We start from the raw sequence: 55949 nt of genomic DNA on the forward strand, positions 1-55949 counted from the left end.
CCTCCAGCTGGGCCACGACGCTCGCGCATTCGTATCGCCGAGGCCCGTATTTCTCGAGGCCGGAGAAGTATTCGAGGGCCGGGCTGAAGATGAGATCGGCCACATAGGTGATGAGCAGGCGGCCCGACAGGTCCTCTGGCTCGGCAGGCTTCCCGTGGCGGTCGATATAGCTTCGCGAGGCGTAGAGTCTCAGGCGGTAATCGGTGAGCTTGCGCGACACGAGCCGCCCTTCCGTCGGCTGCTCCACGGTGATCGCGATGTCCGCCTCGCGCTTGGAGAGAGAGAAGGTCCGCGGCAGGGCCACCAGCTGGATCGTGAGGTCCGGGTGACGCTCGGCCAGAGCGCCGAGTTCCGCCGCCAGGAAATAGGTGCCGAGTCCGTCCGGTGCGCCCACCCGCACGATTCCCGAGAGGGCGAGGTCCGCCCCGCCGACCTCGTTGGCCACGGCCAGCGCCTGGCTTTCCATGCGCTCCGCCTTGGCCAGCAGGCGTTCGCCCTGCTCGGTCAGGGCATAGCCTTGGGGCTTTCGTTCGAAGAGCTTGGCCTGGAGGGCCTTTTCAAGGGAAGAGATGCGGCGGGAAACCGTGGTATGATCGGCCTCCAGCCGGCGGGCGGCCACCGTCAGCCGGCCTGCGCGGGCGACGGCCAGGAAAAAACGGAGATCGTCCCAATCGAAAGCGCTCATCCCTGCTCTGTAGCATATTGGGATTTTTGCACAATTCGACCTCACCTTCACCCATAGTCGTGCAGTTTCAACAATGCTAGAACGGGACACGCAACATCAGGAGAGAAACGCCATGCGCGAAGTCGGACATTTCATCGGCGGCAAGCAGGTCCCCGGAAAATCGGGCCGCACCACTGAATTCTTCCAGCCCATGACGGGCGAGGTGCTCGGCCGCGTCGCGCTGGCCTCCAAGGACGAACTGCGCCAGGCCGTCGAGAACGCGAAGGCCGCTCAGCCCGCCTGGGCCGCCACCAACCCGCAGCGCCGCGCCCGCGTGATGATGAAATTCCTGGAGCTCATCGCCAAGGAAATGGATTCCCTGGCCGAGCTGCTCGCCCGCGAGCACGGCAAGACCATTCCCGACGCGAAGGGCGATATCCAGCGCGGCGTCGAGGTGGTGGAATTCGCCTGCGGCATCCCGCAGCTGATGAAGGGCGAGTTCACGGAAGGCGCCGGCCCCGGCATCGACATGTACTCGATCCGTCAGCCGCTCGGCGTCGTGGCCGGCATCACGCCGTTCAACTTCCCGGCCATGATCCCGATGTGGAAGTTCGCGCCTGCCATCGCGTGCGGCAACGCCTTCATCCTGAAGCCCTCCGAGCGCGATCCGGGCGTGCCGATGCGCCTCGCCGAGCTGATGATCGAGGCGGGCCTTCCCGCGGGCATCCTCAACGTGGTCAACGGCGACAAGGAAGTGGTGGACGCGATCCTCGACGATCCGGACGTCAAGGCCGTTGGCTTCGTCGGCTCCTCGCCGATCGCGCAGTACGTCTATGCCCGCGCCACCGCGCATGGAAAGCGCGCGCATTGCTTCGGCGGCGCGAAGAACCACATGATCATCATGCCCGACGCCGATCTCGATCAGGCGGCGGACGCGCTCATCGGGGCAGGCTACGGCTCCGCGGGAGAGCGCTGCATGGCCGTGTCGGTCGCCGTTCCGGTCGGCAAGGCGACCGCCGACGCGCTGATGGACAAGCTGATCCCGCGCGTGGAGAACCTGAAGGTGGGTCCGTCCACCGATCCCTCCGCCGACTTCGGTCCGCTCGTGACCAAGGCGCATATGGAGAAGGTGCGCGCTTACGTCGATCTCGGCGTCCAGGAAGGCGCGAAGCTCGTGGTCGACGGCCGCGACTTCAAGATGCAGGGCTACGAGAACGGCTTCTACATGGGCGGCTGCCTCTTCGACGACGTGAAGCCCGACATGCGCATCTACAAGGAAGAGATCTTCGGCCCGGTCCTGTCGGTCGTGCGCGCCAAGAACTACGACGAGGCCCTGCGCCTGCCCTCCGAGCACGAATACGGCAACGGTGTCGCGATCTACACCCGCGACGGCGACGCCGCCCGCGACTTCGCCTCGAAGGTGAACGTGGGCATGGTCGGCATCAACGTGCCGATCCCGGTGCCGCTGGCCTATTACACCTTCGGCGGCTGGAAGGCCTCGGGCTTCGGCGATCTCAACCAGCACGGCCCCGACGCGATCCGCTTCTACACCAAGACGAAGACGGTCACCTCGCGCTGGCCGTCCGGCATCAAGGAAGGCGCGGAATTCTCCATACCGACGATGCGGTAAGACCACTCTTGACGGCCGGGACATCCTCCCGGCCGTTTTCGTTTGTCGGGACGCCCATGCACGCGGGCGCGTCCCGTGTTCGGAAGCCGCATCTTTCGGCGAACCGGGGCCCCTTCGCCGAAAGATGCCCTAGATCCAAAGTCGGGGTGCACGAAGCGCCTCTCTCATGCCGATTTAGAACGATGACCCAGTTCTCTCTGACCGAAGACCAGATTGCCGTCCGCGACATGGCCCTCGCCTTCGCGGCGGAGAACCTCGCCCCCCACGCTCTCGCGTGGGACGAGAAGAAGCATTTCCCGGTCGACGTGCTGCGGGAAGCGGCCGCCCTCGGCATGGCGGCGATCTATACCCGCGACGATGTGGGCGGATCGGGCATGACGCGGCTCGACGCCGCGCTCATCTTCGAGGCGCTCGCCACCGGGTGCCCCGCCATCTCGGCGTTTCTGTCGATCCACAACATGGTCGCGTGGATGATCGACCGTTACGGCTCCGAGGAGCAGCGTCAGCGCTTCCTGCCCTCCCTGTGCACCATGGAGCTCATCGGCAGCTATTGCCTCACCGAACCCGGCTCGGGCTCGGACGCGGCGGCGCTCAGGACGAAGGCGGTGCGCGACGGAGATCACTACGTCGTCAACGGCGTGAAGCAGTTCATCTCGGGCGCCGGCACCTCCGACATCTACGTGACGATGGTGCGCACCGGCGAGGAGGGCCCCTCCGGCATCTCGACGCTCGTCATCGAAAAGTCGATGCCCGGCGTGTCCTTCGGGGCGCAGGAGAAGAAGATGGGCTGGAATGCGCAGCCCACCGCCGCCGTCATCTTCGAGAATGTGCGCGTCCCCGTCGCCAACCGCCTGTCGGACGAGGGCATGGGCTTCAAGATCGCCATGTCGGGCCTCGACGGGGGCCGGTTGAATATCGGCGCATGCTCTCTCGGCGGCGCGCAGGCCGCCCTCGACAAGGCTCTTGCCTACACGAACGACCGCAAGGCCTTCGGCAGGCGCATCGCCGATTTCCAGGCCCTGCAGTTCAAGCTCGCCGACATGGCCACCGAACTCGAATGCGCGCGGACTTTTCTATGGCGCGCCGCCTCCGCGCTCGATGCCAAGGCGCTCGACGCCACCAGGCTTTGCGCCATGGCCAAGCGCGTGGCGACCGACACGGGCTTCGAGGTCGCGAACGCGGCGCTCCAGCTCCACGGCGGCTACGGCTATCTCGCCGATTACGGCATCGAGAAGATCGTGCGCGATCTGCGCGTGCATCAGATTCTCGAAGGCACCAACGAGATCATGCGCCTCATCGTGGCGCGCGATCTGGTGGGGCGCGGAAACAGGTAGACAGGCCTTGGGTGCGCCCATCGCCCCATCCTGGAAAGGGAGGACAATCATGACCAGCATCGCCGTCATCGGCCTCGGCAACATGGGGGGGCCGATGGCCGCCAACCTCGTCAAGGCGGGACATGCCGTGACGGGCTTCGACCTCTCTCCGGCCTCCTGCGATCAGGCGCGCTCCCACGGGGTGAGGATTGCGGGCTCCACGGCCGATGCCGTGCGCGATATGGAGATCGTGATCACCATGCTGCCCGCGGGCAAGCACGTGCTCTCGGTCTGGACCGATATCCTGCCGGCCGTCCAGGACGGCGCGCTTCTGATCGATTGCTCCACCATCGATGTGGACAGCGCCCGCCAAGCCCATGCGATGGCCCGTGAGCAGGCGCGCAACCTCCTGACGCTGGACGCCCCGGTCTCCGGAGGTGTCGGCGGCGCGAAGGGGGCGACGCTCACCTTCATGGCGGGCGGCCCGAAGGAGGCCTTCGATCGCGCGGAGCCCGTTCTGTCCAGAATGGGCAAGAAGGTCGTCCATTGCGGAGAGGCGGGCGCCGGCCAGGCCGCGAAGATCTGCAACAACATGATCCTCGGCATCTCGATGATCGGCGTCGCTGAGGCGTTCGTGCTGGCCGAGAGGCTCGGGCTCTCGCATCAGGCCTTGTTCGATGTCGCCTCCACATCGTCGGGTCAGTGCTGGTCGCTCACGACCTATTGTCCCGTTCCCGGCCCCGTGCCGACCTCGCCCGCGAACAACGGCTACAAGCCCGGCTTCGCCGCGGCCTTGATGCTGAAGGATCTCAGGCTGGCGCAGGAAGCGGCTCTCACGTCCGGCGCATCGACCCCGCTCGGAGCGGAAGCAGCCCAGCTCTACGCGCTCTTCAGCAACGCCGGTCACGAGGGGGACGACTTCTCCGGCATCGTCAACTTCCTCCGCGGGCAGAGAGGTCAGCCATAGGGCCCGAAACCATGGTTGTGTCTCTTCCGGCCGACCGTGCAGGTCGACAAACGTTATAGCATTGATGATACAAAGGTTTGTGATGTGTTGCACGGCACCTACAGCTTTTCTGCGTCTTGTCCGGTAGCGTGATCCTTCCCGATCGCTCAACCGACGATTGCTGTCCGATGGTCCGCTCCGCCCTTCCTACGGCCAATCCTTCCACCGACGCGGCCGCCCTGCTGCGGCGCCTCGGTTTCGCGATTCTGCTGTTCGCCATTCCTCTGGCCGCGCTCTTCACCCGCAGGGCGCTTGTGGTGATGGCTCCCCTGGCCGTGGCGCTCATCGCCATGGCGGCCCTTCTGGAGGGCGGCACGAAGAACCCTTGGCAGAGGATCGTCGGTTTCGTGACCTCGCGGGCCGGTCTTTCAGGGCTCGTTCTGGTGGTCTGGGCCGCCATGTCGTTGATCTGGACCCCGTTCCCGGCCCAGGCCTCGGAACGGCTTCTCAACATCGTCGCCATGGGGTTGATGGGGGTCGCGGGCTACCTGGCTCTGCCGGAACGGATGCGCTCGGCCAATCTATACCTGCTCCCGGTCGGTGTGGGCCTGGCGGCCCTGATCGGAATCCCCATGCTCCTGCGGGGCGGCGGCCATCTCGATCCCGACGGACTGGGGGTGGAGCGCGGCATGGTGACCCTCGTCCTGGTGCTCTGGCCCGCGCTGACATGGCTTCACTCCCGCGGCCGCAACCTGGAAGCCGTGGCGCTTGCACTGGCCGTGGCCGTGGGCGCCTTCCTCACGGAGGATCCGCTCCCCCTCATCGGCCTGACCGTCGGCGCGCTCGCCTTCGCCCTGACGGCGGCAAGCCCCTGGACGGGATCGCGGCTGATCGGCCTTCTCATGGCGGGTCTCCTGATCGCCGCACCCCTTGTTCCGTTCGTCCTGAAACCTGCGGCCGGATTCCTGGGGGCGGGCCCCTCCACCCTCGCGAGCCTGGAGATCTGGCAGGGGCTCGTGCTCAAGGAGCCTCTGCGCCTTCTGACCGGCCACGGCCTCGAGACGGCCGGGCGCGGGCGCCTGTTCGGCCTCCTGCCTCAGGCGGCCCCGTTCAGCCTGCTGTTCGAAATCTGGTACGAGCTCGGTCTCGTCGGGGCCGTCTCCGGGGCCGTTCTGCTCTGCCAGGCGGCCTTCGGCGCAAGGGGGGATCGCCCCATCCTCGGCCCCGGCGTCATGGCGTCCTTCGCCACGGCCTTCTCCCTCGGCGTCTGCGGCATCGGCACCGCTCAGATCTGGTGGTTCACGGCGCTGGTCGTGCTGGTCCTGGTCTTCATCGCGGTCGAGCGCGGCCAGTTCCGCACGAAGCGCCCGAAGGCCATCCTGCACCGCCTGCGCTGACGCCGGACCCTATGAGGCCGGACCAATCATCTTGACCGGCTGCCCCGGCCTCTGGTTCGCTGGAGCCGTTCGATTCACGCAAAGGACATCCTATGCCCATCATCAACCGCGTCGCCGATCTTGCCGATGAGATCACCGCCTGGCGCCGGGATTTCCACGAAAACCCCGAGCTTGGATACGACGTTCACCGCACCGCCGGAATCGTAGCCGAGAAGCTGAAGAGTTTCGGATGCGACGAGGTGGTGACCGGCATCGGCCGCACCGGCGTGGTCGGCGTCATCAAAGGCAAGACGAATGCCTCCGGCAAGGTGATCGGCCTGCGTGCCGACATGGACGCGCTGCCGATCCTGGAAGCCACCGACCTGCCTCACGCGTCCAAGGTGCCCGGCAAGATGCATGCCTGCGGCCATGACGGACACACGGCCATGCTGCTGGGCGCGGCGAAATACCTGGCCGAGACCCGCAACTTCGACGGCACGGCGATCATGATCTTCCAGCCCGCGGAGGAAGGCGGCGGCGGCGGCGACGCAATGGTGAAGGACGGCCTCATGGAGCGCTTCGGCATCCAGGAGGTCTACGGCATGCACAATTGGCCGGGCGTCGGGGTCGGGCAGTTCGCGATGCGCTCGGGCTCCGTCATGGCGGCGGCGGATCGCTTTACGATCACCATCGAAGGCAAGGGCGGCCACGCGGCCTATCCGCATAACTGCATCGATCCCATCGTCACGGCCGCTCACGTGATCACCGCTCTCCAGTCCGTGGCATCACGCAGCGTCAATCCCCTTGAATCGGTCGTGGTGTCCGTCTGCACCGTCAAGGCGGGCGACACCTTCAACGTCATCCCCCAGACGGCGACCCTGCTCGGCACCGTGCGCACCCTCTCGCCCGCCGTCCGCGATCTGGCGGAAACGAGGATCCGCACCATCATCGAGAACACCTGCGCGGTCTTCGGCGCCAAGGCCGAGATCGAGTACAACCGCGGCTACCCGGTGACCGTGAACGACGCCGAGAAGACCGGGTTCGTCGCGTCGGTCGCAAAGGCCATCGTCGGCGAGAGCGCCGTGCAGACGAATTTCCCGCCCGAGATGGGCGCGGAGGATTTCTCGTACATGCTGGAGAAGCGGCCGGGCGCCTATATCTTCATCGGCAACGGCGATACGGCGGGCGTGCATCATCCCGCCTACGATTTCAACGATGCGGCGACGCCCTACGGCGTATCGCTCTGGGCGAAGATCATCGAGACCGGGATGCCCGTCGGCCCGCAGGAGCAGCGGCGCTGACGCCGGCCCGCACCCTGCCCTGAACGGCAAAACCTATGGGGTCGTGCTGCCGCCGGCGTGAAACCGGCGGCAGCCGCGTCATGTACGTTCAGTGCAGGACCATCGACGTGAACGGATCGACATAGGCCTGCAGCATGACCAGAATGCCCACAAGGGACGCCAGCACGATGGAGTGCCAGAACACGAACCGCAGAATGCTGCCCTCGTGACCGAACCAGTTCGTGGCCGTGGAGGCCACGACGATGGACTGCGCATCGATCATCTTGCCCATGACGCCGCCGGATGAGTTCGCGGCCGCCATGAGAATGGGCGACAGACCGAGCTGCTCGGAGGTGATCTTCTGCAGGCCGCCGAACAGCACGTTCGATGCCGTGTCCGAACCTGTGAGCGCCACGCCGAGCCAGCCGAGCAAGGTGCCGAAGAACGGATACAGAATTCCCGTCCCGGCAAAGGCGAGCCCGAGCGTCGCGTCGACCCCGGCAAATCGCGTGAGCGTGCCGATCGCGAGCATCGATGCGATGGTGATGAGGGAATAGCGCAGGACCCAGATCGTCTCGAACCAGGCGGTGATGAGCCGCAGGGGCGAGAAGCCCATGAAGAATCCTGCGATGATCGCCGCGATCAGCACGCCCGTGCCCGTATAGGACATGTAGGTAAAGGCGAAGACGGCGGCCTCGGGCGTCGGATTGGCCACGATGGGCGCGACCTTCTGCACGAGATTGTGCAGGCCCGGCACCGGATAGTTCCAGATGAAGATGGGGTTCACCAGGGCCTTGAACCAGCCGGTTCCCCAGATGGCGACGATGATGGAGAGAATGATCCACGGCACCCAGGCGCGGATCACCTCGCTGCGTGGCGCATGAGGCGCGATATTGGTCGCGCCTGCGCCCAAGGGTGCCGGATGGGCCAGAGTGCCGGCCGATTCATCCCGTGTGCGCAGGGCGGGAGACGTCCAGATCGCCTTCGGCTGCCAGATCCGCATGAATCCGACGAGGCAGGCCATCGAGATGAGCGATGCGCCGATGTCGACGATCCAGGGATTGATGTAGTTCGAGATCAGGAACTGCGGAATCGCGAAGGAGACCGCGCAGACCAGGATCGCCGGCCAGATCTGAAGCATGCCGCGGAAGCCCGCGAAGACCCAGATCAGCCAGAACGGCACGATCACCGAAAAGAAGGGCAGTTGGCGTCCCACCATCGCGCCGAGCACGTAAGGATCGAAGCCCGTCACCGAGGCCAGGCCCTGGATCGGAGCGCCGAGCGCGCCATAAGCCACGGGAGCGGTGTTGGCGATGAGCGAGAGACCGGAGGCTGCGAGCGGCGAGAAGCCGAGGCCGATGAGGATGGCGCCGGTCACCGCCACGGGAGTGCCGAAGCCGCCCGCACCTTCGAAGAACGCTCCGAACGAGAAGGCGACGAGCAGCAATTGGAGGCGGCGATCCGTGGTGATGCCGCCCACGGATTGCTGGAGGATCGCAAAGTACCCTTTCTCCACCGTCAGCCGGTAGAGGAAGATCACGTTGAGAATGATCCAGCCGATGGGGAACATGCCGGTCGCGACCCCGAAGAGCGCGGCCCGGACGGCAAGCCCGGCCGGCATGGTGAACAGGACGGTGGCGACCACAATCGCCACCAAGAGCGCGATCACGGCGGCGATGTGTGCTTTGACCTTGCCGGAGGCGATCATCACCAGAAGCAGGACCACCGGGATAGCGGCCGCAAGCGTCGACAACGTCGCGTTGCCGAATGGATCGTAGACTTGGCTCCACATGAGCTTTTCCCCTGAACCCGCCAGCGCAAGCCGGCGCACGTGGCATGGCGGTCAGGCCGAAGCGGTCACCCCGCCTCTGGCAAAGCTAGAAGGTTATTCTACTGCGACAATATAAACTTAAGGGGAATTCTGGGCGCTCGAGCATCGGACGCGGGAAGTGGAATCCACTTTTGGGATTGAATCCGATGCTCCCTTCCTGGAAAGAGCGCATCGTTTGAGCGAAAAACCGGGTCCACTTTTTCGCACGATGCGCTCGCCGCCCGGTCAGTCCTTGTTGGAACAGGCGAGCAGCCCTTCGAGATCGATGAAATGGCCCGCGCGATCCCGCTTGGCCGCGAGGTAACTCACATTCTCCGCCGTCGGACGGCCGAGCACGCGGTGGTCCGAGATCACCCGAAGGCCCGCGTCGGAGAGCGCCCGGATCTTGTCCGGGTTGTTGGTCATCAGCCGCACCGCGTTCACACCGAGCTTCTTCAGCATGACGGCGGCAAAATCGAACCGACGCTGGTCGGCCTCGAAGCCGAGGACCTCGTCGGCCTCGTAGGTATCGTAGCCCTGGGACTGAAGCTTGTAGGCCCGGATCTTGTTGGCGATGCCGTTTCCGCGCCCCTCCTGATCGAGATAAAGCAGGACCCCGCCTTCGTTCTCGGCCATGAACCGCACGGTTTCGCGCAATTGATCGCCACAATCGCATTTGAGGCTGCCGAACAGGTCCCCGGTCAGGCAGGCGGAATGGAGCCGCACGGTCACGGGCTTCGAGAGATCAGGCTTTCCGACGATGATCGCCACCTGATCCCGCAGGCCCTCGCCGCCCCGGAAGACGACGAATTCACTGGCGGGAGCCCCTTCGAGCGGCACCGGAGCCCGGCTGACGATCGCCAGATCGGCCGCCTTGGCCCGGCGATAATCGCGGACGGCGGCGCCCGAGACCCGGACCAGGGACCGGTCGATCTCGATCCCGGCCGAGAGGGGCACCACGATCACCGGGGGCAGGACCAGGGACAGGCGGGCGAGTTCCAGCGCCTCCTCGTCCAGGGCGTCGGTCGGACGAACCGGCGCATCAATGCGCCCCTCGAGGCTGAGGGCAAGGGTCTCGATCCGCTTCCGCTCGACGACGGGAAGGGCGACGCGTCCGGGCATGTCCCGCTCGAGTCCCAGCCGGCGCAGGCGGGCTGCCGGAAGGACCAGGTGGGCATGGCCGCCGGCCAGGGCCTCGATCTCCGCGCCGCGGCCCTCGTCCAGATCCTCGACCCCGACCACGAGCGCGCTGCCCTCGAGGCCGTCGATCACGACCGGCCGGGCGCTGCGGAACTCCATGATCGCCCGCTCGACGGAGGCCGTCGCGGGATTGTCTGACAGGCTTAAAACGAGACGCATCATCGCTGAACTCTGGGAAGGCCCTTTTCGTGACGGGGGTCAGGATCAACCGGCCGTCCAAAGCCAAGCTGATATTTCCGGGCACCTTATCACAGGCGTCCCATGAACCCTAACCCTGCAGATAGGATGGCTGATATGCTCTATCAACAGCCCGCTCGACGGGGGCTGTCAGCCGGGCTATCTGTGCGGCGTATTCGGCTTGGACCCTTTTCGAGACGGTTTGATGGCGCGCACATTTTTCCTCCGGCTTTTCGCTCTTAGCCTCTCTCTCGGCCTCTCTCTCGGCCTCTCTCTTGGCCTCTCTCTTGGCCTGCAGGGCTTCGTCCCAACGGCCCAGGCCGCCAGCCTCGACGGCTTGTCCGTCAAGGTGACGAACACGAGCGAGCCGGTGCTCTGCGCGGAAAAGGACAACGTCGCCGTCAACTTCGCCTCGCCCGAGGTGAAGAGCTTCCGGATCGAGGCGGTGCACCCGGCCTATATGGGCAGTCTCCGCCAGGACCGTTGGGAGCCGGACTGGACGGCCTGCGAGGATATTTCCGAAGAGACCTCCGCGAAGCCGCATCCTGTGATGCACACCCTCTACGAGGATGGGAATCTGCGCATCATGGGGCTCACCTTCAGCGAGTTCTGGCGCCCCACCGACGTCACGGTCACCATCGGCGACAAGGTGTCCCGCAACGTCCACCTGCTTCAGCTCCTGAAGAAGCACAGGGGCAAGGCGGAGGAGGTCATCGCCATGTATCCGGGCGACGGCTATTGGCGGATCAAGCCGCTGCCGCCGCAGCATCTCGATTGGACGGCCTACGGTTCGTCCTTCATCGTCGGCCCGGTGGAATTCGATCAGCGCCCCGTGGCGAACCTGAAGGACGTGGCCTTCGACCCCGAGGCCATGCGCTTCACCCTCACCCTCGCCAAGGGCGGCAAGGCTCGGGTCGCGATCGCCGATCTCAACGAAGAGCGCATGACCCTCGACGTGAGCTTCGATCAGGCGGTTTCGGGCATGCCTTTCGCGACGTTGCGCTCCATGTACGTGACCGAGTTCAACGCGGATGTGGCGCGCATCGCCGTGCGTGAGGAAAAGGCCCGCTCCTGGCGGGAGGACATGATCATGACGTTCCAGGATGCCACGGCGACCGACGCATGGATGGGACGCCTCGTTCCCTCACGTCACAATACGAGCGCGCCGGACATGATGTTCAACCATTTCCGCGCGGAGCCGGCTCCCTCGCGCTGAGCATGCGGCCGATCGCGGCCCATGGCCGCCCGTCGATCAGCATGAGGCCCGCCGCGATCAGCGCCATGCCCGCCGCGTGGCGCCATTCCAGGGTCTCGCCCAGGATCAGCACGCCGAAGAGAATGGCGCTGACCGGGATGAGGAACGTCACGAGGCCCACATTCGTGGCGCCCGCCCGCGCGAGCAGGCGGAAGAAGATGAGATAGGCGAAGGCCGTCGAGACCAGCGCAAGCGACAGTAGCGACAGAACGGTCGCCGTGCTCGGCATGGGCAATGTCCAGGGCCGGTCGACGATGAGGCTTGCGGGCAGGAGAATGCAGCTCGAGGCCGTCACCTGCCCTGCGGCCGCGACCAGCGGCGCGATCCCCAGAGTCTTGAAACGGCGCCCGAACACGCCCGAGAAACCGTACGAGAGGGCTGCCGCGAGGACCGCGAGCTGCGCCAGCACATTGGCGTTCAGGGACGTGAACGCGGCGGATCCGATCATGACGGCGACGCCGAGAAAGCCGACCAGGACCCCGCCCAGGCGTGCCCCCGTCAGCCGTTCGTCATTCGTGAGGTAATGCGCCACGATGACCGTGAAGAGCGGCGTCGTGGCATTGAGAATCGACGCCAGACCGCTCGCGATGTGGCTCTGTCCCCAGACGATCAGGCTGAACGGGATGACGTTGTTGAGAATTCCCATTCCGAAGAAGGCGGCCCATGCCCGGCGCTCCCGCGGCAGACGCATGCCCATGACCCGCAGCACGACCTGCAGTGCGAGAGCCGCGAGCAGCACCCGCAGGGCCACGATGGTCAGCGGCGGCAGTTCCTTGACGGCGACGCCGACGAAAAGGAACGAGCCTCCCCAGATGATGGAGAGGAGCCCGAGCAGCGCCCAATCCGAGGCTGCGATGGTTTTCTGAACAGGTGCCTGAGGCATGAGCCGTTTTCCGGATGAGAATGCTCTCTCATGCCATGAGACGGGATGGACCGCGACCCGATTCCTGTGATGATATCCATCCGCCCTCCCTCTGTTCCGTTCCTGCGCAGGAGGAGGGCGGCAAGATTTGATTTACGAAAGATGTGGGTTGTTCCCGGTCTTTACCCCTCGTTCATGCCTTGGGTGGAGTTTAGGGGCATCACGCGTCCCCGGAAGCCTCAGGCATGAACCCGCAGACCTCGCACCACTCGCCCTACAGCGCCGGCGATCATCGCTATGGCCAGACGCGCGCCCATGTGCGATCGAGCTTCTGCATCATGCCGCATACGCCGCACCCCGAGCGCAATGCCAGCTTCATCTTCGGCCGTTCCGATTCGCGCATCCGCCCGCTGCTCAATCAGGCGGAAAGGAACCGGCTGCACTGCTGGTCCATGATCATCGCCCTCGCGTCCGCCGCCGGCGGCACCACCCTGCTCCTGACCGCCGTCCTCCGCTGAGAGCCCTTGAGCGTGTCGCCCTTGAGTGCGTCATGGGGCTGACCGAAACCGGTTCTCCACACCGAACCATGCGTTAGCGGAGCGGCCAGAAGACCATGATGAGCGGCGTTCCCACGACGACGACGATGACGGAGAGCGGCAGCCCGAGCCGCCAGTAATCGCCGAAGCGATAGCCGCCCGGCCCCATCACGAGAGTGTTGCACTGGTGCCCGATGGGGGTGAGGAAGTCGCAGGCCGCCCCGATGGCGACCGCCATCAGGAATGCATCGGGCCTGAAACCGAGCTGCGTCGCGAAGCTCGCCGCGATGGGCGCCATCACGAGCACGGTCGCGGCATTGTTGAGGAACGGCGTCACCGCCATGGCGGCGATCATGATGAGCACGAGCGCCCCGGTCGGGGGCAGCATGTGCGCCACCGACGACAGCCAGCCCGCGATCAGATCCGTGCCGCCGGTGGTGCGAATGGATTCGCTCACCGGGATGAGGGCCCCGAGCATGACGATGATCGGCCACTCGATGGTCTCGTAGACCTCGCGCAGCGTCAGCGAGCCGAAGAGGACGAGAAGAACGCCCGCGCCGAAGAAGGCAATCGAAACAGGCAGCACGTTGAAGGCCACGAGAGCCATCGTGGCGCCGAGGATCGCGACGGGCAGGAGGCTGCGGCGGGCGTTGCCGAGGCGGATTTCACGCTCGGCGAGCGGGAGACACCCGAGGTCGCGCAGCGTATCCGGAAGCTTCTTGAGGTTGCCTTGGAGCACAAGCACGTCGCCGGCCCGCAAGGTGATGGTCCGCAGCCGCTCCTTGAACCGCTCGCCGCTGCGGCTCACCGCGATCAGATTCACGCCGAAGCGCTCATAGAGACCGATGCGCTCGGCGGACAGGCCGCCGAGCGCCGAGTTCGGCCCGACGATCGCCTCGATCACGCCGATCTCATCCGTCGCCTCTTCGATGACTGGAAGGCGATGCTCCCGGCTGAGCTTGAGACCGGCCCGGGCCACGGTGCTTTCCAGCGCCTCGGACTCCCCCTCCAGCATGAGAAGATCGTTCTCGCGGAGCGTCACGTCCGGCAGCGGGCTGGAGCTGCGGGTTTCGCGGCGGATGATGGCGGCCACCTTCACCTCGCCGTTGGCGAGCTTGTGAAGATCGGCGACCGTCTGCCCCACCACATCGGATTCCGCCGTGACCCGTGCCTCGGTCACGTAATCCTTGATGTTGAGCGCCTCGTCCAGGGACGCAGCGCCTTTCCGGCCTTTCGGCAGAAGGCGGTAGCCGAAGGCGAGAAAGGCCACGCCCGCCACCGCGATCCCGATGCCGACCGGCGTGAAGTCGAACATGCCGAAGGGCTCGCCCAGCAATTCGCCGCGTACGCGGGACACGATGATGTTGGGCGATGTTCCCACGAGCGTGACGATGCCGCCCAGGAGAGACCCGAAGGCCATAGGCATCAGAAAGCTGGAAGGCAGCGTGTTGGTCCGCCGCGCGATCTGGAACGCGACGGGGATCATCATCGCCAATGCGCCGATATTCTTCACGAATGCGGACAGGATCGTCACCGAGGCGACCAGAACGACGACCTGGCTCTGCTCGCTGCGCAAATAAGGCGCCGCCCGGTTGAGCGCGACCTCGAGCACACCCGACTTCGCCACCGCCGCGCTGACCAGAAGGGCGCTCGCGACGATGATGACGATATCGTCGCTGAACCCCGAGAAGGCCTGATCGGCCGGCACGATTCCGACGAGCACCGCGACCAGCAGCGACATCACGGCGACAAGGTCGTATCGGAAGCGCCCCCAGACGAAGAGCGCCATCATCCCGGCGACGATGGCGAAGGACAGCATTTGCGGATGGGTCATGGGGAATACGTGAATGAGGAAGCCGTTCCTCTAACGCACGAGCCGCCTTCTTTGTGCCCTTTCCTCACTGCCCGAGCACGAGGGCCCAATAGCGGCCATAGCGGTTGTTGGCGTCCGCACGGGCAAGGCCGATCTTGCGGGCCTCGGGCATCAGCAGGTTGACGTTGTGGCCGGGCGAGGCCTTCCAGCGGCCGATGGCGCCGTCGACCGTATCGGAGCCTGCCGAAAGGTTCTCGGCCGCGTAGCCCATGACCCCGAACTTATCCATGCGGCTGGCGAAATTGCCGTGACTGAGACTGCCGGCGGCAGCCACCACCCGGGCCTGGTATTCCGCCGCCTCGTTGAGCTTCGAATCCACGGTCACCGGGCTCAGGCCCCTGGAGACGCGATAGGCGGAAATGAGTCTCGCGGCTGCGGCCGCATCGTGGGTGGAGCTGGCGAGAACCTTATCGCCGCCCAGGAGCGACGTGTCGCCGGCGCAACCCGCAAGCGCCAGGGCCAGCAGAGCGCAAAACGAAAGAACACGCATCGATATTCCCCTTGAGGCGGCTTGGAGGCGGCTTGAGGCGCCGCTCCTCTTGAAAAAAGATCCACTGGCGGTCATGTGCAAGGCGACGGCCCGATGCGTTGAATGCCATGCTGCAGCGTGAGGGTCCAGACGGTTTCCCATCCCCCTTTCCGCGTCAGCTGACCGCATGTCCCCTTCCCCCTCCTCATCCCGGGCCGCCATCGTGGGCGGAGGCCCCGCCGGCCTGATCGCGGCGGAAGCCCTTGCCGGCGCCGGCGTTGCCGTGACCGTCTACGACCGGATGCCCTCCGTCGGCCGCAAGCTCCTCATGGCGGGCCGGGGCGGGCTGAACCTCACCCATTCCGAGGATCTGGAGCGGTTCGTCACCCGCTATGCCGAAGCCGAACCGGTTCTGAAGCCCCTGATCGAGGCGTTCGGCCCCCGGGACCTGCGGGCCTGGTGCGAGGGCCTCGGCCAGGACACCTTCGTGGGCTCGAGCGGGCGGGTCTTCCCGAAGGCCTTCAAGGCCTCGCCCCTGCTGCGCGGCTGGCTGGCGCGGCTGGAAGGCCTCGGCGTGCGCTTCGCCCTGCGCCACACCTGGCGCGGCTGGGACCCGGACGGCGCCCTCGCCTTCACGAATCCCGATGGCGAAACGGTGAGGGCCCGGCCCGACGTCACGATTCTCGCCCTGGGAGGGGCCAGCTGGCCGAGGCTCGGCTCCGACGGCACCTGGACGGAGATCCTCCGGGAGAGGGCGATCGCCATAGCCCCCCTCCGTCCGGCCAATATGGGCTTCACCCTCCCCTGGTCCGACATCATGCGCCGTTTCGAGGGCGAGCCCTTGAAGCGCATCGCCCTGACCTTCGAGGGCGTGACCGTGAAGGGCGAAGCGCTCGTCACGGCCGACGGGATCGAGGGCGGCGCCGTCTATGCCCTCTCGGGCCGCCTGCGCAACGCCGTCGAGCGGCAGGGCAGCGCCCAATTGCTGCTCGATCTTCGGCCCGATCTTTCCCTCGACGCCCTGACGAAGCGCCTGAGCGCCCCCCGAAAAGGGCAATCGGCCTCCACTTTCCTGAGGAAGGCAGCCGGCTTGAGCCCGCTCGCCGTCGCCCTGCTGCGCGAATCGGCGCCCGAACTTCCCGTGGCGCCCGAGGCGCTCGCCCGCCTCATCAAGGCCCTGCCGCTCACCCTGACGGGCACAAAATCCCTGGAACGGGCCATTTCCACGGCGGGCGGGATTCCTTTCGGCGAGCTGGACGACCATCTCATGCTCAAGCGCCTGCCCGGCGTCTTCGCGGCCGGCGAGATGCTGGACTGGGAGGCTCCGACCGGCGGCTACCTGCTCCAGGCCACCTTCGCGACGGGGCTCGCCGCCGCCCGGGGCGCCCTGAAGTTCCTTCGGATTCCCGATGCCGCATTGACCTTGGGACCATCCTCGGCCACACGGCAATCGTGATCGATCCGCGCAAGATTCTCCACGACGTTTTCGGCTTCCCCTCCTTCCGCGAAGGACAGGAGGAGATCGTGCGCGCCGTGCTGGCGGGCGAGGACGTGCTCGCCATCATGCCCACCGGAGCGGGCAAGTCCCTGTGCTACCAGCTCCCGACGCTGGCCCGCGAGGGCCTGACCGTCGTGGTCTCGCCGCTGATCGCCCTCATGCGCGATCAGGTGGCGGCGTTGCGCCATTTCGGCGTCGAGGCCGGAAGCCTCAACTCCGCCAACGATCCGGAGGAGAACCGCCGCGTGGTCGATGCGGTGCGCGACGGGCGCATGCGGGTTCTCTACGCCTCGCCCGAACGCCTGGCGAATACGGGCACCACCGAGTGGCTGGGGCGCTCCGGCGTGAACCTGCTCGCCATCGACGAGGCCCATTGCGTCTCGCAATGGGGGCATGATTTCCGCCCCGAATACGCGATGCTCGGCGAGGTCCGCCGGCGTCTCGGCAATGTGCAGACCATCGCGCTCACCGCCACCGCGGACGTCGCGACGCGCGGCGACATCATGTATCGCCTGTTCGAAGAGGAGCCGCGCCTCTTCATCCATGGCTTCGACCGCCCGAACTTGCGGCTCGCCATGCAGGCGAAGGAGCATGCGCGGCGCCAGCTCTTCTCGTTTCTCGACAAGCACCGGCACGAAAGCGGCATCGTCTATTGCTCGTCCCGCGATGCGACGGAGCGGCTCGCCGATTCCTTGAGCCAGGCGGGCTACCGGGCACTGCCCTATCATGCCGGCATGCATCAGGCCGAGCGGGCCAAGAACCAGGACATCTTCCTGCAGGAGGACGGCGTCGTCATGGTCGCCACCGTCGCCTTCGGCATGGGCATCGACAAGCCGGATGTGCGCTTCGTCGCCCATGCGGCCCTGCCGAAATCCATCGAGGCCTATTACCAGGAGATCGGTCGCGCCGGCCGCGACGGAGCGCCCGCCGACACGCTCACCCTCTACGGCCTCGACGACATGCGCCTGCGCCGGCTGCAGATCGAGCAGAGCGATGCGGCGGACGAGCAGAAGCGGGTCGAACTGCAGCGGCTCAATGCGCTCGTGGCCCTGTGCGAAGCGCCGCGCTGCCGGCGCCAGACCCTGCTCGCCTATTTCGGCGAGACCACCGAGCCCTGCGGCAATTGCGATCTGTGCATCGACGGCGTCATGTCCTTCGACGGCACCATCGAGGCCCAGAAGATCCTCTCGGCCATCGTGCGCACCGGCGAGCGCTTCGGCACGGAGCACCTCATCAACATCCTCGTGGGCGAGGGCACCGAGGCCGTCCTGCGCTTCGGTCACGACAAGCTGAAAACCTTCGGCGTCGGCAAGGACCGCTCGAAGAACGAGTGGCGCTCTCTCCTGCGCCAGATCTACGCCGCCGGGCTCGTGAGCCTGGAGCTTGCCGAATACGGCCGCTGGACGCTGACGGACAGGGGAGTTGCCGTCCTCAAGGGCCAGGAAGGAATCGAGCTGCGCTCGGACGTGCTCATGAAGCCCGCCGACCGGCGCCGCCGCCGCTCGCGCATCGAGGCGGAGTCCGTCGTGCCCTCCGACGACCCGCTCCTCCTCGATCTCAAGGCCCTGCGGACCCGCCTCGCCAAGGAGGAGGGCGTCCCGGCCTACGTGATCTTCTCCGACCGCAGCCTCATCGACATGGTGGCCAAGCGCCCGACCACCGTCTTCGGTTTCGGCGAGGTCCATGGGGTCGGCCAGGCCAAGCTCGACCGCTATGCGGATGCGTTTCTCGAGGTTCTGAAAGCGCACGCGGCTTGAGGAATCCTTCCGTCACGGCCGGACGTGTTCCGGCCCTCCGCGTCCTGATGGCGCCCCGGTTCCAAGACGTCGTTCCAAGACGCGACCCCAAGACGTGGATCACCGGGACGAGCCCGGTGATGACGATGATGCGTCCGTCTCCACCCAGCGCCCCTCATGGGCGCTCTTCGCCATGGCATCGACCGTGCGTTCGATGCGGATGCCGTCCTCGAACGCGATCAGATGGGCGCTCTCTCCGGCGATGCGCCGCATCAGCTCGCGGCATTCGATGATCTTCAGGTCGTTGAAGCCGAGGCCGTGTCCGGGTGCGGGAATGAACCTGTCGTAGGGCGGGTGCTGCGGCCCGGCCAGGATCGTGCGAAACCCCCGGGTCTCCTTCGGGCCGTCGGCCGTATAGAGCTGCACCTCGTTCATGCGCTCCTGGTCGTACGCGACGGTGCCCCTGGAGCCGAAAAGCTGGAGCGCGATGCGGCCCTTGCGGCCCCAGGCGGAACGGTTGACGGCGAGCAATCCCGACGCGCCGTTCTCCATCTCCATCAGCACCGTCGCGATGTCGAAGGTCTCGACGGCGCGGCGTCCGCCGCCTTGCGCGGGACGATCCGCATAGGGCTTCGCCATGTGGCCGCACACGCGCCGCACGCCTCCGAGAAGCGTCCAAAGGAGGCTCAAAGGATGGACGGCGAAATCGTCGAGAGCGCCATGGCCCGATGAAGCCTCGCTCTTCCAATAGAAGAGGTCCTCGGGATCGGCCATGAAGTCCTCGTCCATTTCGACGCGCACATGGTTCACGTCGCCGATCCGTCCCTCGTCGAGGATGCGGCGGATCAGGCGCATGGCGGGGTTTTGGATGTAGTTGTAGCCCAGCGCCGCGACCTTGCCGGAAGCCCGCGCGGCGGCGAGCATGCGCTCCGCATCGCTGAGCCTCACGGCCATCGGCTTCTCGCACCACACGTGCTTTCCGGCCTCCAGCGCCGCGATCGCCATGTCCGGATGGAAGGCGTTGGGCGTGGTGATCGACACCACGTCGATTCCGGGATCGTTCACGAGCATGCGCCAGTCGCCGGTCGCGCGCTCGAAACCGAGCTCGCGCGCCTTTCTCTCGGCCAGTTCCTGCGAAGCCTCCGCCAGCATCGCGAGATGCGGGCGAGGAACGTCGCCGAAGACCGGCGCGACGGAGTTCCAGGCCAGGGCATGGCACTTGCCCATGTAGCCCGTGCCGATGAGGCCGACCTTCAGTGAACTCATATTGATCTCCCTTGAGAACCGTGTTGAGAGCCGCAGGCCGTATGGCTCGCCCCCCAGAAACTATGTTACATAATCCTCCGTTAACCGGAGGATCGATGATCCATGCAGGATGAAACCAAGCGGGATTTGGATTTCTCGCCGGAGGAATGGTCGATCATCGTCGGCTTCTCCTCCTGGCGCGGAACTGCGGGAAACCGGCTCGGCTGGAATGCGTCCGTCCTGGGCCCGGTTGTTACCTTTGGCGCCTACGGTGCCTGGAAGGGCGACATCATCGCGGTCGGATTGGCCTTCATTTGCCTGCTGGCCTATGTGCTTTGGCTCTCTATCGGCCAACTCCATGGTATCCAGATTTATCAATCGATCTTCAGCAAGATCGTCGCTTTCAAAGAGCCTTCGGAATCGTCACTTGTTCCCGAAGGCTCTCCTGACGCAGGTCTTCGGTCACCCGCTCACCAGAATGGTCCCTAAACCATCCCGCCGAGCTCCTCCGACACGGCCTGCAATTCCTTGCCGCCGGCCATGAGGTTCTGCAATTCGTCGATGGCGATTGCGGATTTGGCGTAGGTGCCGAGCGTCTTGCCGCGATTGAGCACCGTGAAGCGGTCGCCCACCGCATAGGCGTGGCGCACGTTGTGCGTGATGAAGATGACGCCGAGGCCCTTCTGGCGCACCTGATGGATGTATTTGAGCACCATCGAAGTCTGCGCCACGCCGAGCGCGGAGGTCGGCTCGTCGAGGATCAGCACCTTGGCGCCGAAATAGACCGCGCGGGCGATCGCCACGCATTGCCGCTCGCCGCCGGAGAGCGTGCCCACGGCCTGATGCGGGTCGCGCACGTCGATGCCGATCTTGTGCATTTCCTCGCGGGTGACCGCGTCGCACCGGTCGAAATCCACGAAGCGGAAGGGAAAGACGCCTTTGACGGGTTCGCGCCCCATGAAGAAGTTGCGCGTGACCGACATGAGCGGGATCATGGCCAGGTCCTGGTAGACCGTGGCGATGCCTGCATCGAGCGCATCGCGCGGGCTGCCGAAGGCGACATGCTGCCCTTCCACCAGGAACTCGCCCGAGGTCGGCTTGTGGACTCCGGACAAGGTCTTGATGAGAGTGGACTTGCCGGCGCCGTTGTCGCCGAGCAGGCACATCACCTCGCCGCGATTGACCGTGAGCGATACGCCCGAGAGCGCGATCACGGAGCCGAAATGCTTGACGAGATTGCGGATGTCGATCAGCGGGATGTTCGTGGCGGCCGTATCCATCAGCGCTCTCCCGTCACCTTGCGGCGGATGAAGTTGTTGAAGAGAACCGCCAGCAGCAGCATGGCGCCCAGGAAGACCTGGAACCAGTCCGAGTCGAAGCGGGTATAGGTGAGGCCGATCGACACCATGCCGAAGATGATGGCGCCGAAGAAGGCCCCGATGGCCGAGCCGTAGCCGCCGGTGAGCAGGCAGCCGCCGATCACCGCCGCGATGATCGCCTCGAATTCCTTCTGGAAGCCGCGCCGGGCATCGGTCGAGCCCGCATCGAGAACCGTCAGGATGGCGACCAGGGCCGCCGCGCAGGCGGTGAGCATGAAGAGGCCGGTCTTCACCCGGTCGACCGGAACGCCCGAATTGCGCGCCGCATTGGCGTCACCGCCCGCCGCGAAGATCCAGTTGCCGGCCCGCGTGCGCAGCAGGATCCAGGTGGCGACGAGCGCGAAGCCGATGAACCAGAGAATGGAGACCGGAACGCCCGTCACGGTCGGAGTCCCGTTCGGGAATTTCGCGATGAGGTCGTGTGCGGCAAGCCACGCGAACAGACCTTCGAGCGCGCTGCCCGAAAAGATCTCCCGGACCCAGTCCTCGTTTTCCGACGCGCCGATGCCGCGCATCTGCGTGGATCCGCCCGTCGCCCATTTGAGCCCGACGAGGGACAGCCCGCGCAGGATGAACAGGAAGGCCAGCGTGACGATGAAGGACGGGAGCCGCGTGCGAATGACGATCTGCCCGTTCAGGCCGCCGAGAACGGCCGCCACCGCGAAGGTGGCCGCGATCGCCAGGAGAAGCGGCCATCCGGTCAGCGTGATGAAGGATCCGAAGACGAGGCCCGTGAAGGCCACCATGGAGCCGATGGACAGATCGAACTCGCCCCCGATCATGAGCAGCGCCGCCGCGATGGCGAGAATGCCGAGCTGCGAGGCCGGCGAGAGAATGTTCATCACGCCCGCGAGCGAGAACATCGAGGCATCGGCGGTGGAGAGAAAGAAGATCGCGACCAGGATCAGGCCCGCCACGGCACCGAGCTCCGGACGGCGCATGATCTTCGTGAGAAGGGACACCTCCTTCAGGCGCTCGTCCTGGATTGGCTTGACGGCAGGAGCCGGCGAGATGTCGGCGGTCGGCTGGGTGGTGTTTACCATTGAAGCCTCCCTTTTTAAGAAAACCGTCTGAAAGGAAGAAGCCCGCGATCGGCTGCGATCGCGGGCTTCGACGAGACTCAGCGAATTCCCTTCGCCGACAGGTCGATCACCTGATTGGCCTTTTCCTTCGTGATCAGGTTCGGGCCGGACGGCACGTTGCCGCCGGGCATCAGGCCGTATTTCGCGTTGAGCGCGAGGAACGTCACCGGCAGATAGCCTTGCAGAAACTGCTGCTGATCGATGGCGAACACAGCCTCGCCCGCAGCCACCGCCTTGAGGAAGCCGGCGGAGAGATCGAAGGTCGCGACGCGCACGGCGCCCGCCTTGCCCGCATCCTTCACGGCCGCGACGCTCGGCTCGCCCGCCGTTCCGGCGCCGAGCGCCAGAACGGTGTCGATGGAGCCGTCGGCCGCGAGCGCCGCCTTCACCTTGGCGCGCACGTCGGTCGGGTCGTTCGAGACCGGGAGCACCGTGACCTTGCCGCCGAAGCCTTCCGTGAAGCCCTTGCAGCGCAGGTCGAGCGAGACGTTGCCGACCTCCTGGTTGACGCAGATCCCGACCTTGCCGCCCATCTCCTTGAGCTTGGCGCCGGCGATGCGTCCGGCTTCGACCTCGTCCTGCCCCACATGGAGCATCGCCCCGAGCTTCTTCGACACGTCGGAGCCGGAATTCATGGAGATCACCGGAATGCCGGCCGCGACGGCCTTCTGAATCGACGGGCCGAGCGCGGAAGCGTCGGGTATCGAGACGACCAGGCCCGCGGGCTTCTGGTTCACGGCCGCGTCGATGAGCTGGCTCATGGCGACCATGTCGAAGGTTTCCGGCGCGCGGTAGTCGACCTGGACGTTCATGTCCTTGCCGGCTTCGGCGACGCCGTTCTTGACCACCGACCAGAACGGGTCATTGGCCTGCCCGTGGCTGACGACGATGATGCGATTGTTCTGTTGAGCGGACACGGGGACCGCGGCGGCAACGGTCAAGGCTGCGGCTGCAACGAGACCGGTAACGAACGACTTCATGTGTTTCCTCCCCAAAAGGGTTCCCATTCGCGCGCCGCAACCGGAGATGCCGGTTACGGCGAAGGCAGCGGCCATCACGCCGTGCACAAGTTCGCAGAGGATCACCCCATGACTCGGAAACCGAATCACCCTCTTCTATGTCGCTTCCTCTGCCACTCCAGTCGTCCATTTCAATGGAACGCCGGAGCCTTTTTGGTTATACCGTGGAATATTCATTCCATTTCTCAGTGAACAGTGTCAAGGTCCGACTTGAACCAGAGTAGCACGTATGGAGACCGAGAAAAGCATGATGGAGGCTGATGCCGCTACGGAAGCACCTGGCGATTACGAGGGCTTGCGGGCGCTGCTGGTCAGCCGCCGCGAAACGATGCCGAAGCGGCTCAAGCAGCTGGCCGCCTTCGCCATGGACCATCCCGAGGAGGTCGCTTTCGGAACGGTCGCGGGCATTGCCGAGCGCGCGGGCGTGCAGCCTTCGACCCTCGTGCGCTTCGCCAAGAGCCTCGGCTATGACGGCTTCTCCCACCTGCAGCAGATCTTTCGCGGCCGCCTGAGGGAGCGCTTCCCCGATTATCGCGAGCGGCTGAAGGTGCTGCGCGACCTGGAAGGCGACCACGTCCACGCCGTTTCCCTGCTGGAAGGGTTCACCAGCGCGGCAGCCATTTCCCTCGAGAAGATGCGCGACTCGGTGCGTCCGGAGGAGCTCTCCCGCGCCATCGAAACCCTCGCCAAGGCCGACACGATCTATCTGCTGGGCGCCCGCCGGGTATTTCCCATCGCGGCCTATTGCGCCTATGCCTTCAGCAAGCTCGGCATCCGAACCATTCTGATCGACCATGTGGGGCAGCTCGGTCCCGAGCAATTGGGCACGGCGACGGAGCGCGACGCGGTTCTGGCCATAAGCTTCACGCCCTACGCGCCGGCGACCGCCGATCTCACGGCCGCGGCCGCCCGCGGCAACATCCCCGTGGTGGCGATCACGGATTCCGCCTTCAGTCCGCTGGTGGCGAGCGCCGATGTCTGGCTGGAGGTGGCGGAGGCCGATTTCGGCGCCTTCCGCTCCCTCTCCGCCTCCTTCGCCCTCGCCATGGCGCTCGCCGTCGGCACGGCGGAAAAGCGGGCGGAACGATAACCGGCACATCGTCCCGGCCGTTGCGAGCCGGGAGCGCGCAACGGGGATGGCGCGCGAGTGCTGGCGGTGTCGTCCCGGGCTCCGCTTCCGCGGCCCCGGGATGACTGTGTCGTGTCCGGCGTCAGAGCCTCACGGGCTTTCCGCTCTGCGCGGATTCCGTCGCCGCGTCCGCCAGGCGCTGGGCCATGAGGCCGTCGCGTCCGGTCGGGTTGCAGGGCCTGCCGTCGCGGATCGCGTTCAGGAACGTGGCGAGCTCGTCGCGATAGGCCTCCGCGTAGCGCTCCAGGAAGAAGTCCTGAACCGGATCGGCCGTGACGCCGGCGGCATTCGCCACTTCCACCGTCGTGCGATGGATGTTGCCCGCACGGATCATGCCTTTCGACCCATGCACCTCGATGCGCTGGTCGTAGCCGTACGTGGCGCGGCGGGAGTTGGAGATCTGCACGATGCGGCCCTTGGCGGTTTTGAGCATGACGGCCGCCGTGTCGACGTCGCCGGCCTCGCCGATGGCCGGGTCCACGAGGGACGAACCGACGGCGTGCACCTCCACGGGCTCGTCGCCGAGCAGGAGGAAGCGCGCCATGTCGAGGTCGTGAATCATCATGTCCCGGAACAGGCCGCCGGACGTCTTGATGTAGCTCACCGGCGGCGGGCCGGGATCGCGGGAGAGGATCGTCACGAGCTCGACCTCGCCGACCTCACCGTCGGCCAGGCGGCGGCGCAGGGCTGCGAAGTTGGGGTCGAAGCGACGGTTGAAACCGATCATCAGCGGAATGCCCGCCTTCTCGACGGCGGTAAGACAGGTCTCGATGCGGTCGCTCGAAAGGTCGACGGGCTTCTCGCAGAACACCGCCTTCCCGGCCCTGGCGCCGCGCTCGATGAGATCGGCATGCGTCGTGGTCGGCGTGCAGATGAGAATGGCGTCCACGTCGGAGCGCTCGACGATCTCGTCGAGGGCCGAGACGTCCGCGCCCGTTGCGGCCGCGAGCTCCTGCGCGGATGGGGCATGCGGATCGGCGACCGCCACGAGGCGGGCGTCGGGATGGCTGGCGGCATTGCGCCCGTGAATGCGGCCGATGCGGCCGGCGCCGAGAACGGCGATCCTGATCATGGTTCCCCCGATGTCCTTTGCCGGCTATCGGCAAATTTGGAATTGATATTCCGACATGAGATGCTAATAGAATAAACGTTCTACAATCGCAAGGGCCGGCAAGGGCCGGAACGCAGCCCTGACCGGGTCTTCGCCAAGAGACCGCCCCCGCAAGAGACCGTCCCCGGAGGAATACCATGAAGCCGACCCTGGATGTGATCACCATCGGCCGCGCCTCGGTCGATCTTTATGGTCAGCAGGTCGGCGGCCGGCTGGAGGACATGGCCTCCTTCTCGAAGGCTGTCGGCGGATGCCCGGCGAACATCGCCATCGGCACGGCGCGTCTCGGGCTGAAATCGGGCCTGATCACCCGCGTGGGCGACGAGGCCATGGGCCGTTTCATCCGCGAGCAGATGGAGCGCGAGGGGGTCTCGACCCGAGGCATCGTCACCGATGAGGAGCGTCTGACGGCCCTCGTGATTCTCGGCGTCCGGGACGAGGATTCCTTCCCGCTCATCTTCTATCGCGACAACTGCGCCGACATGGCCCTGACCGAGGACGACATCGACGAAGGCTTCGTGGCCTCCGCCGCCGCGATCGTCGTCACCGGCACGCATTTCTCGCGGGAAGGCACCGCCGCCGCGCAAAGGAAGGCGATCCGCATCGCCAGGGCGAACGGCCGCAAGGTGGTGTTTGACGTGGACTACCGGCCCAATCTCTGGGGCCTGCTCGGCCACGGCGCGGGCGAGTCGCGCTACGTGCGCTCCGATGCGGTCACCGAGGACCTCAAGCCCATCCTGGCCGATTGCGACCTCATCGTCGGCACGGAGGAGGAGCTGCACATCGCGGGCGGATCGGAAGACACCCTCGAGGCGATCCGGGCGATCCGGGCGATCTCCAAGGCGACGATCGTCTGCAAGCGCGGACCGATGGGCTGCGTGGTCTTTCCAGGCGACATCCCGGCCTCGCTCGACGACGGCGTGAAGGGGCCCGGCTTCCCGGTCGAGGTCTACAACGTGCTGGGAGCCGGCGACGCCTTCCTGTCCGGGTTCCTGCGGGGATGGCTGAAGGGCGAGGCGCTCGAGACCTGCTGCGCCTATGCCAATGCGAGCGGCGCCTTCGCGGTCTCGCGGCTCCTTTGCTCGCCCGAGATCCCGACCTTCCCCGAACTGCAGCATTTCCTCGAGGAGGGCAGCCGCCACAAGGCGCTTCGCTTCGACGAGACCATCAACCACATTCACTGGTCGACGACGCGCCGGCCCGGATCCGATACGCTGATGGCCTTCGCCATCGACCACCGCATGCAGCTGGAGGCGCTGGCGCAGGACATGGGCGCTCCCATCGAGCGCATTCCGGATTTCAAGGTGCTTGCAGTGCAGGCCGCCGCGAAGGTGGCGGACGGCCGCCCCGGCTTCGGCATGCTGATCGACGGCACTTACGGACGCGAAGCCCTGTTCCGCGCCGCCGACCACCCGTTCTGGATCGGACGCCCCGTCGAGCAGCCGGGCTCGCGCCCGCTCGATTTCGAAGGCGGCGGCAGCATCGGCGCGAAGCTCGTGGAATGGCCGGTCGGCCACACCATCAAGTGCCTGTGCTTCTACCATCCGGACGACCCGCCGGAACTGAAAGCGCGCCAGGAGCGCGAGCTGCTGCGCATCCACGACGCCGCGCGCCGCATCGGCCGCGAGCTCCTGGTCGAGATCATCGCGGGCAAGCACGGGCCGCTGAAGACCGATACGGTCGCCGGCATCGTCCAGCGTCTCTACCATCTCGGCATCAAGCCGGATTGGTGGAAGCTCGAGCCGCAGCAGGACGAGGCGGCCTGGCGCGCCGTCGGCGAGGTGATCACGACGAACGACCCTTACTGCCGCGGCATCGTGCTGCTCGGCCTCGAAGCGCCGGAGGACGAATTGGAAGCCGCCTTCGCGGCCGCCGCCGGCGAGCCCTGGGTCAAGGGCTTCGCGGTCGGCCGGACCCTCTTCAACGATGCCGCGCGCCGCTGGCTGAAGGGCGAGATCTCGGACGAGGCCGCGATCACCGATATGGCGGGCCGCTTCCAGCGCCTCGTCGACGCCTGGCAGCGCGTATCCAGCCGGGCCAAAGCCGCCTAGGATGAACGGCGAAGCCGATCACCGGCTTCGCCCTCTTTTCATGAACCGCGAAACCTGAGAACGCTGCCGGCATCGATCCCGGCGCCCACCGAGAGAAACGCCCATGAGCACGATCCGCCTCACCATGGCGCAAGCCATCGCCCGGTTCCTCATCGCGCAGAAGACGGAGATCGACGGACAGGTCGTGCCGCTGTTCGGCGGCGTCTGGGCCATCTTCGGCCACGGCAACGTCGCCGGCATGGGCGAGGCGCTGCACGGCGTGCGCGACAGGCTTCCCACCTTTCGCGCCCATAACGAGCAGGGCATGGCGCATGCGGCGATTGCCTTCGCGAAGGCCTCCCGCCGCCGCCGCATGATGGCCTGCACCACCTCCATCGGCCCGGGCGCGACCAACATGGTGACGGCCGCCGCGGTGGCGCATGTGAACCGCCTTCCCGTCCTGCTCCTGCCGGGCGACGTGTTCGCCAACCGCAAGCCCGACCCGGTGCTGCAGCAGATCGAGGACTTCTCGGACGGCACGGTATCGGCCAACGACTGCTTCAGGCCGGTCTCACGCTATTTCGACCGCATCTCGCGGCCCGAGCAGGTCATCCCGGCGCTCCAGCGCGCCATGAGCGTGCTCACGGATCCGGCCGAGTGCGGTCCGGTGACGCTCGCGCTCTGCCAGGACACGCAGGCCGAGGCGTACGATTATCCCGAGAGCTTCTTTGCCGACAAGATCTGGACGCCGCGCCGCATCCGCCCCGATGCTTCGGAACTCGCGGAAGCGGCCGCTCTCATCCGCAGCGCGAAGAAGCCGTTCGTCGTGGCGGGCGGCGGCGTGCTCTATTCCGACGCCGAGAAGGCGCTCGCGGATTTCGCGTCGAAGCACGGTCTCTTCGTCGGCGAGACGCAGGCCGGCAAGTCGAGCCTTCCTCACGACCATCAGGCCAATCTCGGCTCCGTGGGCGTCACCGGCACGAAAGCCGCCAATGCCCTCGCCGAGGACGCGGATGTGGTCATCGCCGTGGGCACGCGCCTGCAGGATTTCACCACCGGCTCCTGGGCCCTGTTCAAGAACCCGGAGCGGCGCATCGTGGGCCTGAACGTACAGACTTTCGACGCCACGAAGCACAATGCACTGCCGCTCGTCTGCGATGCGCGCGCGGGCCTCGAAGAACTGAGCCGCGCGCTCGGTGAGTGGAAGGCGCCGGAGGCGTGGACCTCGAAGGGCCGCGAGGAAAAGGCCCGCTGGTTCGAGATCGCGGCGCGCTTCACGGATCCGACGAATGCGGAGCTGCCCTCGGACGCTCAGGTGATCGGCGCGGTGCAGCGCAGCTCGTCTGCGACCGACGTGGTGGTCTGCGCGGCGGGCGGCCTTCCGGGAGAATTGCACAAGCACTGGAAGGCCAGCGCCGCGCTCGGCTACCACATGGAATACGGCTATTCCTGCATGGGCTACGAGATCGCGGGCGGCGTCGGCGTGAAGATGGCGGATCCCTCCCGCGAGGTGATCGTCATGGTGGGCGATGGCTCCTACCTCATGATGAATTCCGAGCTCGCCACATCCGTGATGCTGGGACTGAAACTCACCGTGGTGCTGCTGGACAACCGCGGCTATGGCTGCATCAACCGCCTGCAGCGCGCCACCGGCGGCGAGAGCTTCAACAACCTCCTTCAGCACACGACCCATGTCGCCCTGCCCGAGATCGACTTCGCGGCCCATGCGGCAAGCCTCGGCGCGCGGTCGCTGAAGGTGAAGAGCATCGCCGAACTGGAAAATGCCCTCAAACAGGCGCGCACGGCCGACCGCAGCACGGTGATCGTCATCGATACCGATCCGCTCCTCTCCACCGACGAGGGCGGCCATTGGTGGGATGTGGCGGTGCCGGAAGTCTCGTCACGCGAGCAGGTGAAGACGGCCCGCAAGACTTATGAAACTGCCCTTGCCGCGCAGCGCGTGGGCGATTGATCAAAAAAGAAGGATGACGACAGATGACGATCCGGATCGGGGCGAACCCCATCGGCTGGTCCAACGACGATATGCTCGAACTCGGCGGCGAGACTCCGTTGGAGGTGTGCCTGGCCGAAGCCAGGGAGGCCGGCTTCGAGGGCATGGAGCTCGGCAATAAATTTCCGCGCGAGCCGGAAGCGCTCAAAAAGGCGCTCGCGCCCTTCGGCCTCGCCTGCGTATCCGGCTGGTATTCCGCCGAGCTCCTCAGGCGCGACGCCGATGCGGAGATGAAGGCGCTGCGTCCGCATCTCGATCTTCTCAAGAGCATGGGCTCGAACGTGCTCGTCTTCGCCGAGACGTCGAACGCCATTCACGGCGACCGCTCTAAGCCCCTCTCGCAGCGTCCCGTCATGCAGGAAGGCGACTGGGCCGAGTTCGGCCGCCGCATCACGCAGGTGGCGGAGCGGACGCTGCAGGAAGGCGTGCGCGTGGTCTATCACCATCACATGGGCACCATCGTGGAATCGGAACCCGATATCGACGCCTTCATGCGCTCCACGGGCGAGGCCGTCCACCTGCTGCTCGATACGGGCCACGCCACCTGGGGCGGCGCCGACCCGGCGGCGCTGGCGCGCCGCTATCGCAGCCGCATCAGCCACGTGCACACGAAGGACGTCCGCAAGGCCGTGATGGAAAAGTCCCGGGCCGAGGGCTGGAGCTTCCTCGATTCCGTCATCGAGGGCGTTTACACGGTGCCTGGCGACGGCATGGTGGATTTCGTTTCCGTGTTCAAGGAGCTGCCGGGCTATAGCGGCTGGGTCGTGATCGAAGCCGAGCAGGACCCGAAGAAGGCCCATCCGCTCACCTATGCCAAGATGGGTTATGCCAATCTCACCCGCTTCCTCAAGGAAGCCGGCCTGCGATAAGGAAGGCTCGCGATGTCAAAGCTTCTCGTCAAGCCGTCGAAGCCCGATGCGAACGGGCGCGTTCACTCCATCACTCCGGCCTCCGCCGGCTGGACCTATGTGGGGTTCGAGGTCTACCGGCTCAAACGCGGGCAGAGCCTCAAAGAGCCGACGGGGGACCGGGAAGCCTGCATCGTCATGCTCGCGGGCAAGGCGCATGTCGGAGCGGCAGGCCAGGATTTCGGCGTGATCGGCGGGCGCTCCTCGCCGTTCGAGCCGGATCCGTGGTCGCTCTATGCGCCCGCCCGTTCCGAATGGTCGCTCAAGGCCGAGACGGATTGCGAAATCGCGGTCTGCACCGCGCCGGGCGAGGGCCGATTGCCGGCGCGCGTGATCCGTCCCGACCAGGTCGGACAGGAGACGCGCGGCAAGGGAACCAACACGCGCCACGTGCGCAACATCCTGCCCGAAACCGAGCCTGCCGAAAGCCTGCTGGTGGTGGAGGTGATCACGCCGTCCGGACACTGGTCGAGCTATCCGCCCCACAAGCACGACCGGGATATGCTGCCGCACGAATCGCTGCTGGAGGAGACCTACTACCATCGCCTCAATCCGCCGACCGGCTTCGCGCTGCAGCGCGTCTATACGGACGACCGCTCGCTCGACGAAACGCTGGCGGCGAGCGACGGCGACGTGGTTCTGGTGCCCAAAGGCTATCATCCCGTGGGCGCGCCGCATGGCTACGAGCTCTATTACCTGAACGTGATGGCGGGCCCCAGGCGGATCTGGAAATTCCACAACGATCCCGATCACGAATGGATGGTGGCGTAGAGCCTGTTTCGGTGAAGTGGATCCGGTCCGCCGTCGAAAGCGCGGCCCCGCGCAAGAATCATGCCGATTCCACGCAGGTGGGATCGGCGCGCGCAGCCGGGCCTCAACCGGGCTCGGATTTCGGGAGCCGTCGGCCGCGCTGAAGAGCGGGCGAGACCGGTTGGTCCGGAAGACCGTGCCGGCTCTTCAGCGCGTGACTTCGACCTTCAGGGCGATCGCATCTGCGGGAATGTCGAGAAGCTCCGCGATCCGCCGGCGGGCTTCCTCCAGAATGGCCGATACGCCCGGCGTATCCTGGCCGAGAGGCGGGAATTTGCTGCCGTCCTCTCCATGAGCAGGCGTGCCTTCGGTCGCCTCGTCTCCCCTGTCCAGGAACATGATCCCGTGGGTTCGCCCGTCATACCAGATGATCTGGGCCCGCCGGGCAATCCTCCTTCTCGGGATCTGCAGCTCGAACTCCGCCGGGATCCTGACCGGCTGAGCAAACACGAGGCGCGCGCCCGTCGAGGACAGATCCCTGATGGTGCAGTCCATGCGGGAGAGGCCGCCATTGTAGACGATGCAGCCCTCGAGGAGGGTTCTGGTCCGAGGGCTGGTGCGACGTTGCCCGGATGAAGTCATGAGCCCCCCTTGGTCTTCCCACCTCGATGATGCGGGGACGGGCCGCCGAAGAAACCGGAATGATCGTAATACAGTATCGAAATTCTTGGCAACCTGGCTCAGCAAGGCCTTGGGATAACCTTGCACGATGGCCCTCAAGGATTGGCGGACCAGCCGGCAATGGTGGACGGGGTCCTCCTCTCGGAAACCTCCGTCGCGGCGATGGGACGAGGAGAGGTCGCGCGGGCCATGCAGGTCTGCATATGCAGCTTGCGCGCCTCCTTGATCATGGCCCGATAGGGCTCCCGGGACATGCTGCGGGTCCGGTGGATCAGCCTCGTCTCCTCGTAGCAGGCATCCCGCCGGGCCGCCTGCTCGCCCGTCGGGGACTTCCGAACCTGCGCGAAGGCCCCTTCGGGGAAGAGCACGGCGATGATCATCGCAACGACAGTAATGGCACGCATGTTTATACTCCCTGGTCAGGAGTTTAAACCGCGAGCCGCCTGATTGGCGCCCCCTCTCAGGAGAACCAAAGAACTACCTCCCGGGCTCTTTCGGCCTTCGAGCCCGGGCACCCATCGCCCTATGGGCGAAAGGAGTATCCCGGTCGAGAAAGGACGAGGCCGAATAGCCGTTTTGAGAGGCAGTCTGCCGGCACGGCTTCGGCAACGGGCCAGGATTGCTTGTGGCAAAGGCCGGAAACGCCCGCTTTCTCATGAGGCTTGGCAAGGATAGCGATCTTTCCCGGGTGATCGCCATATTGCACAGGGGTTTCGGATCGATCGAGGATGCATGTGCCGATGCGGTCCGCACCGTCTTTCATGAGAGGGCTCAGCCCTTCTCGTGAAGCCATCGAACTCTTGCCTTACGTAAGAGCCGTATCTTTTTGAGAACTGCTCTTGGTCGATGCGAGATGGTGAACGGAAATCTCTCAACAGATCCCTGTTCCCATTAGAATTGCTACGATATAATATATGTTCTTCCGCGTGAGAGATCGCCATGGACATCGTGCTCCTCACACCTGCAAGGCGCTTCATCGCCAACCAGTACGGCCTTGGATACCAGCTTCCTTTGGGACTCGTGCTGATTGGCGGTCCCTTGATCGACGCAGGACACAGGGTTCGGCTTATCGACAATGATGCCCTCGGGTGGGACGATGATCGGCTCGTCGATCATCTCAGATCCGAGCCGCCCGGCTGCATCATGATCGGCCACAGCAGTCCGACGGCAGCTCATCCCATCGCCATGAAGATGGCAAGGACTCTGAAGGAGGCTTTTCCAGAGGCGGTGCTCGTCTATGGAGGGGTCTATCCCAGCTACACGGCCCAAACCGTTCTGGCGGAGAATCCGTGGGTCGATGTGATCGTTCACGGCGAGGGAGAAGCCACCGTTCTCGACCTTGTGGCGACGCTTGAGAAGAACCTCATGGCGCTTAATGCGGTCGATGGTATCACGTGGCGGCAGGATTCAAACGTTGTCGCCAACCCACGCCGATCTCCCATCGCAAACCTGGACGCCTATAGACCCGGCTGGGAACTGGTGGATTGGTCGCATTACAAACTCTTCGGCTTCGGTCGGGCCGCAGGGATGCAGTTCAGCCGGGGCTGCACCTTGACTTGCACCTATTGCGGGCAATGGTCGTTCTGGAAAAAGTGGCGGCACCGCTCCCCGGAGTTCCTTGCCGATCAATTGGAAATCTTGGCCAAGCAATACGGCGTTCGGATCGTATGGCTGGCGGATGAGAACTTCGCAGCGGATCGTGAGGTCACCCGAAAGGCCCTGGAATGTATTGCCTCCCGTAACTTAGGTCTCTCGCTGAACCTCAACATGACGGCCGCGGATGTCGTGCGGGATGCAGACCTGCTGCCTCTCTACAAGCGTGCGGGGGTCGATAACATCATCATGGGGGTCGAGTCCCTTGAAGACGAGACCGTGGATCGAGTGCGGAAGAACAATCCCTTCGCCATAAGCTGCGAGGCGGCACGCCTTCTGCGTCAGCACGGCATCGTCGGGTTGATGAACATCATCTACGGTCTTGAGCAGGATACGCTCAAGACCCTCCGGCGAACTTTCAGACGGATCCTTGCGTTGGATCCGGATATCCTGAACGCGGTCTACATCACGCCTCATCATTGGACGAAAGATGGGCGAGACACACGATCCGAGCAGATCATCCAGACGGATCAGCACTATTGGACGTATCGAAATCAAGTCGTCGCAACGTCGGGCTTGAGCCCATGGATGCTGTTCCTGGCCGTCAAAGCCACCGAAGCACTCTTCCATCTTCGCCCACGCGCCTGGTGGCGAATGGTGGCCGGTCCCGATGCACGCTACCGCAAGGTCCTGAGATCCTATTTGTGGATCGGCATGAAAGTCTGGTTTGCCGAGGTTTACGAATTCCTTGTCGACGTGCGCTACACACGGGCCGGATCTCTCGCGAAAATTCCCGGCTTTCCCTCAAGATCCTCAAAGGCTGAAGTGAAGCAGACGCTCAAGCCGCTTGTCTCCACGGAAGAACCTCTCTTGGAGGAAGGGTACGGTATCCATCCTGCGCATATGGACTGGAAAGTCGATGCCTGAGTGTCCCTTCACCGTCGCCTACTCGGAAAACCTCCTAAAGCAGGTGATCCGAATCTTCATGTGGCGCAGGATTGGACGCGATTGGACATTTTGGCTCGCACTCGCGTTCCTAGCGCATCGTGCGGACCCAGCGGGCCGCGCTAGCGAAAAGCGGACCCGGATTTTCGCAAGAACGATGCGCTCATTCCAACAAGGGAGCATCGAAGGGAATCCCAAAAGTGGATTCCCCTCCCCGCGTCCGATGCCCGCGTCCGATGCTCCAGCGCGAAAAACGTAGATCCAAAGGCTCCTTCCATTGAACCATCCCGGTCGTATGCCATCATCACAAGGATTAGTTATGCGCTCATTTTTCGCAAGCATCTTGATCGCTATCCCAAGTTTCGCTGTTGCGCAGGTTGAACTGACCTCTCGCATTGAAAGCGTCGTGGTCTTTCCGGATGCGGCCGTCGTCACCCGTATCATGCCCATCGAGCTCCAAGGTGGATCCTCAACCATGGTTCTTCGCGGTTTGCCGTCCTCCATGGATCCTGCATCTCTGCGCATTGAAGGAGAAGGCGGCTCTGCCTTCACGATTGGGACAGTCGATGTGCGCGCCACACCAGGCGATGCAATGCCTAGCGTCAACGCTGAACTTGAGAGCAGGCTGAAGACCCTTCAGGATGAGCTGGACAGCCTGCAAGGACGCATCGCTGCCGGGGAAGGCAAGAAGGCTGCAATCGAGCGATATGCCCAAGCAAGCCCGGAAAAGCTATCGAGTGATGCAAAACCCTTGGATATTGCTCAATGGCCGAATGCCTGGAAAATGATCGGCGATGGGCTTGCTCAAGCAAACGAGGATCTAAGAACCCTACGGTCCAACGCAGTGGACATAGAAAAACAAATCAACGCACTGGAGCAGGCTCAAGCAGAGGCAATCCGCCCCGGCGCACCCAAGCGTGATGTTGTGATCGCCCTTGAGTCATCGACACGAATGACAGGAAGGCTTCGTGTCAGCTATCGCGTCTCAGGCGCAAGCTGGTCAGCACTTTATGATGCCGATCTCAAGACCGGGCCACAGGATGGACAGCCCAATCTGGTACTGACCCGCCGCGCTCACGTCTCTCAGAGAACCGGAGAGAATTGGGAGAATGTACAGCTTTCCGTTTCAACGGTCCGTGTTAACCGAGGGACGGCTGCGCCCGACCTGCCTCCGCTCAAAGCATCGTTTGTAGAGCCTGAAGCGGACATAAGGCAACGCGCTCCTGCCGGACGTGTAGTACCCCCCGCACCTAAAAACGCTGGGTTCAGGAGAACACTAGAGGAAGAAAGTCCAGCATTGTTTGATAACGCGGCTGAGCCGGAGCCTGAGAGAAAAGAACAACGCGCAGAAGAACAGAAAGCCGTTGCAGACATCGGCGCATTCCAGGCATCGTTCCAAGTGCCAGGGCGCGTCACGGTTTCACAGGACGGAGCTGCCAAAAGCTTCGTCTTGAGCCAGCGCAGCATCGCACCGAGCCTGCTCGTGAAAACGACACCTGTTCTAGATACTGCCGCTTATCTGGAGGCTTCATTCACCAATGAGGATGAAGCTGTCATCATTCCGGGTGAGGTTTCGCTTCAGCGAGATGGCGCCTATATCGGACGCTCCCATGTGAAGCTTGTTGCAACGGGCGAGACTGTGAATCTGGGCTTTGGAACAGATGATCGGGTGAAGGTGACCAGAGTTCCTCTGCGCCGTAACAAGAGCGAAGCTTCCTGGTTGGGAAAAACCCAGTCGGATGTGAGTGAGTTTCGGACAACGGTCAAGAATCTTCATGCGTATCCAATGCGCATCACAATTATGGATCGTGTGCCCTTCTCAGAAAATCAGAATCTCGTCGTCGAAATGCTGCGGGAGAGCACACCGCCGACAGAGTCTCAAGTGCAGGACAAAAGAGGCGTCATGGCATGGAGTGGAGAATATGCCCCAGGCGAGCAGAAAGAGGTTCGCTTTGGATATCTCCTCAAGTGGCCACAGGACAAGCAAGTGACCTTCGAAACGCAGCCCTTAGCTCAACCATGACGTCATACCGCGCCCTGGTGAGAGCGACCCGTCGCAGCCTCAAAGCGCCTTGATCCGCCCCCACGGAGTGATCCGGGGCAATAACGGGGCGAAGGTACCACGCTGAATTAGAGCTGATTTCATCAGAGAGGCGTGTGTCAGCCCCTTCTTCGAGACGCCGTTCTCTTGGCTTGAAGGCGGTCGGAAGCTTAATCTGATGAACGGGATTAGTGCGGATGGGTATGCCCCATTCAGTCCGTGCCACCTCAACGACATGGCGAAGCACCGCAAGCTCTCGCCGGACAGCCTTCAACCGATCACCCGATAGTGGGATACTGATGCCCTCTGACAGGTTAGAGCATCGTATGCGGGAAGTGGGAACCGATCCTGCGCGAAGGCCCCTTCGGGGAAGAGGACGGCGATGATCATCGCAACGACAGTAACGGCACGCATGTTTATACTCCTTGGTCAGGAGTTTAAACCGCGAGCCGCCTGATTGGCGCCCCCTCTCAGGAGAACCAAAGAACTACCTCCCGGGCTCTTTCGGCCTTCGAGCCCGGGCCCCATCGCCCTATGGGCGAAAGGAGTATCCCGGTCGAGAAAGGACGAAGCGGAATAGCCGTTTTGAGAGGCAGTCTGCCGGCACGGCTTCGGCAACGGGCCGGGATGGGGAGCTGCCTCTACCCGCTACGGCTCTGGCGGGAGCAAAGACGGCCGGACTCTCTGCGGTGACGCAGGTCCCGGACGCTGCGGAACGGGCCTGCTGCGGCCGCCGCACGAGCTCCTGGCCGATCTATTCGTTGCGCCGGACAGCGTGGAGCAGATCCGAGCGCTGGCGACCCGGAGGGGCCGTTCTCCGGTGGCGGAGATGTTCACCCGGCACCTTCTGCAAACGCCGCAGGAGTTTCGGCCATAGATGAACGAAAGAAGGCGGGGATCTTATTGGGACAGTTTTACAGGCTCTCAGCTCACGTGCTTGTCTTGTGCCAATCAATTGTCATGGAATAGCTCAATGGCTCGTTTAGCTTCCGATGCTCCGAACACTGAGGAAGATGATGAAAGGCAGTCGCCTTGAATGTACGGCGCTCATTTCCTTCTGCCTCTCCGGGTTGGCGGGCTGCATTGGCTCTGAGACTCCCACAGCCGAGAACATGGCGGACAATGTTACGATTACTATCAGCTCGCACCTGAAGGCGGGAGTGACAGCGGTTCAGGACATTGCAGGCAAGCTGCCGCCGACAGCGCGGATCGTTTCTGCATCGGAACAGTGCGGCGTTTCCCGGAATGGCAGGGCAGATTGCGGGGAAGCTGCGGCTCGTGTCTGCCGGACGAAAGGCTTCAGCTCTGGAAAGCCTGCTGACGTGACAAGTGCCGATTCATGCCGCTTCAACCCATCCCCTGCTCTCCGGCCGGGCGTCAGCGCGATCTGCAAAACCAAGTATCAGGTCACCGCCGCCTTCTGCTGGTAGATTAACGGCTTATTAACCCTAGAGAGCCGAAGATCACGACAGCCGAAAGGCGGGCGAGGAGCGCGCGGATGTACCGCCTCCTCGCCATTTTGCTCCGATCGCCACCCAGCCGCGTACGCGAAGGCAATCGCTGTTGCTTAAGGCACTCTGCCTCCCGCCCTAAGAGCCCACTAGCTCGTCTTCTAGCTCGTCTTCTTCTTGGCTGGTGCGCGGCGCTTCGGCTTGGCGGCCTCGGATGGAGCCGTGACAATCTCATCCGATACAGCTGCCGCTTTTGCAGCGGCCTTCTTCCTCTGCTGTCCAAGGCCCATTTTCTTGGCGAGCTCCGAGCGCTTGGCAGCATAGCTGGGGGCTACCATCGGGTAGTCGATCGGAAGCCCCCACTTTGCGCGATACCCATCAGGGGTGAGCCCCAGCTTCCCGAGATGGCGTTTGAGCGACTTGTACTTCTTTCCGTCCTCAAGGCTGATCAGGAAGTCCGGGGTAATAGACTTGCGAACCGGAATGGCTGGCTGCGGCTTCTCGGTCTCTTCCTGTTGAGGACCGGACAAGCCTTGAAGAGCGGCGTGGACGGATGCGATGATGCTCGGCAAGTCGGCTCTTTGAACTGAATTGTTCGCGACGTAGGATGAGACAATATCTGCGGCAATGCTGATGAAATTCTGATTCTGCAAATCCAGTTGGGTCATAACTCTTCCAAGACTAGGTAGGGAGACGCGGGGATACATCGGCCAGCCAGGCAGCGGGGTCAAGTCGCAGGGTCGTGAGCGACGCGATCGGATCATCCGGACGAACGCGGCCTGCTAGAGAGGCGGAACCAGATCCGGCAAGGGCGAGCATATTGTAGAGTGTCAACGTCTTGGATAGTGGAGGATGCCCTTCGCGCCCGACTTGGACCTGCCAAGAGGAGCCGCGCTTTCTGAAGGTCGCCATAAGTGTCTCTGCCTCAGCGTTGTGACAAATGCTGTGACAGACGGGTGTTTCTGGCGGCTTCTGAAGGGACCCTTTGGAGCCAAACCTAAGTCCCTCAAGGACTTAAGATTGGCGCACCCGACACGATTCGAACGTGTGACCTTTGCCTTCGGAGGGCAACGCTCTATCCAGCTGAGCTACGGGTGCTTTGCGGCGATGGGCCTGATCTCTTCCCTACCCGATTAGAGCGCCTAAGACAACCTCTGACGAGGAGGTTGTCTTAGGCAACCTCCTCGCCTTGGGTCATGGGCCGGAGCGGTGGCCGGCGCGAGCGCTACGCCTCGCTCGCCGCCCGCTGGCGCACGAGGTAGCCTACGGCCAGCACGAGGAGCGCTCCGATGATCGCCGTCGGGATTTCGGCCTTGTGGCTGAAACTCTCCCCAAGCTGGCCGACGAGCCATGGATCGGAAATCAGCATCTCGCCCGCGACCCAGCCCAGGAGGGCCGCTCCGGCCCAGACCAGGAAGGGCAGGCGGTCCAGCAGCATCATGATGAGGGCTGCTCCGGCCACGATCAGGGGGATCGAGATCGCCAGTCCAAGGATCAACAGGAACGTCGAGTCCTGGGCCACGGCCGCGATGGCCAGGACATTGTCGAGGCTCATGACGGCATCGGCGACCGCAATCGTCCAGACGGCGTGGAGCAGACGATCCGTCTGTTTCACCGAGCCTTCGTCGTCCTCGCCGCCGAGCAGCTTCACGGCGATCCAGAGGAGCAGCAGGCCGCCGATGATCTTGAGGAACGGTGTCGACAGGAGGGCCGCGACGATCACCGTGAAGACGATCCGCAGGCCGACCGCGACGGCGGATCCGAGGATCATTCCGAGACGGCGCTTATCCTGCGGAAGGCCGCGACACGCCAGCGCGATCACCACGGCATTGTCGCCTGAGAGGATGATGTTGATCCAGATAATGCCGAGGACTTTGAGAACTTGAGGGAGAAAGGCTTCCATAGCGAACACTTGCTGAGCGCTCGAAGAGCGAGGAACCGACGATCCCATGGAGTCGTGCAGACCGGTCGTCGTGTCTGAAACCGGCGGTTCGATGCTGTTCGAAGGAGAGACGGCTGCGCTCCTTCCCGGAGACGCAATGCGGGCGGCCGGCGGCAGTTGAACACTGCACGTCCGGGTGGTTTCAGACGTGAGTCGCCGGTGGTCCCGTCGCGCGCCAGGCTTCGAGAAGATCGAGCGTCAGAAGCGGATCCGGTGCCTCCTGGGTAAAGCCTCGTCCGTCGCCGCCAGCCATCAAGCGGCAGGCGGTGAGGAGAAGCGGCGCGCCCCCGTCGCTCCATCGAGCCCGAGCCGTCTCCCGGTCCCGCTCGCCATCATCGGAAGGGGCAGAGACGGACAGCGTCTCCTCGATCTGGGGCAGAAACGGGCTCTCCGGCTCATTCCCGACGGCAGGAAGCCATGCCAGGAGCAGCAGCCCCAGCATGGCCTGCGCGATGAAACGGAAAATGCGGGGCTGAGCCAATGCTTTATCCAGCTGGGCTAAGGGATGTGAGGCACTCGGCCTGTTCTAGACCTAACGGATCGGTTCCCCCCGGGCAACCTGGAGGGCGAATATCGTTCATGCCCTCCTTTCATGCACCCTTGGCGGGCGGCAGGATCAGGCGCAGATCGGCCTCGGTCAGGAGCCTGTATTGCCCGGGCTCCAGATCGGCGGGCAGATCCAGATCCCCAATCCTGTCACGATGCAGGGCCGTCACGTGATTGCCCAGTGCAGCGAACATCCGGCGGACCTGATGATAGCGTCCTTCGGTAACCGTGAGATGGGCGCTTTGTTCGGACAGCGCCTCCAAAGTCGCCGGCTGGAGCGGCTTGTCCTCCCCCTCCAGCATGAGGGTGCCGGAGGCGAAGATCTCGGCCTCGTTGCCCTCCAGGGGGCGGGCAAGCGTCACGTAGTACCGCTTCGGAACATGCATACGGGGGGAGATGATCCGGTGCAGCAGGCTCCCGTCATCGGTCATGAGCAGGAGCCCGGAGGTCTCCTTGTCGAGGCGACCGATGGTGGAGATCGCCGGATCGCGGCGGCGCCAGCGCTCCGGCAGGAGCCCATAGACCAGTGGCCCGGCCTCTTTATGGGAGCAGGTGACCCCGAGCGGCTTGTGCAGCATCAGGGCCAGACCCGGCGGCGGATCGAGGGGCTTGCCGCGAACGACCATGCGCCCGGAGAGATCGGGCGTGACGGCAACGCGCTCGTCGGCATCGTCGACGATGCGCCCATCGAGCGTGACGAGGCCGGAATGGACGAGCAGCTGCACCTCGCGGCGCGAGCCGTAGCCCAAATTGGCGAGCAGACGGTCGAGACGGAGCGTGGGCGTCTTGCTCATCTCTGGGCCTCGTAGATCTTGTAGCCGTCCGCCTCGAGGTGAGGCGCCACGCGCTTGAACAGTGATTTCAGCACCCCCTCGTAGGGCAGGTGACGATTGGCGACGAGCCAGAGCACGCCGCCGGGGCGAAGCGCCTCGGCCGCCCTGCGAATGAAAGCCTGACCGAGGCTCTGATCCTCGGCGCCGCCGTCGTGGAAGGGCGGGTTCATCACGACGAAATCGAGGCCGCCAAGACGCCCCTCCGCGCGCACATCGGCCCAGCGGATCTCGGCGCGCGTGTCCTCGATATTGCGCGCCGCCATCTCGGTCGCCCGGCGATCGATATCCAGCATCACCAGATGGGTCACCTTGGGCGAGAGGAGAATCGTCCGGGACAGGATTCCGACTCCGCACCCGAAATCGGCCCCCCGGCCGCTCAGTGCTGGCAGACTTCGCTGGAGAAGGGCGCTCCCGGGGTCCAGACGATTCCAGCTGAACACGCCCGGCTGCGTCCACCCCCCCAGTTCATCGAGGAAGCGTGGCGCGCCCTCGGCAACGGCTTCGCGGATTCCGGCGGGATGGATGGGCCTTGTCGCGGAGCAGATGCGGTAGTGACGGCGGGAGGTTTCCCTGATCTCGCAGCCGAAGCTCTTCAGCTCCTTGGCGAGCCGCGAGCCGCCCTTGTCCTTGGGCGCGAGGGCCGTGAGAATGCCTCCGGGAGCGAGCGCCTGCAGCGCCAGGGCGACGGTGCAGCGACGCTCAACGGTGCCGGGAGGGGCAAGCAGCACCATCTCCCTCAAGGACCCCTCTGTCTGGTCCTCCAGCTTTTCGGAGCCGGGAATAAGGGGGGAGAACTGAATGCTGTCCGCAGGCGCTTCAATCAGTTCCGCCGGGGGCGTTCCATAGACGCCGGTCGATATCATGTCTTGCAAAGCTGCTCGGTCCAAGCTCAACGAGCCGTGTTCTTATTACGCCTGAGCCCGAAAGGGAAACCTCGAACGCCCAAAACCGCGGCCCTGGCGCATCGCGCGGCCCTTCGGGTCCGCTCAAACGATGCGCTCCTTCAGGAAGGAGCATCGGATTCAATCGGCCGAGGGCCTGCCGGGCTGCGCGGCAACGGGCCGGATCTCGGATTCCCCGACGGCCCGTTGGGTTCCGCTCATGGTGTGCCGGATCCGATAGCCCAGCTCGCCGTTGCTGCTTTCCGGCATGAGACGGATGACCTCGTAAATGCCGTCCGTCCGATCCGCGAAACGCGTCCCGGCAGAGTGGACCAGTTGCCCCAGGGCGTATTTGTGGCTCACGAAAGCCTCCTGTATCGCGATCAGTTGAGAGACTCAGTTGAGAGACATGGACCGGGGCATCGTATGGGCCCGGATCGGCAGAGTATGCTCGACCTCCGCATCGATCTGCTGATCGATGATTTCGGCCAGTACCATCGTGTCGTCATCCCCCATGGCGCTGGCCGGGTAGATCTGGAACTCGCTGTTGCTTTCCACGACGACAGCGTCCCGCCCGAATCGCAGCACGCAGTTGGTCTGGCGCATGAGCCATTCCGGCACCCTGTCGCCAGCCTCGAACGTCCAAGTCTTTTCAGACATCTTTCCCCTTCTCTGGGCCAACCCCTTCTCTGAGCCAAAACCCTCGGATCAAGACCCTCGGACCAAGATCCTCATCCGGCGCGGTTTACCGGCGGCGGAACTGCGGACGACGCGCCGCCGGACGGGGACCGCCCGCTCCGCTGTCCTTGTGGCGGAAGATGAGCCGGCCCTTATCAAGATCGTAGGGCGACATCTCGACGGTGACACGGTCGCCAGCCAAGGTCTTGATGCGGTTCTTCTTCATCTTGCCGGCCGTATAGGCGACGATCTCATGACCGTTCTCCAGCTTCACGCGGAAGCGGGAATCCGGCAGGATTTCGACGACCTCACCCTCGAATGTGATCAGTTCTTCCTTCGCCATGGAGACATTCCTTCTGTCGAAACAAAAAAGCCGCTCCCGAAGGGCGGCTTTGACAGGCGGCGTGACGTGCACGCCGCCCGATGAAGAGGCGCAGATTTAGGCCGTCTGAATGTTGTTGACGGCGACCTTGCCGGAGCGGCGGTCCTCGGCGGTGTCGAAAGAGACCTTCTGGCCTTCGCGGAGACCGCGGATGCCGGCCCGCTCGAGAGCGGTCGCGTGGACGAACACGTCCTTGTCGCCGTTGTCCGGCTGGATGAAGCCGAAGCCCTTTTGATCGTTGTAGAACTTAACGGTGCCCGTAATCATGGGTGTATTCCTTGGGTTATATGCGTCAGTGCACGTGAACGACAGGCGCGCAAAAGCACGACCGCTCGTTCGGTTCGTCGATGTTTGGGAGAGTGTCTGAACGTGCGCCCGGCATGCCAAGGCGTTACGGCCCGATTGTCCGGCCAAATGTCGATGGGGACTATCTAGTGTCACAATCAGGCGATTACAAGGCTTCCGACAAAAGTAATCTGTTTCGGGCCCATCCTCGCCACGGTTAAAGCCAGACGGCACGTGGAAAAGCCTGTCCCGAACGATGCAAAACCATGCACTCACACGTCACGCGTGAGCCGGCATTCGATCCGCGCCAGGGCATCGGACCCGAAAGTGGGTTTCACTTTCGGGGCTGAGTCCGATGCTCCCTCCTGAAGGAGCGCGTCGCTTGATCGGACCCGCCGGGTCCGCACGAGGCGCTAGCGGCAGACGATGCGAGCGCTCGGGCAATAGGATATGTAAGCGGGGGTCGGGCAGTAGGTCTGCCCGAAGGTCTCGGTGATGGTGCAGGTCACATGCACGCGATAGCCCCGCTGCGGCACGCCGACAGCCTCGTGCAACACGGAATAGCCAAGCCCCTGATCGGCCAGGCGGGCGATGGCGCGCTCCGGAAACGCCGGCGCGATGCGGGTCACGCGAGCGGTTCTGGTTACGGCAACCTGCGCCATGTCGGCCGCCTGGGCCTCCTGGGCCAGAAGACCCGCCATGAGCGCGATCCCTACGAGTTGAAGCTTCATCTCACGTCCCTCGCCATTTCACACCGTCGACTGCAACGCCTGCGAGAGAATAAATGCCGTAAGGGCCATTCGGATCCAGGCGACCCCTGCCCTAGGCGCCCAGGACGTTGGAATTCGGATGGCTTTAAACAAGAAGTAGGATGTTGTGCGCGATAACCCTTCCGAAGTGTCGCGAAACGAACAGAATAACATGCATCACATCCACCTTGCCGAAGGGCTGCGCCTCCGTTTTCCAGCACGCAGCGCCGATTTCGATCAAGGCGTCGAGGTCGGCATGCTGGCTGCCCTCATGAGCCAGGAAGTCTCCGAATTCAGCCGGCGCATCTCGAAGGCCAATCTGGGCCAGGTCCGTGCCGTGGCCGAGCAGTTCGGCTACCGCCTGATCGAGGGCGGGACCGTCGAGGATTGGGTCGAGCTCACCTTCTACGGCCGCGCCGCCCGCCCGCGGCTGCGGGTCGTGCACTCGGGAGCCTGACCGCTCAGGCTCCTCCCCGCGCCTGCAGCAGGCGGACGCGCTCCCGATAGGCCGTATAGAGGCCGCTCGCCGCGATGATGCAGGCGCCTGCAATAGTCCAGCTATCCGGAAAGGCGCTGAAAGCCAGATAGCCGAGCACCCCCGCCCAGATGAGCTGAACATAGGAAAATGGTGCGATCACGGATGCATTGCCGTGACGATAAGCAAACACGACGAGCCACTGGCCGATCGAGAAGAACAATCCCATGAGGATTCCCAGCCCGATTTCCCTTCCCGTCGGAGCGACCCAGTTGAAGGGAAGCAGGGCGCTCAGGCCAAGGCAGCCCAGAACGGCCGTGTAGGCAAGGGTCGTCAACGGCTGATCGCTGCCGCTCATCTTGCGCGTCACCACGGCCCCGGCGGCCCAGCTCGTCGCGCCGAGCAAGGGCAGGAGCGCTGTGGCCTGGAAAGCATCGGTGCCGGGGCGAATGACGACCAGAACACCGCTGAGACCGACAAGGGCTGCAAGCCAGCGCCGCCAGCCGACCGTCTCGCCCAGGAACAGGATCGACATCGCCATGATCAGGATCGGCGAGATGAAATAGATCGCGGTCGATTCGGCGACCGGCAGAAAGCGCAATCCCTGCGCGAAGAACAAGGTCGACCCGATCACGCCCAAGCTCCTCAGCACCTGAAGGCCGGGACGCTTCGAGCGAAACAATGTCCTGTCGCCCGTGAGCAGGATCATTGGAACGACGATGCAGGAGAAGGTGGTATAGCGGATCCAGGCGATCTCGACTGCGGGCAATGTGGCGGCCAGGGACTTGGTGATGACGTCGCAGAAGGCGAAGAAGACGGTCGACGCCACGAGAAGCAGAATGCCCCGGACCGGAGAGTGAGCCTGCACATGAATGGGCTGGTCGGCGATCCTGAACGAAGTCTCGCTCGCGGCGGACTTGGAAACAACGGGCATGGAGGGCTCAAAAAAAGAGGCTCGCACGCGTGCGCTGCGAGCCTGGAGGCGATCATGCCGCCACTAGAGGTTCATCCTCCCGGAATGAGAAGTGCAAAGACCACACCGGCACTATGCTCCCGATGAATGGATCCGCCATCCAAGGGATCGGGCAAGGGATCAGGCAAGGGATCAGGCAAGGGATCAGGCAAGGGATCGGGCAAGGGATCGGGCGGGCAAATCGTTCCAGCATTACATCGGACCGACAAGGCTATTTCTCAGGATCATGAACTGCCCTTCAATGCTTTTCTGAATGCACATTCAGAAATATTTCTGACTAGATTTTCCGATCAACAACATTGAAGGTCTCATTGTTGCCCCATTAGCCTTCATTTTGCGCCCTTCAACAACAACAAGGGGATGCATTGTGAATCAACGCAAGGCAACACTCAAACTGGCTGCAATTCTTCTTTCGACGCTTGCTGCCACGCCTATGACAGTCGCGCAGGCAAAGCCGGCTAAATCATCCGGAAAGGTCGTTCAGAGCGGCCGTGCCTCCTGGTACGGTCCCGGCTTTCACGGGCGCCGGACCGCGAGCGGCGAAACCTTCAATACCAATGACTTGACTGCGGCTCATCGCACCCTTCCCTTCGGCACCCGGGTGCGGGTCGTCAACAAGCGCACCGGAAAATCCGTGGTGGTGCGCATCAACGACCGGGGACCCTATGCCCATGGTCGCGTCATCGATCTTTCCCGCGCATCGGCCCAGGCCATCGGCCTGACGGGTGTCGCTTCCGTCACTGTCGCGGAGATCTGATCGACCTTTCTCCCCCTGGCGATCGATGGAACTTCGAACCGTCCAGCCCGCTTTTACCCGGTCACCTTTTTTCATGCAGAGAAAGCTGTTCGGACGATTTCATGCAAACGGGGCGGATTCTGACGACGACGCTTTTCATCGTCGCCTTGCTATGTGCGGGCGACCCGATGGCTTTCGGCCGAGAGGCAAGGCCATGGGTCGACCCACCGGCGGCCAATGGGGCCGCGCCTGAACTCAAGTCACCTGCTCAACCGTCGCAGCCTCCCAAGCCGCCACCCGCCTCGCCGGGTCCGGAAACGCACCAGGCTGCACAGCCGCCCCGGGCTCTCCCTCAGCCTCCCTTACAGACAGAGGCCGAGCCGCAGACGAAAACAGCCGAACCGGCGTCACAGCCGCGAACCGAGCGGCGCCTTTCGAGAGCGGATGCAGCGAAGAACTTCGCGATCGAGTATCTGACCTCATGGTCGGCCCGCAACGAAGTGGCGCTCGACGCTACGGCCGAGCTTTATGCGCCGCGTGTCCTATTCCACGGGCGCACCATGAGCCTGGCGCGGCTGTTCAAGGAAAAGCAGCGCTTCGCGCGGCGCTGGCCCGAGCGCGATTACCGCCCCCGTCAGGATGCCATCGGGGCCGAATGCAACCCGGTCGGCACGGTCTGCACGGTGCATGCCGTGTTCGATTATTCCGCCACCAACCCGAGGCGGCGTCGCACCTCGGAAGGATCGGGCGCCCTTCAGCTCATCGTGGAATTCATCGGTGAAAAGCCGGTGATCGTCGCCGAACACAGCACGCTGCTCAAGCAGACCCGCAAGCGCACGCTTGCTTTGGAGGGAAATTCGAATGAGTGATGGCGCCTATCATCACGGGACTTCCAGAGATCTGGACGACACGCCGATCGGCAATCCCGTGCAGATGAGGGAGCAAATGCGCGCACTCATCCATGCGGAGATCGAAAAGCTCAACCCCACCGACGATGCGCGCCGGGCTCTGGAACTCATCATCGAATCGTCGTTGCGCCCCTCACGCGCCGATGGGGAACTCAAGCTCACGGTGATCGATGCCGCGGGACAGCCGCGCATGGTCGAAAGGGACGGCCGGCAGGCTCCGTTCACGTTGCAGGACCTGTTGGCCGAACTGCGCGCGATTCACCCGGTGCTCTTCAGAACGCCGGCCGCGCCGATGCCGATTGTCGGCGAGGCGGCGTCGTCTCCGATGCCTCCCATATCGTCGTCCGACGAGAAGGACGGGAAACGGGATTGGCTGAAGCTCGATTCCAATGAGCCGGAGACTGAAAGCGCGCCGGAGCCATCGCTCGGAACCCATGCGCTCACCCATTGGCGCAAGGGGAAGGTTCGTTTCCACGCATTGTCCAAGAGAATGTCCCGCAGAATGTCCCGCGTCTTGAGCGACACCCACGCAATGGCGCGTGTTCGGCGGGGAGTGGCCGGTTCCATCGAGGATTCCAAGAACCGCGCTCAGGCGTTTTTCGACAATCTTCAGAACAAGCCCGTCGCCCCTCGTCCCGGCTTTGCTCTGGGTGTCGCGGCGGCGGTCCTGCTGCTGCTCGGCTTCGGCAGCGCCCTCCTGCTCCTTCGGCCCGACACCGTCACGCAGGCCGGCATCGACGGGCCCTCGGCAACAGGCGCTCTCGCGTCCCAGGTCGCGACGGCGCAGCCTCCCGCGGGCCGGTCATCCGTGGGACGGACCCTGCACGGCGTACCGGATGTGATCGATACGGCCACCCTGTCGCTTGAAGGCGAAGTCGTTCGCCTGTTCGGCGTGGAATGGGCGCCCGGCGCCGGCAAGCCCGAAGACCTGACGAATTACCTTCAGGGACGCGAAGTCACCTGCGAGCCCACCGGCGGCGCCGACACCTATCGCTGCCGCGTCGGCGAGCAAGACCTGTCACGCGTCATTCTGTTCAACGGCGGCGGGCAGCCCACCACCGAGGCCACGCCGGAACTCAAGGCCGCCGCCGACAAGGCGCGGGAAGCGGGGATCGGCGTCTGGAACAAGCAGCCATAAGCAAAACGGCCCTCTGCACGGCAGAGGGCCGCCGGCCTGCTTCGAGGCATCGATCAGCGCGCACCGACCGGCGCCGGGATCTCGACCTCGATCTCGAGAGTAGAGATGTCCGCATCGCGGTTCATCTTCACCTGCACGTTCTGGTGATCGACCATCACGTGGCGGCGCACGACGGCGAGGATTTCCTCACGCAGTTGCGCGACGAGATCGGGCTTGCCGCCCACGATGCCGCGTTCGTGCGCCAGCAGGATCTGCAGACGCTCGCGCGCTACAGGCGCCGACGTGCGGCGGTTGAAGAAACTCATGAGGCTCATGCGGCCCTCCGTCCGAACAATTTGCCGAGCAGACCTTTTTTCTCGCTCGGGATCGTGAGCTCGACGGTCTCGCCCTTCAGCCGGCGCGCGGCGTCGAAATAGGCGCGGCCCGGTGCGCTGGCGGGATTGTTGAGAGTCACCGGCGATCCCACGTTCGATGCACGCAGAACCTCTTCGCTCTCGGGGATGATGCCGATGAGCGGGATGGAAAGGATTTCCAGAACGTCGTCGACCTTGAGCATCTCGCCACGCTCCGCGCGGGCGGGATCGTAGCGGGTGAGCAGCAGATGCTTCTCGATGCGGTCGCCGTTCTCCGCCTTCTCGGTCTTCGAATCGAGGAGCCCGATGATGCGGTCGGAATCGCGCACCGAGGATACTTCCGGATTGGTCACCACGACGGCCACATCCGCATGGCGCATGGCCATGGTCGCGCCGCGCTCGATTCCGGCCGGGCTATCGCAGATGATCCAGTCGAACTTCTCACGCAGGTCGCTGAGAACGCGGGCCACACCCTCTTCGGTCAGAGCGTCCTTGTCGCGGGTCTGCGATGCGGGCAGCAGCGACAGGTTCTCCAGGCGCTTGTCGCGGATGAGCGCCTGAGAGAGCTTTGCATCCCCCTGAACGACGTTGATGAGATCGAACACCACGCGGCGCTCGGCGCCCATGACGAGATCGAGATTGCGCAGGCCGACATCGAAGTCGATGACAACGACCTTGTCGCCGCCATGCGCCAGTGCCGCGCCCAGAGCTGCCGAGGACGTTGTCTTGCCAACGCCACCTTTGCCGGATGTTACGACCAAGACTTTGGCCATTGTCGTCTCTCTTTCTCTCTATCAATCCAGGGTTTGCAGGATGATCGAATCGCCATCCAGGTGAACCTGGATGGGTTGACCGTGGAATTTCGAGCCGAGATCGTCGGCAGTCTTGTAGAGGCCGTCGACGGCGATCAGCTCGGCCTCGAACTTTCTGCAGAAGATACGGGCGCGGGCATTGCCTGTGCAGCCGGCGATGGCGCGACCGCGCAATGCGCCGTAGATATGGATGGAACCGCCCGCCACGATCTCCGCGCCCGAAGCGACGGAGCCGAGAACCGTCACGTCGCCCTCCGGATGAAGGATCGACTGGCCCGAGCGCACGGAGCCTTCGATCATCAGCGACTTTTCGGCAGACGGCTGATAATCGAACGGAGCGACGGCGGCCGCTGCGGCGCCGGCAGCATCGGCCGCGTCCGGGATATCGATGTCGCCCGCAGGCTTGCCGCCCGTAATCTGCTGCGGCATGTCGGGCTCGACATTCTCAGGCGCGGCGCCTTCAAGGCCGACGATGCGGATATTGCGCATCTTGAACGCAGCCAGGAGAAACTTCAGCTCGGACTTGGAAGGCTTCAGGCTCGACACATCGGCAATGATCGGACGTCCGGAGAAGAAACCGGGCGAACGTTCCGACACGGCGTCGAGGTCCTCGAGCCAATCCCTCAGCGGCACTTCAGGCGCGAGAACCAGGGCCATGAAGGACCTGCCACGAAAGCGAAGAGCGGGACGGGGGCGAACGGCGATGGTCACGGGAGTTCAAATTCCTTTAATACCCCCCGATTTCGAACGCTTATGGTTAATGGACCGTTAAGAGTTTCCCAGCTCGCTAACAATTTTTCAGTAGCCGCTCGGAAAAGCGCCCTTTTTCCAAGGGGTGTGGCGTGTCGTTCCGTTAAGACTTTCAATCCTCTCACAGGAATATATAGACACAACCGTTCCGGTTATGGCTATCTTTCATCGCCTTACTAATAGTGTCACCTCTCAGGGCGTGATCTGTCGAATATTTATCAAAAATGACATCAAGTATTTCCCGCCTAAAGTTTCACTTTCAACAAAATTCCTTTCATAATACTTAGCATCCCGACAAAACGATTAAGAGGGCTCATAGCCAAAAAGCTGGCTGCGCAGCAGGCTCCGGAACTTCCCCGCCTGGACACATGCCCCTCAAAGGGCGGCCGGCCTCGGATGTGGGTCCGATGTCATGTCCGATGCTCAAGTGCGTGGCCCGGGATGTCTCGGGCCTTCCGGGTGGCCGAGCGTTTCGACGAGACGGCGAAGAGGAAATTTCGGAAACGGCTCAGGGGACGTCTTAGAACGGAACCCACTCGCCGTTCTCGGTCAGGGCTTCGACGGCTCGCTCCAGAGCGGTCCCCGCATCCAGGAGCTGCTGCGCGGTTTGCTGAATTCGCAAGGATGGACCGGGAAGGGCCGCCACATGCTCGGTCATTTCGCGCACACGCTCGATCAGGTCGATGAGATCTGCGGCCAATGCCGCCCGCTCCTCCGCCTCCGAATGGACGGATCTGGCCTGCTTCAGGCGCGGGGCGAGGGGAATGACGTTCGACATGTGTTCTAAAATCCGCGCTCACGGGCCGAAGAGCAATGGACGCTCAAGCTGCGATCCACAGGAAACCGCAGGTTTTACAGTCTTAAATCGCGCTTTTTCGCCGCCTCCGGCCCCCCGGCGCATCGTGCGGACAAGTGGACCCGGTTTTTTTCGCCGGAACGATGCGCTCATTTCGGACAGAGCATCGGATTCGATCCCAAAAGTGCAAGTCCACTTTTGGGTCCGATGCTCTTGAGCTGTTTCCACTGACGCGGGATCGGCCCTTTTCTTTGCCCGATCGCATTTTTGGACGGCGAACCGGATCCACTTCGCCGAAAAACTGGTCTAGACCTTCGCCCTATGGGCTCGGGGCGCGTCGACATGCTATGGGCCCGTCCCATTGCCCCGCCTTTCCCTCTCCGGACAGATCGGACCATGGAACTTACCACTGCGGCTCTTCTTGCGGCTTCGGGCCTTGCGGCAGGTCTCGTCAACGCCATCGCGGGCGGCGGCACCTTCTTCACATTCTCGGCCCTGGTCGCGGCCGGCCTCCCTCCGGTCGTGGCCAATGCCACGAGCGCAGTGGCGGTCACGCCCGCCAATCTGTCGAGCGCCTGGGCCTATCGGCGCGAGCTAGCCGCGAACATCCGGCGCTTCGCAGCTCTGGGCGCAGTGAGCCTGATCGGCGGCCTGGGAGGAGCCTACATCCTCACCGTCACGAACAACGAGGCGTTCCGCCTGCTCGTGCCGTGGCTTCTGCTGTTCGCGACCGTGCTCTTCGCCGCGAGCCCGCGCATCGTGGCGCTTGCGCGCCGCATCGGAAAGAGTGAAGGCAAACATCCCTCTTCCCGTGCCTGGGCGGCGGGTCTCGCCTTCCAGACGCTCGTTGCCGTCTATGGCGGATTCTTCGGTGCCGGCATGGGCATCGTGATGCTGGCGGCGCTTGCGATCACCGAAGGCGACGACTTTCACCTCATCAACTCGGCAAAGCATCTCTGCTCCACCCTGATCCAGCTCGTCGCCGTCGTGCTGTTCATAGCAGCAGGTCTCGTGAGCTGGCCCGAAACCTTCATCGTCGGCGCTGCATCCGTGACCGGCGGGTATCTCGGCGTCGTGTTCGGGCGCCGCCTGCCGGCGAGCGTGATCCGCTGGCTGGTGATTGGCGTGGGGGCCGCGCTGACACTTTATTTCTTCATTCGCTGACGGCGCGCGAAAACTGCACGCCGAAAACTTCACGCGCGGTGCGCATTTGTGTGAACCTGCCCGATTCACGCCACAACAATCCCGCTTTCTGTCACGGTTCGAATCGATATTTTCAGAGGATGATCTCGTGGCTGAAACACAGAAACTTGCAGACCTCACCAGCACACAATCGGTGAGTGCTCTCGGCCTGCGCTGGGCCGCCCTGCGCGGAATGCTGAACTCGCCCCTGATCACCGCCGAGGAGCAGAGGGCGCTCCGCGACGAGCTGCTGGTCGAGCTCGCCACCGTCGAGCAGGATTTCAGTACTCTGCAATCCCGTAACCCGATGGAGATCTCGGCAAAGGTCGATATCGCGAAATCCGCGCTGCGGGACAAGATCGACACGAGCGAGCTGTGGATGATCGATCTCCTTGAGAGCATCCAAGCCGATCTTCAGAACGTCGCGGTGCCTTCCAAGAACGGGCCGGTCCAAGCGACACGTCCACCGGTCAATCTCTCCCGCACGCATCCGCATCGGGCGGAAGACGGCGAGTCGGCGGAGGCCAGCACGCCGTCGGCTGCATAAGGCACCCTAGGGCATCGGACCCAAAAGTGGAATCCACTTTTGGGATCGGATCCGATGCTCCGTTCTAGAGGAGCGCATCGTTTGAGCAGAAAACCGGATCCACTTTTCTGCACGATGCGCTAACGATCCAACGCCGCGCCGGACCCGAAAGCCGGCGCGGCTTTTTTGTAGAGCCTCTATACGAGCCCGGGATCGATCGTGCTCTTGCGCTCCAGCCATTCGGGCACGGGCAAGTTCTTCGTGCGCAGGAAGGCAGGGTTGAAGAGCTTCGATTGATAGCGTGTGCCGTAATCGCACAGCACGGTCACGATCGTATGTCCCGGGCCGAGATGGCGCGCGAGACGGATGGCTCCTGCAACATTGATGCCGGACGATCCGCCGAGGCACAGGCCTTCGTGCTCCAGCAGGTCGAAGATGATCGGCAGCGCCTCCTCGTCGGGAACCTGGTACGCCACGTCGATGGGCGCACCCTCCAGGTTCTTCGTCACCCGGCCCTGGCCGATGCCTTCGGTGATCGACGTGCCGGTTGCCTTGAGTTCGCCCGTATTGACCCAGCTCGCGATGGCGGAGCCCATCGGATCGGCCAGTGCGACCGTGATCTTGGGGTTGCGCTCCTTCAACGCGACGCCGACGCCTGCAAGCGTTCCACCGGTGCCGACCGCACTGACGAACCCGTCGATCTTGCCGTCGGTCTGTTCCCAGATTTCCGGCCCGGTCGTTTCGATATGCGCCTGACGGTTTGCCACATTGTCGAACTGGTTTGCCCAGATCGCTCCGTTGGGCTCCGAGGCGGCGAGACGCTCCGCCAAGCGGCCCGACACCTTCACGTAATTGTTGGGATTGGCATAAGGAACCGCGGGCACTTCGATGAGTTCGGCGCCCGCGAGCCTCAGCATGTCCTTTTTTTCCTGGCTCTGGGTCTCCGGAATCACGATCACCGTTCTGAAGCCCATGGCGTTGGCCACCAGGGCAAGCCCGATGCCGGTATTGCCGGCAGTCCCCTCTACGATCACGCCGCCGGGTTTCAGCAGCCCGCGCTCGACCGCATCCTGAATGATGAAGAGGGCCGCCCGGTCCTTCACCGACTGTCCCGGGTTCATGAACTCGGCCTTGCCGAGAATGGTGCATCCGGTGAGTTCGGAAGCACGGCGGAGCTTGATGAGCGGCGTATGGCCGATAGCGGCGGGGACGTCGGGCTTGATGGACATGGCTGCAATCATTCCTTGTAGTTTGCCTTGTGGTTCGGGACCATCCTCGGGCTGCGGTCGAAAGGCGCAATCCGGACCTATTTCACATCAGATTATGATAATAGCTTGCTTTATACACATATTGACGTTCTTTAAAAAGAACCACATGTTCAGTTTGCAGGTCGCGAGACCCTGACCCCGAGACCCGGCCCCCAAGACTCTGCCGCATCGACATAACAAGGAACGCTCCATGTCCAGCTCTGCGATGGCTCCGCCTCTTCCCTCGGGAAAGCGTGCGAGCTTGACCGTCAATGCTCCCGCCTCGCTCGCCGCCGCGGCCGGCATCCTCGGTGGGGCGGCGCTTCTCGGAGCCGCCGTCAACCCGAAGCAGGCAGCGCTTTACGTGCTCGGCGCGGCCCTCGGCCTCGTGCTCTACCATGCCGCTTTCGGCTTTACCTCGGCCTGGCGCGTCTTCATCGCGGACCGGCGCGGCGAAGGCCTTCGCGCCCAGATGGTGATGCTGGCGATCGCCTCCGTCCTGTTCTTCCCCGTCCTCGCATCCGGCGCCCTCTTCGGCCAACCGGTCGCGGGCAATGTCTCACCGGCGGGCATCGGCGTGGTGTTCGGTGCTTTCATTTTCGGCATCGGCATGCAGCTCGGCGGCGGCTGCGCCTCCGGCACGCTCTACACGGTGGGCGGCGGCTCCACGCGCATGCTGTTCACGCTTGCGGCGTTCATCGCGGGCTCTGCCATCGGCTCGGCGCACCTGCATTGGTGGACGGCGCTGCCGAGCCTGCCGAAGATCTCGATCATCGAGCTGTGGGGCCCCTGGACCGCTCTGGCCGTGCAGCTCGCCGTCTTTGCGCTGATCGCCGCCGTCACGGTCGTGTTCGAGAAGCGCCGCCATGGCAGGCTGATCGAGGCCGCGCCCCCGCCGCGCCAGGGGCTCTCTCGCTTTCTGCGCGGCCCCTGGCCGATCGTGGCCGGTGCGGTGGCCCTCGCGCTGCTGAACTTCGTCACGCTCTACCTCGCAGGACGTCCCTGGGGCGTCACCTCCGCCTTCGCCCTGTGGGGTTCGAAGATCGCGGCCGCCATCGGCTTCGATGTGGCAAGCTGGCCTTACTGGTCCTCCCCCGCCCGTCTGGCCGAGCTCAACGGCAGCATCTTCAACGACATCACCACGGTGATGGATTTCGGCATCATCCTCGGTGCCCTGCTGGCGGCAGCGCTCGCCGGGCGCTTCGCACCGGTGTGGAAAATCCCGCTGCGTTCCGCCGTTGCCGCCGTTGCTGGCGGCCTGCTTCTTGGCTATGGCGCGCGCCTCGCCTATGGCTGCAATATCGGGGCCTATTTCTCCGGTATCGCGTCGGGCAGCCTGCATGGCTGGGTCTGGCTCGTGGCGGCCTTCGCCGGCAACGTGATCGGCACCCGCATGCGCCCGCTCTTCGGTCTCGAAGTGGAGCGCGTCAAGCTCACAGGCTGCTGAGCCGGTAACTCGACCTGTCGAGGGCTCCGCGGCCCGGACCGCGGAGCCCATTCCTGCCTCAGGCCGCTTGGGCCTGCCTCACCTGTTTGATGAGGTCGCCGAGAGCGGCGAAATCCTTCTTTCGCCCCGACGTCTTCCGCCAGACGAGACCCAGGGTGCGCTTGGGCGGATCGTCCGGAAACGGGATGAGCGCCACGCGGCGGCGGTCGACCTCGGCCGCAGCGCACAGCTCCGGCAGAAGCGTGATGCCATGGCCTGCGGCCACCATCTGCATGATGGTGGTGAGCGAAGCCGCCCCGAGCGCTTTGCG

Annotated in this window: 54 protein-coding genes, 1 tRNA gene and 1 pseudogene (2 of these 56 cut by a window edge); 25 read left to right on the plus strand and 31 right to left on the minus strand. The window is 64.1% G+C overall.

What is annotated here, in order from left to right; all coding sequences use genetic code 11:
* On the minus strand, nt 1-685 hold the 5' portion of the coding sequence (locus RE429_RS19205; protein ID WP_414472264.1) for a LysR family transcriptional regulator. It extends 206 nt beyond the left edge of the window; 685 of the gene's 891 nt are visible here — the first part of the coding sequence; its start codon is at nt 683-685; its stop codon lies off the left edge, out of view.
* Between the two features lie 112 nt (nt 686-797).
* Here RE429_RS19205 and RE429_RS19210 point away from each other — a divergent pair, with 112 nt between their 5' ends.
* The 5 genes from RE429_RS19210 to RE429_RS19230 all read left to right on the plus strand — a co-directional run bounded on the left by RE429_RS19210 (nt 798) and on the right by RE429_RS19230 (nt 7230).
* A complete protein-coding gene (locus tag RE429_RS19210; RefSeq protein ID WP_414472265.1) occupies nt 798-2294 on the plus strand; it encodes a CoA-acylating methylmalonate-semialdehyde dehydrogenase in 1497 nt (498 codons plus the stop codon).
* Nucleotides 2295-2476: 182 nt separating this feature from the next.
* Nucleotides 2477-3628 carry an isobutyryl-CoA dehydrogenase gene (locus RE429_RS19215; RefSeq protein ID WP_414472266.1) on the plus strand — a complete coding sequence of 384 codons (1152 nt, stop codon included), beginning with the start codon at nt 2477-2479 and terminating at the stop codon, nt 3626-3628.
* Nucleotides 3629-3677: 49 nt separating this feature from the next.
* Nucleotides 3678-4574 (plus strand): 3-hydroxyisobutyrate dehydrogenase, encoded by an 897-nt coding sequence (mmsB, locus tag RE429_RS19220; protein WP_414472267.1) that lies wholly within the window; start codon nt 3678-3680, stop codon nt 4572-4574.
* A 167-nt stretch (nt 4575-4741) separates the two neighbouring features.
* Nucleotides 4742-5950, plus strand: a complete 1209-nt coding sequence (locus RE429_RS19225; RefSeq protein WP_414472268.1) for a peptide ABC transporter permease — start codon at nt 4742-4744, stop codon at nt 5948-5950.
* Between the two features lie 92 nt (nt 5951-6042).
* Entirely contained in the window at nt 6043-7230 is a 1188-nt protein-coding gene (locus RE429_RS19230) for a M20 aminoacylase family protein (protein ID WP_414472269.1), read from the plus strand.
* A gap of 88 nt (nt 7231-7318) precedes the next feature.
* Here RE429_RS19230 and RE429_RS19235 read toward each other — a convergent pair whose 3' ends face one another.
* Nucleotides 7319-9001: an L-lactate permease gene (locus RE429_RS19235; protein WP_414472270.1), complete on the minus strand. Its 1683-nt coding sequence runs from the start codon at nt 8999-9001 to the stop codon at nt 7319-7321.
* A 264-nt stretch (nt 9002-9265) separates the two neighbouring features.
* Nucleotides 9266-10378, minus strand: coding sequence for a GTP cyclohydrolase II RibA (gene ribA, locus RE429_RS19240; RefSeq protein WP_414474257.1), 1113 nt, complete (start codon nt 10376-10378; stop codon nt 9266-9268).
* Between the two features lie 223 nt (nt 10379-10601).
* Between ribA and RE429_RS19245 the strand changes: the two genes are divergently transcribed.
* Entirely contained in the window at nt 10602-11612 is a 1011-nt protein-coding gene (locus tag RE429_RS19245) for a hypothetical protein (protein WP_414472271.1), read from the plus strand.
* On the opposite strand, the gene RE429_RS19250 is transcribed toward RE429_RS19245, so the two are convergent.
* The gene (locus tag RE429_RS19250) at nt 11575-12534 is read right to left on the minus strand and encodes a DMT family transporter (protein WP_414472272.1); all 960 of its coding nucleotides are present in this window, start codon (nt 12532-12534) and stop codon (nt 11575-11577) included. The genes RE429_RS19245 and RE429_RS19250 overlap by 38 nt on opposite strands.
* A 224-nt stretch (nt 12535-12758) precedes the next feature.
* Between RE429_RS19250 and RE429_RS19255 the strand changes: the two genes are divergently transcribed.
* Complete coding sequence (locus RE429_RS19255) at nt 12759-13031, plus strand: hypothetical protein (RefSeq protein ID WP_414472273.1); 273 nt, start codon at nt 12759-12761, stop codon at nt 13029-13031.
* 73 nt (nt 13032-13104) lie between these two features.
* Here RE429_RS19255 and RE429_RS19260 read toward each other — a convergent pair whose 3' ends face one another.
* A complete protein-coding gene (locus RE429_RS19260; RefSeq protein ID WP_414472274.1) occupies nt 13105-14883 on the minus strand; it encodes an SLC13 family permease in 1779 nt (592 codons plus the stop codon).
* A 64-nt stretch (nt 14884-14947) separates the two neighbouring features.
* The gene (locus tag RE429_RS19265; protein WP_414472275.1) at nt 14948-15412 is read right to left on the minus strand and encodes a CAP domain-containing protein; all 465 of its coding nucleotides are present in this window, start codon (nt 15410-15412) and stop codon (nt 14948-14950) included.
* Nucleotides 15413-15578: 166 nt separating this feature from the next.
* Between RE429_RS19265 and RE429_RS19270 the strand changes: the two genes are divergently transcribed.
* Nucleotides 15579-16847 carry an NAD(P)/FAD-dependent oxidoreductase gene (locus RE429_RS19270; protein WP_414472276.1) on the plus strand — a complete coding sequence of 423 codons (1269 nt, stop codon included), beginning with the start codon at nt 15579-15581 and terminating at the stop codon, nt 16845-16847.
* Nucleotides 16844-18646, plus strand: a complete 1803-nt coding sequence (gene recQ / locus RE429_RS19275) for a DNA helicase RecQ (protein ID WP_414472277.1) — start codon at nt 16844-16846, stop codon at nt 18644-18646. Before RE429_RS19270 ends, recQ begins: the two co-directional genes overlap by 4 nt.
* Nucleotides 18647-18745: 99 nt before the next feature.
* Here the strand turns inward: recQ and RE429_RS19280 are convergent, their stop codons facing one another.
* Nucleotides 18746-19891, minus strand: a complete 1146-nt coding sequence (locus RE429_RS19280) for a Gfo/Idh/MocA family protein (protein WP_414472278.1) — start codon at nt 19889-19891, stop codon at nt 18746-18748.
* Nucleotides 19892-19993: 102 nt separating this feature from the next.
* On the opposite strand from RE429_RS19280, the gene RE429_RS19285 reads away from it, so the two are divergent.
* Entirely contained in the window at nt 19994-20359 is a 366-nt protein-coding gene (locus RE429_RS19285) for a hypothetical protein (protein ID WP_414472279.1), read from the plus strand.
* Here the strand turns inward: RE429_RS19285 and RE429_RS19290 are convergent.
* The 3 genes from RE429_RS19290 to RE429_RS19300 form a co-directional block, all read right to left on the minus strand.
* Nucleotides 20356-21150 carry an ATP-binding cassette domain-containing protein gene (locus RE429_RS19290; protein WP_414472280.1) on the minus strand — a complete coding sequence of 265 codons (795 nt, stop codon included), beginning with the start codon at nt 21148-21150 and terminating at the stop codon, nt 20356-20358. The two genes, RE429_RS19285 and RE429_RS19290, sit on opposite strands and share 4 nt — an antisense overlap.
* Nucleotides 21150-22292: an ABC transporter permease gene (locus tag RE429_RS19295; protein ID WP_414472281.1), complete on the minus strand. Its 1143-nt coding sequence runs from the start codon at nt 22290-22292 to the stop codon at nt 21150-21152. Before RE429_RS19295 ends, RE429_RS19290 begins: the two co-directional genes overlap by 1 nt.
* Nucleotides 22293-22369: 77 nt before the next feature.
* Nucleotides 22370-23311, minus strand: coding sequence for a sugar ABC transporter substrate-binding protein (locus RE429_RS19300; protein WP_414472282.1), 942 nt, complete (start codon nt 23309-23311; stop codon nt 22370-22372).
* A gap of 286 nt (nt 23312-23597) precedes the next feature.
* On the opposite strand from RE429_RS19300, the gene RE429_RS19305 reads away from it, so the two are divergent.
* Nucleotides 23598-24440 carry a MurR/RpiR family transcriptional regulator gene (locus RE429_RS19305; RefSeq protein WP_414472283.1) on the plus strand — a complete coding sequence of 281 codons (843 nt, stop codon included), beginning with the start codon at nt 23598-23600 and terminating at the stop codon, nt 24438-24440.
* A 121-nt stretch (nt 24441-24561) separates the two neighbouring features.
* Here the strand turns inward: RE429_RS19305 and iolG are convergent, their stop codons facing one another.
* Nucleotides 24562-25551, minus strand: coding sequence for an inositol 2-dehydrogenase (gene iolG / locus RE429_RS19310; RefSeq protein WP_414472284.1), 990 nt, complete (start codon nt 25549-25551; stop codon nt 24562-24564).
* Nucleotides 25552-25727: 176 nt separating this feature from the next.
* Between iolG and RE429_RS19315 the strand changes: the two genes are divergently transcribed.
* The 4 genes from RE429_RS19315 to iolB all read left to right on the plus strand — a co-directional run bounded on the left by RE429_RS19315 (nt 25728) and on the right by iolB (nt 31310).
* Nucleotides 25728-27641, plus strand: coding sequence for a bifunctional 5-dehydro-2-deoxygluconokinase/5-dehydro-2-deoxyphosphogluconate aldolase (locus tag RE429_RS19315; protein WP_414472285.1), 1914 nt, complete (start codon nt 25728-25730; stop codon nt 27639-27641).
* Between the two features lie 103 nt (nt 27642-27744).
* Entirely contained in the window at nt 27745-29592 is a 1848-nt protein-coding gene (iolD, locus tag RE429_RS19320) for a 3D-(3,5/4)-trihydroxycyclohexane-1,2-dione acylhydrolase (decyclizing) (protein WP_414472286.1), read from the plus strand.
* Nucleotides 29593-29615: 23 nt separating this feature from the next.
* On the plus strand, nt 29616-30500 hold the full coding sequence (gene iolE, locus RE429_RS19325) for a myo-inosose-2 dehydratase (protein ID WP_414472287.1): 885 nt from the start codon (nt 29616-29618) through the stop codon (nt 30498-30500).
* A gap of 12 nt (nt 30501-30512) precedes the next feature.
* Complete coding sequence (gene iolB / locus RE429_RS19330) at nt 30513-31310, plus strand: 5-deoxy-glucuronate isomerase (protein ID WP_414472288.1); 798 nt, start codon at nt 30513-30515, stop codon at nt 31308-31310.
* 186 nt (nt 31311-31496) lie between these two features.
* On the opposite strand, the gene RE429_RS19335 is transcribed toward iolB, so the two are convergent.
* Both RE429_RS19335 and RE429_RS19340 read right to left on the minus strand, forming a co-directional pair.
* Nucleotides 31497-31931 carry a PilZ domain-containing protein gene (locus RE429_RS19335; RefSeq protein ID WP_414472289.1) on the minus strand — a complete coding sequence of 145 codons (435 nt, stop codon included), beginning with the start codon at nt 31929-31931 and terminating at the stop codon, nt 31497-31499.
* Nucleotides 31932-32065: 134 nt separating this feature from the next.
* Nucleotides 32066-32374, minus strand: a complete 309-nt coding sequence (locus tag RE429_RS19340; protein WP_414472290.1) for a hypothetical protein — start codon at nt 32372-32374, stop codon at nt 32066-32068.
* Nucleotides 32375-32909: 535 nt separating this feature from the next.
* Between RE429_RS19340 and RE429_RS19345 the strand changes: the two are divergent.
* From RE429_RS19345 to RE429_RS19355, 3 genes and pseudogenes are all read left to right on the plus strand, one after another.
* Nucleotides 32910-33251: pseudogene (locus RE429_RS19345) on the plus strand (cobalamin-dependent protein); the annotation flags it as partial.
* 18 nt (nt 33252-33269) lie between these two features.
* Nucleotides 33270-34490, plus strand: a complete 1221-nt coding sequence (locus RE429_RS19350) for a radical SAM protein (RefSeq protein ID WP_414474258.1) — start codon at nt 33270-33272, stop codon at nt 34488-34490.
* A gap of 337 nt (nt 34491-34827) precedes the next feature.
* Nucleotides 34828-36531: a mucoidy inhibitor MuiA family protein gene (locus RE429_RS19355; RefSeq protein ID WP_414472291.1), complete on the plus strand. Its 1704-nt coding sequence runs from the start codon at nt 34828-34830 to the stop codon at nt 36529-36531.
* A 1630-nt stretch (nt 36532-38161) separates the two neighbouring features.
* Here the strand turns inward: RE429_RS19355 and RE429_RS19360 are convergent.
* The 11 genes from RE429_RS19360 to RE429_RS19410 all read right to left on the minus strand — a co-directional run bounded on the left by RE429_RS19360 (nt 38162) and on the right by RE429_RS19410 (nt 44278).
* Entirely contained in the window at nt 38162-38668 is a 507-nt protein-coding gene (locus RE429_RS19360; protein ID WP_414472292.1) for a MucR family transcriptional regulator, read from the minus strand.
* Between the two features lie 353 nt (nt 38669-39021).
* Nucleotides 39022-39098, minus strand: a tRNA-Arg gene (locus tag RE429_RS19365).
* Between the two features lie 127 nt (nt 39099-39225).
* Complete coding sequence (locus tag RE429_RS19370; RefSeq protein WP_414472293.1) at nt 39226-39903, minus strand: TerC family protein; 678 nt, start codon at nt 39901-39903, stop codon at nt 39226-39228.
* A gap of 181 nt (nt 39904-40084) precedes the next feature.
* Nucleotides 40085-40423 (minus strand): hypothetical protein, encoded by a 339-nt coding sequence (locus tag RE429_RS19375; protein WP_414472294.1) that lies wholly within the window; start codon nt 40421-40423, stop codon nt 40085-40087.
* A gap of 109 nt (nt 40424-40532) precedes the next feature.
* Entirely contained in the window at nt 40533-41282 is a 750-nt protein-coding gene (locus RE429_RS19380; protein ID WP_414472295.1) for a pseudouridine synthase, read from the minus strand.
* Nucleotides 41279-42184 carry a class I SAM-dependent methyltransferase gene (locus RE429_RS19385; protein ID WP_414472296.1) on the minus strand — a complete coding sequence of 302 codons (906 nt, stop codon included), beginning with the start codon at nt 42182-42184 and terminating at the stop codon, nt 41279-41281. Before RE429_RS19385 ends, RE429_RS19380 begins: the two co-directional genes overlap by 4 nt.
* A gap of 159 nt (nt 42185-42343) precedes the next feature.
* Entirely contained in the window at nt 42344-42565 is a 222-nt protein-coding gene (locus RE429_RS19390) for a hypothetical protein (protein ID WP_414472297.1), read from the minus strand.
* A gap of 33 nt (nt 42566-42598) precedes the next feature.
* Nucleotides 42599-42862 (minus strand): hypothetical protein, encoded by a 264-nt coding sequence (locus RE429_RS19395; RefSeq protein WP_414472298.1) that lies wholly within the window; start codon nt 42860-42862, stop codon nt 42599-42601.
* A gap of 85 nt (nt 42863-42947) precedes the next feature.
* A complete protein-coding gene (infA, locus tag RE429_RS19400) occupies nt 42948-43223 on the minus strand; it encodes a translation initiation factor IF-1 (RefSeq protein ID WP_414472299.1) in 276 nt (91 codons plus the stop codon).
* A 96-nt stretch (nt 43224-43319) separates the two neighbouring features.
* Nucleotides 43320-43529, minus strand: coding sequence for a cold-shock protein (locus tag RE429_RS19405; RefSeq protein WP_116528134.1), 210 nt, complete (start codon nt 43527-43529; stop codon nt 43320-43322).
* Between the two features lie 431 nt (nt 43530-43960).
* Nucleotides 43961-44278 carry a hypothetical protein gene (locus tag RE429_RS19410; protein WP_414472300.1) on the minus strand — a complete coding sequence of 106 codons (318 nt, stop codon included), beginning with the start codon at nt 44276-44278 and terminating at the stop codon, nt 43961-43963.
* A gap of 190 nt (nt 44279-44468) precedes the next feature.
* Here RE429_RS19410 and RE429_RS19415 point away from each other — a divergent pair, with 190 nt between their 5' ends.
* A complete protein-coding gene (locus tag RE429_RS19415; protein WP_414472301.1) occupies nt 44469-44753 on the plus strand; it encodes a hypothetical protein in 285 nt (94 codons plus the stop codon).
* A 4-nt stretch (nt 44754-44757) separates the two neighbouring features.
* On the opposite strand, the gene RE429_RS19420 is transcribed toward RE429_RS19415, so the two are convergent.
* Entirely contained in the window at nt 44758-45705 is a 948-nt protein-coding gene (locus RE429_RS19420) for a DMT family transporter (RefSeq protein ID WP_414472302.1), read from the minus strand.
* A gap of 472 nt (nt 45706-46177) precedes the next feature.
* On the opposite strand from RE429_RS19420, the gene RE429_RS19425 reads away from it, so the two are divergent.
* The 3 genes from RE429_RS19425 to RE429_RS19435 all read left to right on the plus strand — a co-directional run bounded on the left by RE429_RS19425 (nt 46178) and on the right by RE429_RS19435 (nt 48526).
* Entirely contained in the window at nt 46178-46501 is a 324-nt protein-coding gene (locus RE429_RS19425) for a septal ring lytic transglycosylase RlpA family protein (protein ID WP_414474259.1), read from the plus strand.
* Between the two features lie 101 nt (nt 46502-46602).
* Nucleotides 46603-47349, plus strand: a complete 747-nt coding sequence (locus RE429_RS19430; protein ID WP_414472303.1) for a hypothetical protein — start codon at nt 46603-46605, stop codon at nt 47347-47349.
* Nucleotides 47342-48526, plus strand: coding sequence for a thermonuclease family protein (locus RE429_RS19435; protein ID WP_414472304.1), 1185 nt, complete (start codon nt 47342-47344; stop codon nt 48524-48526). Before RE429_RS19430 ends, RE429_RS19435 begins: the two co-directional genes overlap by 8 nt.
* A gap of 53 nt (nt 48527-48579) precedes the next feature.
* On the opposite strand, the gene minE is transcribed toward RE429_RS19435, so the two are convergent.
* From minE to RE429_RS19455, 4 genes are all read right to left on the minus strand, one after another.
* A complete protein-coding gene (gene minE, locus RE429_RS19440) occupies nt 48580-48840 on the minus strand; it encodes a cell division topological specificity factor MinE (RefSeq protein ID WP_414472305.1) in 261 nt (86 codons plus the stop codon).
* Nucleotides 48837-49652, minus strand: coding sequence for a septum site-determining protein MinD (gene minD / locus RE429_RS19445; RefSeq protein WP_370438998.1), 816 nt, complete (start codon nt 49650-49652; stop codon nt 48837-48839). The genes minE and minD overlap by 4 nt, the downstream gene beginning before the upstream one ends.
* A 21-nt stretch (nt 49653-49673) precedes the next feature.
* Entirely contained in the window at nt 49674-50402 is a 729-nt protein-coding gene (gene minC / locus RE429_RS19450) for a septum site-determining protein MinC (protein WP_414472306.1), read from the minus strand.
* Nucleotides 50403-50961: 559 nt separating this feature from the next.
* The gene (locus RE429_RS19455) at nt 50962-51219 is read right to left on the minus strand and encodes a hypothetical protein (protein ID WP_414472307.1); all 258 of its coding nucleotides are present in this window, start codon (nt 51217-51219) and stop codon (nt 50962-50964) included.
* A gap of 414 nt (nt 51220-51633) precedes the next feature.
* On the opposite strand from RE429_RS19455, the gene RE429_RS19460 reads away from it, so the two are divergent.
* On the plus strand, nt 51634-52401 hold the full coding sequence (locus tag RE429_RS19460) for a sulfite exporter TauE/SafE family protein (protein WP_414472308.1): 768 nt from the start codon (nt 51634-51636) through the stop codon (nt 52399-52401).
* Between the two features lie 127 nt (nt 52402-52528).
* Nucleotides 52529-52966, plus strand: coding sequence for a hypothetical protein (locus RE429_RS19465; RefSeq protein WP_414472309.1), 438 nt, complete (start codon nt 52529-52531; stop codon nt 52964-52966).
* 176 nt (nt 52967-53142) lie between these two features.
* Here the strand turns inward: RE429_RS19465 and RE429_RS19470 are convergent, their stop codons facing one another.
* Nucleotides 53143-54174 carry a cysteine synthase A gene (locus RE429_RS19470; protein WP_414472310.1) on the minus strand — a complete coding sequence of 344 codons (1032 nt, stop codon included), beginning with the start codon at nt 54172-54174 and terminating at the stop codon, nt 53143-53145.
* A gap of 229 nt (nt 54175-54403) precedes the next feature.
* On the opposite strand from RE429_RS19470, the gene RE429_RS19475 reads away from it, so the two are divergent.
* The gene (locus tag RE429_RS19475; protein ID WP_414472311.1) at nt 54404-55639 is read left to right on the plus strand and encodes a YeeE/YedE family protein; all 1236 of its coding nucleotides are present in this window, start codon (nt 54404-54406) and stop codon (nt 55637-55639) included.
* A 58-nt stretch (nt 55640-55697) separates the two neighbouring features.
* Here the strand turns inward: RE429_RS19475 and RE429_RS19480 are convergent, their stop codons facing one another.
* On the minus strand, nt 55698-55949 hold the final stretch of the coding sequence (locus tag RE429_RS19480) for a LysR substrate-binding domain-containing protein (protein ID WP_414472312.1). 648 nt of this gene lie beyond the right edge of the window; only the last 252 of its 900 coding nucleotides appear in the window; the start codon falls outside the window, past its right edge; the stop codon is at nt 55698-55700.

Source organism: Microvirga sp. M2 (assembly GCF_047497095.1).
Taxonomy (GTDB): domain Bacteria; phylum Pseudomonadota; class Alphaproteobacteria; order Rhizobiales; family Beijerinckiaceae; genus Microvirga.

What these genes read in the sequence shown, in the direction of transcription:
- RE429_RS19210 (WP_414472265.1), top strand. Translation starts at nt 798, where the DNA reads ATGCGCGAAGTCGGACATTTCATCGGCGGCAAGCAGGTCCCCGGAAAA.
- RE429_RS19215 (WP_414472266.1), top strand. Translation starts at nt 2,477, where the DNA reads ATGACCCAGTTCTCTCTGACCGAAGACCAGATTGCCGTCCGCGACATG.
- mmsB (WP_414472267.1), top strand. Translation starts at nt 3,678, where the DNA reads ATGACCAGCATCGCCGTCATCGGCCTCGGCAACATGGGGGGGCCGATG.
- RE429_RS19225 (WP_414472268.1), top strand. Translation starts at nt 4,742, where the DNA reads ATGGTCCGCTCCGCCCTTCCTACGGCCAATCCTTCCACCGACGCGGCC.
- RE429_RS19230 (WP_414472269.1), top strand. Translation starts at nt 6,043, where the DNA reads ATGCCCATCATCAACCGCGTCGCCGATCTTGCCGATGAGATCACCGCC.
- RE429_RS19235 (WP_414472270.1), bottom strand. Translation starts at nt 9,001, where the DNA reads ATGTGGAGCCAAGTCTACGATCCATTCGGCAACGCGACGTTGTCGACG.
- ribA (WP_414474257.1), bottom strand. Translation starts at nt 10,378, where the DNA reads ATGCGTCTCGTTTTAAGCCTGTCAGACAATCCCGCGACGGCCTCCGTC.
- RE429_RS19245 (WP_414472271.1), top strand. Translation starts at nt 10,602, where the DNA reads ATGGCGCGCACATTTTTCCTCCGGCTTTTCGCTCTTAGCCTCTCTCTC.
- RE429_RS19250 (WP_414472272.1), bottom strand. Translation starts at nt 12,534, where the DNA reads ATGCCTCAGGCACCTGTTCAGAAAACCATCGCAGCCTCGGATTGGGCG.
- RE429_RS19255 (WP_414472273.1), top strand. Translation starts at nt 12,759, where the DNA reads ATGAACCCGCAGACCTCGCACCACTCGCCCTACAGCGCCGGCGATCAT.
- RE429_RS19260 (WP_414472274.1), bottom strand. Translation starts at nt 14,883, where the DNA reads ATGACCCATCCGCAAATGCTGTCCTTCGCCATCGTCGCCGGGATGATG.
- RE429_RS19265 (WP_414472275.1), bottom strand. Translation starts at nt 15,412, where the DNA reads ATGCGTGTTCTTTCGTTTTGCGCTCTGCTGGCCCTGGCGCTTGCGGGT.
- RE429_RS19270 (WP_414472276.1), top strand. Translation starts at nt 15,579, where the DNA reads ATGTCCCCTTCCCCCTCCTCATCCCGGGCCGCCATCGTGGGCGGAGGC.
- RE429_RS19280 (WP_414472278.1), bottom strand. Translation starts at nt 19,891, where the DNA reads ATGAGTTCACTGAAGGTCGGCCTCATCGGCACGGGCTACATGGGCAAG.
- RE429_RS19285 (WP_414472279.1), top strand. Translation starts at nt 19,994, where the DNA reads ATGCAGGATGAAACCAAGCGGGATTTGGATTTCTCGCCGGAGGAATGG.
- RE429_RS19290 (WP_414472280.1), bottom strand. Translation starts at nt 21,150, where the DNA reads ATGGATACGGCCGCCACGAACATCCCGCTGATCGACATCCGCAATCTC.
- RE429_RS19295 (WP_414472281.1), bottom strand. Translation starts at nt 22,292, where the DNA reads ATGGTAAACACCACCCAGCCGACCGCCGACATCTCGCCGGCTCCTGCC.
- RE429_RS19300 (WP_414472282.1), bottom strand. Translation starts at nt 23,311, where the DNA reads ATGAAGTCGTTCGTTACCGGTCTCGTTGCAGCCGCAGCCTTGACCGTT.
- RE429_RS19305 (WP_414472283.1), top strand. Translation starts at nt 23,598, where the DNA reads ATGATGGAGGCTGATGCCGCTACGGAAGCACCTGGCGATTACGAGGGC.
- iolG (WP_414472284.1), bottom strand. Translation starts at nt 25,551, where the DNA reads ATGATCAGGATCGCCGTTCTCGGCGCCGGCCGCATCGGCCGCATTCAC.
- RE429_RS19315 (WP_414472285.1), top strand. Translation starts at nt 25,728, where the DNA reads ATGAAGCCGACCCTGGATGTGATCACCATCGGCCGCGCCTCGGTCGAT.
- iolD (WP_414472286.1), top strand. Translation starts at nt 27,745, where the DNA reads ATGAGCACGATCCGCCTCACCATGGCGCAAGCCATCGCCCGGTTCCTC.
- iolE (WP_414472287.1), top strand. Translation starts at nt 29,616, where the DNA reads ATGACGATCCGGATCGGGGCGAACCCCATCGGCTGGTCCAACGACGAT.
- iolB (WP_414472288.1), top strand. Translation starts at nt 30,513, where the DNA reads ATGTCAAAGCTTCTCGTCAAGCCGTCGAAGCCCGATGCGAACGGGCGC.
- RE429_RS19335 (WP_414472289.1), bottom strand. Translation starts at nt 31,931, where the DNA reads ATGACTTCATCCGGGCAACGTCGCACCAGCCCTCGGACCAGAACCCTC.
- RE429_RS19340 (WP_414472290.1), bottom strand. Translation starts at nt 32,374, where the DNA reads ATGCGTGCCATTACTGTCGTTGCGATGATCATCGCCGTGCTCTTCCCC.
- RE429_RS19355 (WP_414472291.1), top strand. Translation starts at nt 34,828, where the DNA reads ATGCGCTCATTTTTCGCAAGCATCTTGATCGCTATCCCAAGTTTCGCT.
- RE429_RS19360 (WP_414472292.1), bottom strand. Translation starts at nt 38,668, where the DNA reads ATGACCCAACTGGATTTGCAGAATCAGAATTTCATCAGCATTGCCGCA.
- RE429_RS19370 (WP_414472293.1), bottom strand. Translation starts at nt 39,903, where the DNA reads ATGGAAGCCTTTCTCCCTCAAGTTCTCAAAGTCCTCGGCATTATCTGG.
- RE429_RS19380 (WP_414472295.1), bottom strand. Translation starts at nt 41,282, where the DNA reads ATGAGCAAGACGCCCACGCTCCGTCTCGACCGTCTGCTCGCCAATTTG.
- RE429_RS19385 (WP_414472296.1), bottom strand. Translation starts at nt 42,184, where the DNA reads ATGATATCGACCGGCGTCTATGGAACGCCCCCGGCGGAACTGATTGAA.
- RE429_RS19395 (WP_414472298.1), bottom strand. Translation starts at nt 42,862, where the DNA reads ATGTCTGAAAAGACTTGGACGTTCGAGGCTGGCGACAGGGTGCCGGAA.
- infA (WP_414472299.1), bottom strand. Translation starts at nt 43,223, where the DNA reads ATGGCGAAGGAAGAACTGATCACATTCGAGGGTGAGGTCGTCGAAATC.
- RE429_RS19405 (WP_116528134.1), bottom strand. Translation starts at nt 43,529, where the DNA reads ATGATTACGGGCACCGTTAAGTTCTACAACGATCAAAAGGGCTTCGGC.
- RE429_RS19410 (WP_414472300.1), bottom strand. Translation starts at nt 44,278, where the DNA reads ATGAAGCTTCAACTCGTAGGGATCGCGCTCATGGCGGGTCTTCTGGCC.
- RE429_RS19415 (WP_414472301.1), top strand. Translation starts at nt 44,469, where the DNA reads ATGCATCACATCCACCTTGCCGAAGGGCTGCGCCTCCGTTTTCCAGCA.
- RE429_RS19420 (WP_414472302.1), bottom strand. Translation starts at nt 45,705, where the DNA reads ATGCCCGTTGTTTCCAAGTCCGCCGCGAGCGAGACTTCGTTCAGGATC.
- RE429_RS19425 (WP_414474259.1), top strand. Translation starts at nt 46,178, where the DNA reads ATGACAGTCGCGCAGGCAAAGCCGGCTAAATCATCCGGAAAGGTCGTT.
- RE429_RS19430 (WP_414472303.1), top strand. Translation starts at nt 46,603, where the DNA reads ATGCAAACGGGGCGGATTCTGACGACGACGCTTTTCATCGTCGCCTTG.
- RE429_RS19435 (WP_414472304.1), top strand. Translation starts at nt 47,342, where the DNA reads ATGAGTGATGGCGCCTATCATCACGGGACTTCCAGAGATCTGGACGAC.
- minE (WP_414472305.1), bottom strand. Translation starts at nt 48,840, where the DNA reads ATGAGCCTCATGAGTTTCTTCAACCGCCGCACGTCGGCGCCTGTAGCG.
- minD (WP_370438998.1), bottom strand. Translation starts at nt 49,652, where the DNA reads ATGGCCAAAGTCTTGGTCGTAACATCCGGCAAAGGTGGCGTTGGCAAG.
- RE429_RS19455 (WP_414472307.1), bottom strand. Translation starts at nt 51,219, where the DNA reads ATGTCGAACGTCATTCCCCTCGCCCCGCGCCTGAAGCAGGCCAGATCC.
- RE429_RS19460 (WP_414472308.1), top strand. Translation starts at nt 51,634, where the DNA reads ATGGAACTTACCACTGCGGCTCTTCTTGCGGCTTCGGGCCTTGCGGCA.
- RE429_RS19470 (WP_414472310.1), bottom strand. Translation starts at nt 54,174, where the DNA reads ATGTCCATCAAGCCCGACGTCCCCGCCGCTATCGGCCATACGCCGCTC.
- RE429_RS19475 (WP_414472311.1), top strand. Translation starts at nt 54,404, where the DNA reads ATGTCCAGCTCTGCGATGGCTCCGCCTCTTCCCTCGGGAAAGCGTGCG.